At 66.9% G+C, this 54832-nt stretch carries 58 protein-coding genes and 1 tRNA gene (2 of these 59 running past the window's edge); 18 read left to right on the top strand and 41 right to left on the bottom strand.

Going from position 1 to position 54832, the window contains the following annotated elements; all coding sequences use genetic code 11:
- Together HRC28_RS06925 and HRC28_RS06920 are read right to left on the bottom strand one after the other, a co-directional pair.
- Positions 1-839: the 5' portion of a phosphotransferase family protein gene (locus HRC28_RS06925; RefSeq protein WP_182379402.1), read on the bottom strand. It extends 277 nt beyond the left edge of the window; 839 of the gene's 1116 nt are visible here — the first part of the coding sequence; the start codon lies at positions 837-839; its stop codon lies off the left edge, out of view.
- A gap of 24 nt (positions 840-863) precedes the next feature.
- Positions 864-1757, bottom strand: a complete 894-nt coding sequence (locus tag HRC28_RS06920) for a hypothetical protein (RefSeq protein WP_182379401.1) — start codon at positions 1755-1757, stop codon at positions 864-866.
- Positions 1758-1820: 63 nt separating this feature from the next.
- On the opposite strand from HRC28_RS06920, the gene HRC28_RS06915 reads away from it, so the two are divergent.
- A complete protein-coding gene (locus HRC28_RS06915; RefSeq protein ID WP_182379400.1) occupies positions 1821-2471 on the top strand; it encodes a TetR family transcriptional regulator in 651 nt (216 codons plus the stop codon).
- 34 nt (positions 2472-2505) lie between these two features.
- Here the strand turns inward: HRC28_RS06915 and HRC28_RS06910 are convergent, their stop codons facing one another.
- Positions 2506-3891: an MFS transporter gene (locus tag HRC28_RS06910; protein WP_182379399.1), complete on the bottom strand. Its 1386-nt coding sequence runs from the start codon at positions 3889-3891 to the stop codon at positions 2506-2508.
- A 52-nt stretch (positions 3892-3943) separates the two neighbouring features.
- Between HRC28_RS06910 and HRC28_RS06905 the strand changes: the two genes are divergently transcribed.
- A complete protein-coding gene (locus tag HRC28_RS06905) occupies positions 3944-4411 on the top strand; it encodes a helix-turn-helix domain-containing protein (protein WP_182379398.1) in 468 nt (155 codons plus the stop codon).
- 30 nt (positions 4412-4441) lie between these two features.
- Here HRC28_RS06905 and HRC28_RS06900 read toward each other — a convergent pair whose 3' ends face one another.
- From HRC28_RS06900 to HRC28_RS06890, 3 genes are all read right to left on the bottom strand, one after another.
- Positions 4442-5410, bottom strand: coding sequence for an alpha/beta hydrolase (locus tag HRC28_RS06900; protein ID WP_272902679.1), 969 nt, complete (start codon positions 5408-5410; stop codon positions 4442-4444).
- Between the two features lie 95 nt (positions 5411-5505).
- Positions 5506-6042: a 2,4'-dihydroxyacetophenone dioxygenase family protein gene (locus tag HRC28_RS06895; RefSeq protein ID WP_182379397.1), complete on the bottom strand. Its 537-nt coding sequence runs from the start codon at positions 6040-6042 to the stop codon at positions 5506-5508.
- A gap of 16 nt (positions 6043-6058) precedes the next feature.
- A complete protein-coding gene (locus HRC28_RS06890) occupies positions 6059-7141 on the bottom strand; it encodes a zinc-binding dehydrogenase (protein ID WP_202033249.1) in 1083 nt (360 codons plus the stop codon).
- 116 nt (positions 7142-7257) lie between these two features.
- Here HRC28_RS06890 and HRC28_RS06885 point away from each other — a divergent pair, with 116 nt between their 5' ends.
- On the top strand, positions 7258-8271 hold the full coding sequence (locus HRC28_RS06885; protein WP_182379396.1) for an AraC family transcriptional regulator: 1014 nt from the start codon (positions 7258-7260) through the stop codon (positions 8269-8271).
- Positions 8272-8293: 22 nt separating this feature from the next.
- Here HRC28_RS06885 and HRC28_RS06880 read toward each other — a convergent pair whose 3' ends face one another.
- Genes HRC28_RS06880 through HRC28_RS06865 form a run of 4 tightly spaced genes read right to left on the bottom strand, consistent with a single transcriptional unit; the run spans position 8294 to position 13317 of the window.
- Complete coding sequence (locus HRC28_RS06880) at positions 8294-9853, bottom strand: long-chain fatty acid--CoA ligase (RefSeq protein ID WP_182379395.1); 1560 nt, start codon at positions 9851-9853, stop codon at positions 8294-8296.
- Positions 9854-9879: 26 nt separating this feature from the next.
- Positions 9880-10800: an alpha/beta fold hydrolase gene (locus tag HRC28_RS06875; RefSeq protein ID WP_182379394.1), complete on the bottom strand. Its 921-nt coding sequence runs from the start codon at positions 10798-10800 to the stop codon at positions 9880-9882.
- Positions 10797-12335 carry an NAD(P)/FAD-dependent oxidoreductase gene (locus HRC28_RS06870; RefSeq protein ID WP_182379393.1) on the bottom strand — a complete coding sequence of 513 codons (1539 nt, stop codon included), beginning with the start codon at positions 12333-12335 and terminating at the stop codon, positions 10797-10799. The genes HRC28_RS06875 and HRC28_RS06870 overlap by 4 nt, the downstream gene beginning before the upstream one ends.
- Positions 12336-12369: 34 nt before the next feature.
- A complete protein-coding gene (locus HRC28_RS06865) occupies positions 12370-13317 on the bottom strand; it encodes a 3-hydroxyacyl-CoA dehydrogenase (RefSeq protein ID WP_182379392.1) in 948 nt (315 codons plus the stop codon).
- A gap of 147 nt (positions 13318-13464) precedes the next feature.
- Here HRC28_RS06865 and HRC28_RS06860 point away from each other — a divergent pair, with 147 nt between their 5' ends.
- Positions 13465-14712: a helix-turn-helix domain-containing protein gene (locus HRC28_RS06860; protein ID WP_182379391.1), complete on the top strand. Its 1248-nt coding sequence runs from the start codon at positions 13465-13467 to the stop codon at positions 14710-14712.
- 16 nt (positions 14713-14728) lie between these two features.
- Here the strand turns inward: HRC28_RS06860 and HRC28_RS06855 are convergent, their stop codons facing one another.
- Entirely contained in the window at positions 14729-15391 is a 663-nt protein-coding gene (locus tag HRC28_RS06855; protein WP_182379390.1) for a TetR/AcrR family transcriptional regulator, read from the bottom strand.
- Between the two features lie 161 nt (positions 15392-15552).
- On the opposite strand from HRC28_RS06855, the gene HRC28_RS06850 reads away from it, so the two are divergent.
- Genes HRC28_RS06850 through HRC28_RS06840 form a run of 3 tightly spaced genes read left to right on the top strand, consistent with a single transcriptional unit; the run spans position 15553 to position 18009 of the window.
- Positions 15553-16329 carry a hypothetical protein gene (locus tag HRC28_RS06850; protein WP_182379389.1) on the top strand — a complete coding sequence of 259 codons (777 nt, stop codon included), beginning with the start codon at positions 15553-15555 and terminating at the stop codon, positions 16327-16329.
- Positions 16322-17197, top strand: a complete 876-nt coding sequence (locus HRC28_RS06845; RefSeq protein ID WP_182379388.1) for an ABC transporter permease — start codon at positions 16322-16324, stop codon at positions 17195-17197. The genes HRC28_RS06850 and HRC28_RS06845 overlap by 8 nt, the downstream gene beginning before the upstream one ends.
- Positions 17194-18009 carry an ABC transporter permease gene (locus HRC28_RS06840; protein ID WP_202033248.1) on the top strand — a complete coding sequence of 272 codons (816 nt, stop codon included), beginning with the start codon at positions 17194-17196 and terminating at the stop codon, positions 18007-18009. Before HRC28_RS06845 ends, HRC28_RS06840 begins: the two co-directional genes overlap by 4 nt.
- A gap of 100 nt (positions 18010-18109) precedes the next feature.
- On the opposite strand, the gene HRC28_RS06835 is transcribed toward HRC28_RS06840, so the two are convergent.
- From HRC28_RS06835 to HRC28_RS25120, 4 genes are read right to left on the bottom strand one after another with little or no spacing between them, the layout of a single operon-like run.
- On the bottom strand, positions 18110-18790 hold the full coding sequence (locus HRC28_RS06835; RefSeq protein WP_182379387.1) for a DUF169 domain-containing protein: 681 nt from the start codon (positions 18788-18790) through the stop codon (positions 18110-18112).
- A gap of 20 nt (positions 18791-18810) precedes the next feature.
- Positions 18811-20340, bottom strand: a complete 1530-nt coding sequence (locus HRC28_RS06830) for a hypothetical protein (protein WP_182379386.1) — start codon at positions 20338-20340, stop codon at positions 18811-18813.
- 53 nt (positions 20341-20393) lie between these two features.
- Positions 20394-20969, bottom strand: a complete 576-nt coding sequence (locus HRC28_RS06825) for a hypothetical protein (RefSeq protein ID WP_182379385.1) — start codon at positions 20967-20969, stop codon at positions 20394-20396.
- Positions 20953-22908 carry an alpha/beta fold hydrolase gene (locus tag HRC28_RS25120; RefSeq protein ID WP_202033247.1) on the bottom strand — a complete coding sequence of 652 codons (1956 nt, stop codon included), beginning with the start codon at positions 22906-22908 and terminating at the stop codon, positions 20953-20955. The genes HRC28_RS06825 and HRC28_RS25120 overlap by 17 nt, the downstream gene beginning before the upstream one ends.
- Before the next feature lie 105 nt (positions 22909-23013).
- On the opposite strand from HRC28_RS25120, the gene HRC28_RS06815 reads away from it, so the two are divergent.
- Positions 23014-23682 (top strand): TetR/AcrR family transcriptional regulator, encoded by a 669-nt coding sequence (locus HRC28_RS06815; protein ID WP_182379384.1) that lies wholly within the window; start codon positions 23014-23016, stop codon positions 23680-23682.
- 178 nt (positions 23683-23860) lie between these two features.
- Here the strand turns inward: HRC28_RS06815 and HRC28_RS06810 are convergent, their stop codons facing one another.
- Positions 23861-24304, bottom strand: coding sequence for a helix-turn-helix domain-containing protein (locus tag HRC28_RS06810; RefSeq protein ID WP_182379383.1), 444 nt, complete (start codon positions 24302-24304; stop codon positions 23861-23863).
- A gap of 132 nt (positions 24305-24436) precedes the next feature.
- On the opposite strand from HRC28_RS06810, the gene HRC28_RS06805 reads away from it, so the two are divergent.
- From HRC28_RS06805 to lpdA, 4 genes are all read left to right on the top strand, one after another.
- The gene (locus HRC28_RS06805; protein WP_182379382.1) at positions 24437-25603 is read left to right on the top strand and encodes a thiolase family protein; all 1167 of its coding nucleotides are present in this window, start codon (positions 24437-24439) and stop codon (positions 25601-25603) included.
- Position 25604: 1 nt separating this feature from the next.
- Positions 25605-26297 (top strand): SDR family oxidoreductase, encoded by a 693-nt coding sequence (locus HRC28_RS06800; RefSeq protein ID WP_182379381.1) that lies wholly within the window; start codon positions 25605-25607, stop codon positions 26295-26297.
- A gap of 69 nt (positions 26298-26366) precedes the next feature.
- Entirely contained in the window at positions 26367-27455 is a 1089-nt protein-coding gene (locus HRC28_RS06795) for an alkene reductase (RefSeq protein WP_182379380.1), read from the top strand.
- 20 nt (positions 27456-27475) lie between these two features.
- Entirely contained in the window at positions 27476-28894 is a 1419-nt protein-coding gene (gene lpdA / locus HRC28_RS06790) for a dihydrolipoyl dehydrogenase (protein WP_182379379.1), read from the top strand.
- Positions 28895-28989: 95 nt separating this feature from the next.
- On the opposite strand, the gene HRC28_RS06785 is transcribed toward lpdA, so the two are convergent.
- From HRC28_RS06785 to HRC28_RS06750, 8 genes are all read right to left on the bottom strand, one after another.
- Entirely contained in the window at positions 28990-30555 is a 1566-nt protein-coding gene (locus tag HRC28_RS06785; protein WP_182379378.1) for a long-chain fatty acid--CoA ligase, read from the bottom strand.
- A 70-nt stretch (positions 30556-30625) separates the two neighbouring features.
- The gene (locus HRC28_RS06780) at positions 30626-31477 is read right to left on the bottom strand and encodes an alpha/beta hydrolase (RefSeq protein ID WP_182379377.1); all 852 of its coding nucleotides are present in this window, start codon (positions 31475-31477) and stop codon (positions 30626-30628) included.
- Positions 31474-31905 (bottom strand): DUF4345 domain-containing protein, encoded by a 432-nt coding sequence (locus HRC28_RS06775; protein WP_182379376.1) that lies wholly within the window; start codon positions 31903-31905, stop codon positions 31474-31476. The genes HRC28_RS06780 and HRC28_RS06775 overlap by 4 nt, the downstream gene beginning before the upstream one ends.
- Before the next feature lie 8 nt (positions 31906-31913).
- Positions 31914-32723 (bottom strand): SDR family NAD(P)-dependent oxidoreductase, encoded by an 810-nt coding sequence (locus HRC28_RS06770; RefSeq protein WP_202033246.1) that lies wholly within the window; start codon positions 32721-32723, stop codon positions 31914-31916.
- Positions 32724-32856: 133 nt separating this feature from the next.
- Positions 32857-33693 carry an alpha/beta hydrolase gene (locus HRC28_RS06765; RefSeq protein WP_182379374.1) on the bottom strand — a complete coding sequence of 279 codons (837 nt, stop codon included), beginning with the start codon at positions 33691-33693 and terminating at the stop codon, positions 32857-32859.
- On the bottom strand, positions 33690-34592 hold the full coding sequence (locus tag HRC28_RS06760) for an SDR family NAD(P)-dependent oxidoreductase (RefSeq protein WP_182379373.1): 903 nt from the start codon (positions 34590-34592) through the stop codon (positions 33690-33692). Before HRC28_RS06760 ends, HRC28_RS06765 begins: the two co-directional genes overlap by 4 nt.
- On the bottom strand, positions 34589-35836 hold the full coding sequence (locus HRC28_RS06755) for an NADH:flavin oxidoreductase/NADH oxidase family protein (protein WP_182379372.1): 1248 nt from the start codon (positions 35834-35836) through the stop codon (positions 34589-34591). The genes HRC28_RS06760 and HRC28_RS06755 overlap by 4 nt, the downstream gene beginning before the upstream one ends.
- Before the next feature lie 116 nt (positions 35837-35952).
- A complete protein-coding gene (locus HRC28_RS06750) occupies positions 35953-36525 on the bottom strand; it encodes a TetR/AcrR family transcriptional regulator (protein ID WP_182379371.1) in 573 nt (190 codons plus the stop codon).
- Positions 36526-36618: 93 nt separating this feature from the next.
- Between HRC28_RS06750 and HRC28_RS06745 the strand changes: the two genes are divergently transcribed.
- Entirely contained in the window at positions 36619-37323 is a 705-nt protein-coding gene (locus tag HRC28_RS06745; protein WP_182379370.1) for an SDR family oxidoreductase, read from the top strand.
- 28 nt (positions 37324-37351) lie between these two features.
- Here the strand turns inward: HRC28_RS06745 and HRC28_RS06740 are convergent, their stop codons facing one another.
- The 5 genes from HRC28_RS06740 to HRC28_RS06720 are packed head-to-tail and all read right to left on the bottom strand — an operon-like array spanning position 37352 to position 42572.
- Entirely contained in the window at positions 37352-38200 is an 849-nt protein-coding gene (locus tag HRC28_RS06740) for an alpha/beta hydrolase (protein ID WP_182379369.1), read from the bottom strand.
- Complete coding sequence (locus tag HRC28_RS06735; protein ID WP_182379368.1) at positions 38197-39201, bottom strand: NADP-dependent oxidoreductase; 1005 nt, start codon at positions 39199-39201, stop codon at positions 38197-38199. The genes HRC28_RS06740 and HRC28_RS06735 overlap by 4 nt, the downstream gene beginning before the upstream one ends.
- Before the next feature lies 1 nt (position 39202).
- Positions 39203-40657: an AMP-binding protein gene (locus HRC28_RS06730; RefSeq protein ID WP_237111729.1), complete on the bottom strand. Its 1455-nt coding sequence runs from the start codon at positions 40655-40657 to the stop codon at positions 39203-39205.
- Between the two features lie 41 nt (positions 40658-40698).
- The gene (locus tag HRC28_RS06725; protein WP_182379366.1) at positions 40699-41601 is read right to left on the bottom strand and encodes an alpha/beta fold hydrolase; all 903 of its coding nucleotides are present in this window, start codon (positions 41599-41601) and stop codon (positions 40699-40701) included.
- Positions 41598-42572, bottom strand: coding sequence for an enoyl-CoA hydratase/isomerase family protein (locus HRC28_RS06720; RefSeq protein WP_182379365.1), 975 nt, complete (start codon positions 42570-42572; stop codon positions 41598-41600). The genes HRC28_RS06725 and HRC28_RS06720 overlap by 4 nt, the downstream gene beginning before the upstream one ends.
- Before the next feature lie 93 nt (positions 42573-42665).
- Between HRC28_RS06720 and HRC28_RS06715 the strand changes: the two genes are divergently transcribed.
- Positions 42666-43337, top strand: coding sequence for a TetR/AcrR family transcriptional regulator (locus tag HRC28_RS06715; RefSeq protein WP_182379364.1), 672 nt, complete (start codon positions 42666-42668; stop codon positions 43335-43337).
- Here the strand turns inward: HRC28_RS06715 and HRC28_RS06710 are convergent.
- Positions 43322-44182: an SDR family oxidoreductase gene (locus HRC28_RS06710; protein ID WP_182379363.1), complete on the bottom strand. Its 861-nt coding sequence runs from the start codon at positions 44180-44182 to the stop codon at positions 43322-43324. The genes HRC28_RS06715 and HRC28_RS06710 overlap by 16 nt on opposite strands.
- 480 nt (positions 44183-44662) lie before the next feature.
- Between HRC28_RS06710 and HRC28_RS06705 the strand changes: the two genes are divergently transcribed.
- Positions 44663-44986, top strand: coding sequence for a helix-turn-helix domain-containing protein (locus tag HRC28_RS06705; protein WP_182379362.1), 324 nt, complete (start codon positions 44663-44665; stop codon positions 44984-44986).
- Complete coding sequence (locus HRC28_RS06700; RefSeq protein ID WP_182379361.1) at positions 44983-45327, top strand: hypothetical protein; 345 nt, start codon at positions 44983-44985, stop codon at positions 45325-45327. Before HRC28_RS06705 ends, HRC28_RS06700 begins: the two co-directional genes overlap by 4 nt.
- Positions 45328-45450: 123 nt before the next feature.
- Here the strand turns inward: HRC28_RS06700 and HRC28_RS25115 are convergent, their stop codons facing one another.
- From HRC28_RS25115 to HRC28_RS06690, 3 genes are read right to left on the bottom strand one after another with little or no spacing between them, the layout of a single operon-like run.
- Entirely contained in the window at positions 45451-45636 is a 186-nt protein-coding gene (locus HRC28_RS25115; protein ID WP_202033245.1) for a hypothetical protein, read from the bottom strand.
- Positions 45611-46243, bottom strand: coding sequence for a hypothetical protein (locus HRC28_RS06695; RefSeq protein ID WP_202033244.1), 633 nt, complete (start codon positions 46241-46243; stop codon positions 45611-45613). Before HRC28_RS06695 ends, HRC28_RS25115 begins: the two co-directional genes overlap by 26 nt.
- A gap of 10 nt (positions 46244-46253) precedes the next feature.
- Positions 46254-46940 (bottom strand): hypothetical protein, encoded by a 687-nt coding sequence (locus HRC28_RS06690; RefSeq protein WP_182379360.1) that lies wholly within the window; start codon positions 46938-46940, stop codon positions 46254-46256.
- 394 nt (positions 46941-47334) lie between these two features.
- Here HRC28_RS06690 and HRC28_RS06685 point away from each other — a divergent pair, with 394 nt between their 5' ends.
- Positions 47335-48570 (top strand): site-specific integrase, encoded by a 1236-nt coding sequence (locus HRC28_RS06685; RefSeq protein WP_182379359.1) that lies wholly within the window; start codon positions 47335-47337, stop codon positions 48568-48570.
- Positions 48571-48653: 83 nt separating this feature from the next.
- On the opposite strand, the gene HRC28_RS06680 is transcribed toward HRC28_RS06685, so the two are convergent.
- The 7 genes from HRC28_RS06680 to HRC28_RS06650 form a co-directional block, all read right to left on the bottom strand.
- Positions 48654-48729, bottom strand: a tRNA-Ala gene (locus HRC28_RS06680).
- A gap of 76 nt (positions 48730-48805) precedes the next feature.
- On the bottom strand, positions 48806-49675 hold the full coding sequence (locus HRC28_RS06675) for a hypothetical protein (RefSeq protein ID WP_182379358.1): 870 nt from the start codon (positions 49673-49675) through the stop codon (positions 48806-48808).
- A gap of 95 nt (positions 49676-49770) precedes the next feature.
- Complete coding sequence (locus HRC28_RS06670) at positions 49771-50388, bottom strand: GNAT family protein (RefSeq protein ID WP_182380492.1); 618 nt, start codon at positions 50386-50388, stop codon at positions 49771-49773.
- A gap of 41 nt (positions 50389-50429) precedes the next feature.
- A complete protein-coding gene (locus HRC28_RS06665; RefSeq protein ID WP_182379357.1) occupies positions 50430-50909 on the bottom strand; it encodes a MogA/MoaB family molybdenum cofactor biosynthesis protein in 480 nt (159 codons plus the stop codon).
- On the bottom strand, positions 50906-51391 hold the full coding sequence (gene moaC, locus HRC28_RS06660) for a cyclic pyranopterin monophosphate synthase MoaC (protein ID WP_182379356.1): 486 nt from the start codon (positions 51389-51391) through the stop codon (positions 50906-50908). Before moaC ends, HRC28_RS06665 begins: the two co-directional genes overlap by 4 nt.
- A complete protein-coding gene (gene glp / locus HRC28_RS06655) occupies positions 51381-52601 on the bottom strand; it encodes a gephyrin-like molybdotransferase Glp (RefSeq protein ID WP_182379355.1) in 1221 nt (406 codons plus the stop codon). The genes moaC and glp overlap by 11 nt, the downstream gene beginning before the upstream one ends.
- A 4-nt stretch (positions 52602-52605) precedes the next feature.
- Positions 52606-53997, bottom strand: coding sequence for a UTP--glucose-1-phosphate uridylyltransferase (locus HRC28_RS06650; RefSeq protein ID WP_182380491.1), 1392 nt, complete (start codon positions 53995-53997; stop codon positions 52606-52608).
- Positions 53998-54025: 28 nt separating this feature from the next.
- Here HRC28_RS06650 and HRC28_RS06645 point away from each other — a divergent pair, with 28 nt between their 5' ends.
- A complete protein-coding gene (locus HRC28_RS06645) occupies positions 54026-54619 on the top strand; it encodes a 5-formyltetrahydrofolate cyclo-ligase (RefSeq protein ID WP_202033243.1) in 594 nt (197 codons plus the stop codon).
- Here the strand turns inward: HRC28_RS06645 and HRC28_RS06640 are convergent.
- Positions 54616-54832 carry the final stretch of a penicillin acylase family protein gene (locus HRC28_RS06640; RefSeq protein WP_237111728.1) on the bottom strand. 2408 nt of this gene lie beyond the right edge of the window, so 217 of the gene's 2625 nt are visible here — the last part of the coding sequence; its start codon lies beyond the right edge, outside the window; it ends in the stop codon at positions 54616-54618. The genes HRC28_RS06645 and HRC28_RS06640 overlap by 4 nt on opposite strands.

The raw sequence follows: 54832 nt of genomic DNA, 5'->3' as shown, positions 1-54832 counted from the left end.
ACGCCAAGTCCCTGGCTCCAGGTACGTGTGGTGAAGAGCAGGAAGCCGAGGTCGAACTCGTGCGGCCCGACTTGCGCGAGCTCCCAGTCGAAGACTCCGGTTACTTCTTGCTCGGGTCCGAACATGAGGTTGCCCAGCCGAGCGTCTCCCCAACAGACCGCGGGCGCGCTCTCGACTGCGGGGCGATTCACCTCAAGCCATTCCCAGGCAGCGTCGATGGTCGGACTCGTGCGACCGTTGCCTGCCCAGGAATAGAAGTTCCGCCAATAGGCGAGAAGGCGGTCGGTGGGCGACTCTCCCAACGCGGGGTCGACCAGGAACTCCAGGCCCAATGCCTTGACGTCACCCTGGCCAATCTGCGCCAGAGCCGCCAGCGCATTGTCGTAGAGGGTGGCACGTTGTGCATCGTCCAGGTCCATGACCCACCCCGACACCGTGTACGGCGGGTCGTCGGACGGCACCTCGCCGTAAGCACGCTCCATGAGAAGGAACGGCGCGCCCAAGACGTCACCAGTCGTGTCGACGGCGACAACCTTCGGGGCCGAGGCAGCGGTGCCGGTGGCGATGGCATTCATGACCGTGGCCTCCCGCTCCAGGTCGTAGTCGGGGAAGAGGCCGCCGCTGGTTGGCGCAACGCGCGCGACGAGTCCCTGCTTGACGCGCGCTCCGTCAACCGTCCACTCGGCTTCCATGAGGACCGACTCACTGGACATGCCATTGCTCGACGGGATGTAGACGTCAGTGAAACTGATGTCGCTCACACCGGGCAAGGTGTTCATGAGCCACGCGCCGAGTTGATCGGCGACCTTGCCCGGGTCGAGGGAGTTGATCAGTGCCATCGGGTTTCTCCTGGTGGTTGTGGGTCAGACGATTTGGCGGAGGATGCCTTGCTCGGTCAGGCCGATGCCTGCGGTCCCCTCCGCAACGAGGTGGTCGAACTGGTCGTAGGCGCTGAGCGTCGGTCCGGCTTGGTCGTCGGGGCCCATGGGGCACCAGAACGTTGCGGGCCGGCGCGTTGACTGCACGTCGAGGGTGCGCCCGGACGCTGTCGTCACCTGGGCGCGAGAGAGATGCCCGGACCCGTCCCTGTGGATCGCGAGTCCGGTCACGCGTTCAGCGCCGCCAGGACCACTGACAAATCCAACCGTGACGGGGTCGCGACCGGGCACGAGCAATTTGAGAGCGGAGATCGAGAGGTCAGGAAAGACCCACATGAGCCCGACGTACTCACGCATGGTCGCGGACTCGTCGCGGTAGCCCCAACTGCGATCGCGGTATCCGGCGCCCTCGACTGCGAGGATGCGGCCCCTGAACGTCAGCTCGCCCGTGACCAAGGCACTGCGCTGGTGGTGCTGGACCGGTTGGGCGGGGTCCAGGCTGAGCGTGGCCACTTCGGCGTCGCCGGCAAACGTCGCCAACCCGTGCAACGGCACCCCCGCGAGAACTCCGGACAGGTCAGGATGATTGACCGTCAATCTGGTCTCGGCCTCGAACGAGATCGACTCGCTCTGCCAGGTGCCGTGCTCCAGCGGCTCCACGATCTCGACCAGCTCCCGGCCGACCTGGACGGTGACTCGTGCCCGTCGTCCGGAGTCGGCATTCGGAGAACCTGAAACATGCGCCACGCCGTACAACTCGTGCGCCGGGTCCCAGAAGCAGAAGAACGCATTGTCCCGCCAGGGCCGTGGATCCTCCGGCACCGCCGTCTGGAATGGGGTTGCCAGCGGCCCCCATGTGTCGAGGGTTTCGTTGCCCATGGCACTCCTTCATCAACCGGTCCGTACCTGTACGCTGTATAGGCGCACCCTACGACGGACCCCTTGAGTCTGCAAGAGTTTTTTTATACTTCATTCAAATTTTTGAAAGGTGGTCGCGTGGTCGCCCGGAACTCGGCAGGTCTCGACGTCGCAGTAGTCGTCGATGCAGCACTCGCGATCGCAGACACTGACGGGGTCGACAAGCTGTCCATGCGCGCACTGGCCGGTCGGCTCAAGGTGACCCCGATGGCGATCTACCACCACGTACGGAACAAGGAAGAACTGCTCGACCTGATCGCCGACGAGTCATTGCGCGCATTGATCGATCTGGACGTACCTGACGACCTGGAAACAGGCTTGGTCACGTTCTTCACTGCGTTCCACCGGCTGCATCTCGCACACCCCGCGCTCGCTCATGTCATGTCCCAGCGACCCATCGAAGGGCCGACCGCGACGCTGCTCGGAGAGGAGCTCTTTGGCGCCTTGATCGACGCCGGCATCGACGACGATCGCGCCGCCAACGCAATGGTCAGCCTCGTCAACTTCACCCTGGGCACCAGCCTGTACCGGATGTCACGGTCCGGCCGACACTTCGGCGCCCTCCCGCAAGCGCCCACAGCCAACCGACTACGCGACTCACTTGAGGCCGCCGCCGTTGACGAGGCCCAATTCATCGACGGCCTGCAGCGCTTGGTCCGCAGTTACCTCACCTGACGCGCCCCTCGGACCGCAACGCCGCCGCGTCGCCTCAGGCGGCCACCGCAATCGGTTCGGCGGACGGCACAGGAGTCACCCTCGAAAGGCGCAGCGCTGCGATGGCGGCGAGGAGCATGCAGCCGGCGACAGCGAGCCATGCGTATCTGAATGCCTCCTCGGGGTCCGCGCCACCAACGATCGTCACCAGCATGCTGACTCCGAGGACCAGGCCGACCTGACGGGCCATCGTCACGATCCCGCCGCCCGTGGAGGACTGTGCGGGCGGCAGGGTCGCGGCCGCCGCTGCCAGGAGGTTCGGCATGGCCAGACCGACACCGATGCCGCCGAGCACCCAGGCGGGCAAGAAGGTTGTCCAGTAGGCCGGCTCCGGGTTGAGCGCCAGCGCCTGCCACAGCGCCGACGCGGCGAAGACGAGGCTGCCGGCCGCGATCATGTGGCCGGGTCGCGCACGGGGGAACTGTCGGTGTGCGAGCACCGAGGTGATCGGCACGGCGAGTGGCCCGAGCGCAATCGCCAGGCCGGTCTGCAATGCGTCGTACTCCCAGGCGAGTTGCAGCCAGAGGATCGCGCCGAGCAGGGCGGCACCGAAGCCCGTGTTGAAGACCAGCGTGGCCAGGCTGGCCCACCGGAAGGCGGGCACGGCGAGCAGGGCCGGCGCGATGATCGGCGACGGATGCCGCGCGGTGCGCCGGGCAAAGACCGCCGTGGCGACGACGGACACCGCGAAGGCGCCCAGCACGCGCGCCGACGTCCATCCCCAGTCGCTCGCCTGGACGAGTCCGAGAACAAGCCCACCCACGGCCAGCACGAGCACCGCGGCGCCCGCCAGGTCGGGCAGCGGCGTGCCCTCGTTGTGTCGGACGTCCGGGACGAAGCGGAGCGCGCCGTACACCAGCACCAGCCCGATCGGCAGGTTGATCCAGAACGCCCACTGCCACGACAGTTGCACCAGTCCCCCACCGAGCGCCGGGCCGAGGGCCGCAGCAACCGCGCCAGTCATGGCCCACAGCCGTGCCGCCGATGCCCGCTTGTCCGGTGCCACCGCAGCGAGCAGCAGGCCGAGACTGGCCGGGGTCATCGCCGCGGCTCCGACTGCCTGCAGGACGCGGAAGCCCACCAGCCACCAGATCCCCGGCGCGAAGCCACAGGCCAGGCTGGCTGCGATGAACAGGATCATTCCGGCCACGAACCCGCGCTTCTGTCCCGCGCGATCCGCCAGTCTGCCCATCGGGACGAGCAGCGCGGCGTACACGACGGCGTAGGCGTTGAGGATCCAGCTCAGCTCGGAGAGGTTCGTGCCGGCGAAGTCGCTGCCGATCTCGTCGAAGGCGACGTTGACGATGAAGAGGTCGACGCCGGCAAGGAACGCCGCACCGATCAGTACTGCGGTCACGATCCGCTGACTCTGGATTGCCATAGCCAGAGACTCTAGGTGGCTGACTATGGTTTCGGCAAGTTAGGCTGTGGTCATGACTGTTCGTCTGACCGGCCGGCTCGCACAGCGCGGAGACGTCGCGCTGGGCGATCGCTGTCCCATCGACCGCACACTCCAAGTGATCGGCAACCGCACCACGCTCCTGCTGCTGCGCGAGATCTTCTACGGAGCCTCTCGTTTCGACTCACTCGTCAAGCGGGTCGGCGTGACTGAGGCAGTGGCCGCGCAGCGGTTGCGGCAACTTGTCGACATCGGAATCCTGGCCAAGGAGCCGTACCGCGAACCCGGCCAGCGGACCAGGCACGCGTACGCGCTGACCGACGCCGGCCACGACCTGCTTCCCGTCGTGTTGTCGCTGCTGCAGTGGGGCGCCACCCACACCCAAGGTGGCGGACCCACGGTCACCCATGCGGACTGCGGGGAGCCGGTGCAGGTCGAGGTCCGGTGCGGAGCCGGCCACGCCGTGGATGAGGACGACGTGGTCGTCGGCTCCCGCCGCTGAACCACCACTGGCCCGCAGGTCGCCGTGCGCTCAGAGACCTGCCAGGAATGCCAACAGTTCTCTGTTGACCACGTCGGGGCGCTCTTGCTGAATCCAGTGGCCGCAGTTCGGCACGATGACCGAACCGCGCAGGTCATGCACATGCTCCTTGGCCCTGGCGATCGCCTCCTGACTCCAGATCGTGGCCACGTCGCGGTCGCCGCCGATGAAGAGTGCCGGAACGGTGAGCGGCTTGCCGTCGAACTCGCCGAGAACCTCCCAGCTCAGGTCGGCGTTGGCGTACCAGTTCAGCGGAGCGGTCAGCCCGGAGCGCTCCAGTTCCTGCACCAGGTGGTCGAGGTCGTCCTGGCCAAGCCAGTCCGGGAGCACCTCCGGGTGCTCAAGGTTCCCCGAAAAGCCCTGCCCGCGCGGGACGCACATGGACCCGCGAACGAATCCGAGGAGGAACTCGGGCGGGAGGGTCGTCAGGTCGACCCCAACCAACTCTGGCGGTAGCGGCCTGTCGGCCGACAGACTGAACAGTGCACTGGTCAGCCAGGCGCGAAGGTCCTGCTCGAACTCGCGCTCGGCGACTCCGCCGGGAAGCGCGAAGTAGTCCTGGTAGAACATCGCGTCTGGTCCCGCGATCGCCTGATGAGCGACGCTCGGGCGGCGTTCACCGAACGGGTCGCCGGGCAGCGCGGCCAGCCCCCGGCCGCCAAAGGGCACACTCATGCCCACGACGGCGCGGAACACGTCAGGCCGGGTCCATGCGGCGGTCCAGGCCACCGGTGCACCGAAGTCGTGACCGACGATCACTGCCTGGGATTCCTCCAGGGCCTCAATGACTCCGACGCAATCTGCAACCAGCTCGGTGATTCGATAGGCGGCGGGTTCGGACGGCTTGGAAGAACGGCCGTAGCCGCGCATGTCCATGGCTACCGCGCGATATCCGGCCGCCGACAACGCGTCCAACTGGTGGCGCCAGGAGTACGACGACTCAGGGAAGCCGTGGCACATCAGCACGACAGGCCCCGAGGATCCTGCGATCTGCAGGTGGATGCGTTGGCCATTGGCTCGAACGGTTCGCTCTTCCCAGTGCAAGGGTCCCATGATCAGTCGACGCTGAACTTCGCGGAGCCGCCGGTCAGGTAGTTGACCGGCGCGATGCCCTGAGCCTGCGCGCATTGCTCGGTCAACTTCATGACCGTGACGGCATCCAGCACCGAGTGGAACTGGCCCTCTTCGGTGAAACTGACGTTGGCTCCGTAGATGATGAAGAGCACCACGGTCGGCTCGGTCGCGGTTCTCGGCACCGCGAAGGTGTGCACCGAGGAAGCCGGTTCATAGAGGTACGAGCCGGCGGTCTGCGGCTGGTCGGGGTATTCCTTGTAGATCCACTCCCCCTTCAGGGTGAAGCCGTGCACCGGTCCGGTGTGCAGGTGGATGGGCAGTTCGGAGCCCGGTGCGAATGTTCCGATGACCGACCACACCCCGATCTCGGGATCGAGGAACAGCGGCTGGAAGTCAATGCCGGGCCCCAGGGAGTCCTTGAGCACCGGGATGTCACTCACGTTGACGGTGAGGAGTTCTGTCTGCGGGAGAGAGAAGACGGGCACCTTGCTCGCGGTCTCGTTGGCTGTTGCGGTCATGAGGAAACTCCTTCTCTCAGGGGATGACGATGATCTTGGCGTCGCGCCCCGGGGCGGCCAGCCTGGTGAATGCTTCGGGCACCTCGTCGAGGCCAACGTGACTGGTGATCAGCGGAGCGATTTCCAGTTCCCCAGCGGCCAGATGACCCAGCGCCTGAGCGAACTCGTCGGGCGTGTAGGCCATGCAGAAGACCACGTCGATCTCCTTCAGGAGGGCATAGGTCGGCTGGAACGCGTCCTGTTCCATGCATACGCCGGCGACAACCACCTTCGAGCAAGGTGCGGCGCCCGCCAGGATCTGCTGGATCACTCCGGGAACGCCGACACACTCGAACACCACGGACGGACGGAAAGCGGCGCCTGGGAACATCGTTGTCTGTCGGCCGATCCGGGCCGGGTCATCGGTCGCCGCGATCGAATTCCATGCTTCATACGGCGAGGTCTCCGCCGGGTCGACGACAACGTCTGCGCCGAGCTTCTCGGCAAGCGCCCGACGCGTCGGCGAGAAGTCCGCGGCCACGATCGGGCCGATTCCCCGCATCTTGAGAATCGCAATGACCGCCAGCCCGATCGGGCCACAGCCAATGACGATCGGGACGTCGTCGGCGCCGACTGCGCCTCGGTTGACGGCGTGCAGCGCCACCGCGAGGGGTTCGGCCAGTGCAGCGATCTCGTTGGGAACTTCGTCCGGCACCGGGAGCAGGAGGTCCTCGGACAGCAGCATGTACTCGGCGTACGCGCCCGGCGTCTCGTACCCGGCATAGCCGAGCAGGAGAACCGGCGGGCGCAGAAGGAAGGGGACCGAGGTCACCCTGGTGCCAGGTCCGAGCGTCCCACGGGTGTCGGGTCCGTACTCGACCACTTCGGCGCAGAACTCATGCCCCATGACGACGGGCTCGTCGAGCTTGAAGAGTTCGATTCCACTGACAGCGTGCACGCCTGCGACCAGGTCGGCGCCATGCTTGAGGGCATGCAGGTCGCTCCCGCAGATACCGACGGCGAGCGTTTTGACCAGCACCTCCCCCGGGCCGGGCTTCGGGATCGGGACCTGGACCACCTCCAGTTCCCCGTTGACCATGCTGACGACATTCATTGACATCGCTGAACTCCTGCTGTGAGACCCACGCGGCACGGCTGTGACGGTGATCACGATGCTGGCACCGACTCGACCCTCAAACTTGCCTTTGAGCGACAATTATTTGACAATTGGCGACTATGGGCCCGCTCATCCGAGGAACCGCACTCCTCAACTTCCAGGCGTTGGTCTCGAGCCTCGGCGGCGATGGCAAGGCGCTGCTGCGCGCCCGCGGGATCGATCCGGCTGCCGCAGGTGACTACGACGCATTCCTCTCCAGCGCAGCGGCCGCAGCGGTGGTCGCCGACGCGGCTGAGGCGATGAATTGCTCCGACTTCGGCATGCGCCTGGCCCGGGAACAGGGCGTCCAGATTCTTGGCCCGGTCGCGGTCATCATCCGCAACGCGGAGACGGTCGGCTCCGCCATTGATGGCGTCTCCCGGTTCCTGCACAACATCGCACCCACGGACCACGTCGAACTGATCCGCGGGTCGGAGCAGGCGGTCTTCACCCTCACCACCTCCGTGCGTCAACTCGCACGGCACGACCAGTGGGTCGAGAAAGGTCTCGGCATTTCCCTGGATGCCTTCCGGCTGATGCTCGGCGTCGACTTCGTACCTGTGCGGGTCACCATGCAGCACCGACGAATCTCACCGAACTCCAGCTATTGGGAGATGTTCGGCTGTCCGGTCGAGTTCGAGGCGGAACTGAACTCCGTCCACCTTCCCCATCGCGTGGTCAATCAGACCATCCTGGGGCGTGACGCCGCGGCACTCGCACTCGCCGAGCGGTACCTCGCGGGAATCGGCCCCGACCAAGAGGCAGCTGATCATGTCCGGGACCTGACCCGCCGCCTCTTGGTCGTCAATCAAGCAAGCCTCGCCGCGGCGGCGCGGGCGATGGCATTGCATCCGCGGGTGCTCCAGCGCCGGCTCGCTGACTCAGGAACCACCTTCGAGGAGATCCTGGACGACGTCCGCAAGGAGTTGGCGTGGCAACTGTCCGCGACCGGAATGCAGGTCTCCCAGATCGCGAGCGCGCTCGGCTATTCCGAACAGAGCAGCTACACGCGGGCCTGTCGGCGCTGGTACGACGAGTCTCCCCGGCAGTTGCGCGCGCGTCGTCGCGGCCAGGGCACCAGCGACGAGCGCTGATGCCCCACGGCAACGGGACTTGTCAGGCCAGTTCGCGCTTCAGAATCTTTCCCGTCGCCGTCATGGGCAGGGCGTCGACGAACTCCACGATGCGTGGGTACTTGTACGCCGCCAGTTGGCTCCTGGCCCATGAAACAAGTTCCTCGGCAGTCGTGTCGTCGCCGGCCGTTCGGACAACGACGGCCTTGATCTCCTCGCCATTCGACTCGTGCGGGACTCCGATGACCGCCACCAACGAGACGGCCGGATGCTCCATGAGCAACTCCTCGATCTCGCGGGGATAGACGTTGAAGCCGCCACGGATGATCATGTCCTTCGACCGATCGACGATGTAGTAGAACCCGTCGTCGTCCTTGCGGGCGAGGTCGCCTGACCGGAACCACCCGTCCCGGATGGCCCAGTCGGTCGCGTCGGGCCGGTTGTAGTAGCCCTTCATGACGTTGTGACCCCTGATCGCGATCTCGCCGATCTCGCCCGCGACATCCTTGATGTCGGCCCAGTCCTCGTCGATGAGTTTCATCTCGACACCCTCGATCGGGGTGCCGATCGAGCCCACGCGCGGAACGTCGCCGTACGTCGAGAACGACGCGATCGGCGAGGTCTCGGACAGGCCATAGCCTTCCAGGATCGTGACGCCGAATCGGTCCTGGAACGCCTTGTGAATTTCACCGGGAAGGGCCGAACCACCGGCGACCGCCACTCGCAGAGAGCTCGTCACTGCGGTGATGTCGACCGTCTCGTCGAGCGCCCCCAGCAGTCCCCAGTACATCGTCGGCACGCCAGCGAAGAAGGTCACTCCGTTGGCAACCATCAGCTCAAGGGCGGAACGGGCCTCGAAGCGCGGCTGCAGGACGATCGTGCCACCGAACGCGAGCGCGCCGTTCTGGATGACGGTCTGTCCGAAGGAATGGAACAGAGGCAGGACGCACAGGTAGGTGTCCGGGCGCTCGACGTCCGATCGGAACAAGTTCACGCCAGCGAGGGCGTTGTCCCGCATGTTGCGGTGGCGCAACTCCGCGCCCTTCGGCTGGCCCGTCGTGCCAGACGTGTAGAGGATCACGGCCGTGTCCTCCTCGTCCCGCGGAACGATCTCGAAGGTTGTTGGCTGTTGTGCGACTGCCGTCGAGTAGCTCTCGGGACGTCCCCCTGGGCCCCAGTCGCCGGTCCCCGATTCGATCAGGAAGAACTCGGCACAGCCCTCGTTCTCCTGATAGCCGTGCCACGCGTGTTCCCCGATCGGCAGATCGGCAGTGCCCTCGAACGCAAAGTACGCCTTGGCGTCCGAATCGGCGAGGTGGTACGCGACCTCGCGACCCTTCAGCAGCACGTTCAGCGGCACCACCGTCGCGCCGGCCTTGAGGATGCCGAAGTACACGATCGTGAAGTAGGGCAGGTTGGGGCACGACAGGGCAACCTTGTCGCCCGGCCCGATACCGCGCGAAACCAGCAGGTTGGCCACCTGGTTGGAGGCGGCGTGCAACTCCGCATAGGTGATCCGGCTGTCGCCGAAGACGATGGCTGTGCGTTCCGGGTTTCGCGCGGTTGTCCGCGTCAGCAGTTCGGACAGGTTGTACGCAGGCATGGTGGTGTTCTCCTAGGGATGGGTTCTCAGGCGGTGGCGGCGGCCTTGCGTCGACGCGGTGCACCGCGAGTGGTGGACCGCGCTCGCGTCAGGGGGGTGGCACGTTCGACGTCCCGGAGGAACGCAAGAACGCGGTTGGCGAAGTCCTCGGGACACTCGATCTGGGGCATGTGACCGATGCCGGCGAAGAGTTCTGTGTCGGCGTGCGGGAAGGCCCGCCGTACGGCGTTGAGATGATGCGCTGGAAGGACGCGGTCCTGATCACCCCAGACTGCGAGGGTCGGCCGCGCGTGTTCGGCGGTCGCCGCGATGAGTCGTTCGCGCCAACCATGGCTGATGCGACGGAAGGTGGCGAGCGCCCGAACGGTCTCGAGGAGCACCGTGCTGGCGTCGGGCTGTTCCGCGATCGCAAGAGCATGGTCGATACGAGCCGGGGTCACGAGCGTGGAATCGGCGAAGTTGAGGAGCTCAGCCATCCGCGCACTGCCTCGGGTCGTTCGTCGCACCGCAAGTTCTCCCAGGAGCGGGACGGCCAACAGACGCAGCGGCAAAGCAACCTCCGCCCCGAAGCCCGCGCTGTTCACCAACACGAGGCTGGTCACCCGATCGGGAGCCAAAGCGACGACCTGCATGGCGACCGCGCCGCCCAGTGAGTTGCCCATCAGGTGTACCGGACGCAGCTCGCCGAGCACATCGAGGGTTTCCAGCACCCCACGGGCCAGCACCTCCAGCGTGGTCGGTTCGGGCGAGCGAGCAGAGAACCCGGATCCAGCGAGGTCCAACGCGATCACGCGATGGTGTGCGCGCATGCGTGCGTATTGCGGTCCCCAGTCCTCGAGGCTGCGGCCGATCCCGTGGAGCAGCACCACCGGGGAGTTGGCCGGGTCGCCCTCGATGCGGACGCGGGTAGGTCGGCCGGCGACGGTGACGAAGGTCGGGGTCGTCATCGGCGTGCGCTCGCCGGGCCGACTGCAGCCAGGGCCACCGCTGCCTCCTGGACATGGGTGCCGGCGAACTGAAGTGCCTGATCCTCGATGGGGTCCTTCCCAAGCATGGTGCGATCGAGCTTGTAGTCCTGGTCCAGCTTCCACGGTCCGTGGGACCCCTGCTGCGGGAACAGGTGCATCGCGCGATTGACGTATCCGGTGCCCATGTTGATCAGCGGCGCCCGGGTCAGGGTCGGGTCGTCGACCACAGGTGTGGCGGTCGTGAGGCCGTGCCGGTCCATGTGGCCCAGGAGGCGACAGAACCACTGGGCGACCAGGTCGGCCTTGAGTGTCCAGGCGTGGTTGACGTATCCAATGGTGAAGACGAAGTTGGGCACGTCGCTGACCATGAGGCCCTTGTACGACATCTGGTCATGCAGGTTCACCTGCTCACCGTTCACGTGGAGCGGGATCTTGCCGAAGGGCACCATGTTGAGGCCGGTGGCTGTGACGATCAGGTCGGCCTCGAGCTCGGCCCCGGACTTCAGCAGGACTCCGTTCTCGGTGAAGCATTCAATGTGGTCAGTGACGACGGAGGCTGACCCGTCGGCGATGGCGTTGAAGAGGTCAGAGTCAGGCACCACGCACATCCGCTGGTCCCACGGCGCGTAGTTCGGCTTGAAGTGCGTGTCCACGTCGTAGCCGTCGGGAAGGGCGTTCACATTGACCCTGCGCACGAGCGCCCGCATCTGCTTGGGAAAGCGTCGACTGGCGTTGTAGAGCATGTACTGCTTGTTGATGTTGATCGCCCGCGTGACGGCGTATGCGGCCTTCGCAGGAAGCAGTCGGCGCAAGCCGTTGGCGATGGGGTCCTGGCGAGGAGCGGGCATCACATAGGAGGGTGAGCGCTGGAGCATGGTGACATGGCCAGCCGTCTCCGCCATGACCGGAATCAGGGTCACCGCAGTCGCGCCGCTACCGATGACAACGACCTTCTTGCCTGTGTAGTCGAGATCCTCCGGCCAGTGCTGCGGGTGCACGAGCTCGCCACGGAACCGATCGCGTCCCTCGAAGTGAGGGGTGTACCCGTTGTCGACGTCGTAATAGCCAGCCGCTGAGAACAACATGCCGCACGAGACTTCGAACCTGTGGCCGTCGATGCTGCGCTCGATGGTGACGATCCACCGCGCCTCCTCCGACGAGAAGTTCGCAGAGATGACCTTGTGGCCGAGGTGCAGGTGCCGCGCCAGGTCGTTTTCGTCGATCGTTTCCTGCAGGTACTCGAGGATCTCGTCGGCGTTCGCGATCGCGTTGTCGCGAGTCCACGGCTTGAAGCCGAAGCCGAAGGTGTGCAGGTCGGCGTCCGACCGAATGCCCGGATACCGAAACAGGTCCCAGGTCCCACCGATCGCGTCACGCGCCTCGACGATCGCGAACGTCTTGTCAGGCTGCAAGGTCTTCAGGTGGTAGCCCGTGCCGATGCCGGTGAGGCCGGCTCCCACCACCAGGACGTCGACGTGCTCGAAGGTAGGAGGCGCTTGTGTGTTCTGGTTCATTGCGAATGTCACTTTCAGTACGAGAGAGGTGGGCTCAGAGCGGCAGCATCGAGGCAACGAAGTCCGGCAAGTCCGCGATGTCGGGAATGTCGAGGAAGCCGGGATGTGCGTAGGCGGGCTCGGGGTAGGTGTAGTAGCCCTCACCGGTGGGGACGCCCAGCAATCCCTTGTCGAGGAAGCGCTCCTTGATGTAGTCCGCGTTGGCGCTCATCTGAGCGTCGCCCAGTTCCTTGCCCCACAGGGCGAGGACGTCGTAGGAGGTCTTCATCCCGACCATGTCCATCATGCCCAGCGGGCCCACCGCCCGACCTCCGATCATGAAGGTGCGGTCCACGTCCTCGGGCCTGGCGATGCCGTTGGTCACGAGTGTCTGTGCCGCATTGAGCAGGGGCACGAACCAGCTGTTGACGATGTAGCCGTTGTGCTCCTTGAGCACCGGGATCGGCACCATCCCGATCTCGACGGCGAACTCGGTGACCTGCGTGAGCGTCTCCCGCGACGATCCGGGATGGGCCATCACCTCAGCGAAATTCATGGTCCAGATCCCGTTGCCGAAGTGGAGTGCACAGAACTTGTCGGCGCGGCCGGTGTCCTTTGCGAAGTCGCTCGGAAGAAGGGTGGAGGAGTTGGTCGCCAACAACGTGTGGGCGGGCAAGAGGCCGGCCATGTCTCGGTAGACGGCGGACTTGATCTCGCGTACCTCCGGCACCGCTTCGATCACCAGGTCGGCTTCGGCCACTGCTGCGGCCAGGTCGGTCGTGAAGGTCAGGCGCTGGCGCGTGGCGACGATGTCTGCCTCGCTCGCTCCCACTTCCGACAGGTAGATCGCGGCGTACTGGTCGTGGGTTGCGCGGCATCGGTCGATGGCATCCAGATCGATGTCGTACACGACGACCTTCTTTGCCTTGTATGCGCTGTGCCAGGCAATCTGCCCACCCAGCACTCCCGATCCCAGGACCGTCAAATTGTCGAGTGAGGACATGGATACTCGTTTCCTTTCGCCTGCGCCCGCTGTGTCGGACGTCACAACCATCCAGCCAGCGACCTCCTCCCGACAAGGACGATCCGCCTAGAAACGCGGCATGTGGATGGGCACTTTGCCCACGCACGGATTGGTAGCCTCAGCATCGTGACGGAGCGGACCCCGATGACCAGCGCGACCGCAGACGTCATCCGTCGGGTGTCCGAACTGCTGCTCGAGGAACCTGCCGACGTCCTGGCGAACCAGGACGACGCCGTGTTCGCCGCGATCCGCGACATGTTCCGGACCGAGCCTTCGTTGTCCGCGGAAGTCATGGCGAGCACCCGCAGCAACATCCTGCACTGGGCGGCGTCACTCCTGCGCGACCCGAGCGGTCCGGTGCCCGTCAACCTGAGCACCGAAGTGGTCGGCATCGCCCGGGACGCCTTCCGCCTGGGGGTGGCCCATGACCTCGCACCCGCCTATCACGCTGGCCACACGGCGTTGTGGCGGAACTGGACGCGACTGGCCTTCACCGCCTCGTCGGACCCGGCCACGCTGGAGCAGGCCCTCGACATTGCCGCCGGCTCATTGGCCCGCTACATCGACGCCACGCTCGTCGCACTGACCGAACTGCTCGAGTCCGAACGCGCCGGCCTGACCCGGGGAACCCACGCCCAGAAGCTCGAGACCGTGAGCCTCATCCTCGAAGGGGCACCCATCACCACCGACCGGGCCAGCGAACGCCTCGGGTACCGGTTCGACCGCCGCCACACGGCCGCGGTCCTGTGGATGGATCCGCGGGACTCAGACCGCCGCGCACTGCAACGCGCGGCGGAGGCCCTGGGCACGACCACCAACGCGCGACAGACACTGCACGTCATCGCCAGCTCCTCATCACTGTGGACCTGGCTCGCGAATGCGGGCTCCATCGACATCGCCGCCATCGCCGCCGCAACAGCACAGATCGACGGAGTGCGGATTGCGATCGGCCCTGAGGACACTGGCGTCGAGGGCTTCCGGCGCAGCCATCTCGATGCCATCGAAACGCAACGTCTGGCCCAGCGATTGCCGGACCTGCAAGTGGCCCGCTTCGCCGACATCCAGCTCGTCGCCCTCGCCACCCAGGACGATGCGAAGGCCCGCGAGTTCGTCTCCCGGACGTTGGGGCCGCTGGCGATGGCCGACCCCGAATTGCGGACCACCCTGCGCACCTACATTCGCGAACAGTTCAACGCGTCGCGTACCGCACGGGCACTTTTCGCCCACCGCAACACCATCCTCAATCGCATTCAGCGCGCAGAGGAGATGCTTCCCATGGCACTCGGCTCCAACAGCCTCGAAATCGGAGTTGCTCTGGAGATCGCGCACTGGATGGGCTCGCCTCCGAATACGACCAGCGCTTTCCGCGCCTGACCCGGTGACACAGCGGTCACGGCAGCACCATCCGATCTTGGTCGCCGTCTGGCCGGATCTCGACGCACCTGCGCGCAATCTCGGCGGCCTCGTCGACACCGAGCCCCAGCAGCCGCAGGGTCAGCTCGGCCTGGAGCGAAACCACGGACGCGTCGTGCTCGCCATCGAGGATTCGGCGGATCAGGGCAAGGGACCCAGCCACGACCGTGTGCACGACGACGTCGACATCGGGTATGAAGAATCGCCCGACCTCCATACCAGCCCGGACGACCTCGGACGCCTGGGGCCGTAGCGCACGGGCGTAGACCAGATCAGAGTGGTCCAGGCGTACGAGGAGACGAGCCAGTTCGGGGTCGGAGAAGGCGATCCCGACGATCCGGAGCACCGCGAGCGCCGCGGTCACCGCGGGATCCTGGTGCCGATTTCCGTCGTTGATGCCGGCGGTCGAAGCCATCTCGGCGAGGGACTCCTCGACAACGGCTTCGACCAGCTCGTCCTTGCTGGCGAAATGGTTGTAGAACGACCCCAGGGCGACGTCGGCCTGCTCGGTGATGTCCTGGATCCGCAGACCGGCCACGCCCTTGCTCGCGACCAGCTCGCGGCCGGCCGCGACCAGAAGACGTCGGGTGCGAGCGCGACGAAGGTCGGCTCGGTTGTTCCCCACACTGGCTCTGGCCATGGTCGCCAGCGTAGCCGGGACACGGGACGCGAAAGCTGTAGGTGGGTGCGGGAGGCGGTCGGCCGACCTCGGCAATCTGAACGTTCTTTCAGTATTGAAAAGATCTTCAAAGAATGCGAATGTGGTGCCCATCACGTCATCGCACCCACAGGAGCCGCCCCATGAGCCAGATCGTGCAGTCACCGGAATCGGCTGCTCCCGACCTGCGGAGGAGACAAGCCGAACGCGCGCGTCAGGTGCAGGTCGTGATGGCCTGGTGCGGACCGGTGTTCACGCTCTGTCTCTTCGGTGGGTGGGGTCTGATGGCCGGCTTCATTCCGCTCGTCCCCGCGACGGACTCCGCTGCACAGGTCGCTGAGCACTATGCGTCCAACCAGACGCTGCGTCTGATCGGGCTGACCCTGGCCATGGGCGGCGCCTTCCTCACGCTGCCGTTCTCGCTGGTGGTCAGCCTCCAGATGCGGCGGGCAGAACCGGGCGTTCCGATGATGTCCGCGCTCCAGTTCGGCTCCGGGATCGTCGTGACCGTGATCTCGATCGTGCCGATGGTCTTCTTCATGGTGGGTGCCTTTCGGCCCGAACGGCCTGCCGAGATCACCCTCCTCATGAACGACTTCTCCTACATCCTGCTCATCCTTCCGTGGCCGCCGGTCGTGGGTCAGTTGGTCGCGATCGCCGTGGTCACACTCGGCGACGGAACCGATGAGCCTGTCTTTCCCCGTTGGATCGCGTGGTTCAGTCTTTGGCTCTCGTTCCTGGTGCTCCCGGCATCACTCATCGTCTTCTTCCACGACGGCGTGTTCGCGTGGACCGGGATGATCGGGTTCTGGATTCCCGCCGCTGCCTTCGGCAGCTGGTTCCCCGTGATGACGTGGGCGCTGTTGCGAGCGATCCGCCAGGAAGCCCTCGCTGCCGGTTGGGAGCCCGGCCGTGCGTGAACGCAGTCAGCGCGTGCTTCCGGAAGGGCCGCCGATCGAGGCCGGGGGGCCATACGACGGCCGGCTGAACCGCGCCGTCGCCCTCATCCCGTCCGGGCCCCGGGACCTTGTCGCCGAGGTCGGCGGGATGGCGATGTTGCTGGGCAAGGTCTTGCGGAGCGCCGTACGGAACCCACGCGGCTACTGGGGCGATGTCGTGGAGCAGATGCACTTCACCATCACGAAGTCGTGGTTCGCGATCGCGGTCGGGATCTTCGGCTTCCTCACAGCGCTCGCGACCACAGGCATGCAGTTCGTCAACCTTGCCGGTGTGGGTGAGTACTTCGGACCACTCCTGGTCGTCCACTGCACGCGAACCTTCACGGTATGGGTCTCCACCCTGCTGGTCGCAGGCGTGATCGGAGCCTCGATCACAGCCGAACTCGGCTCGAGAAAGGTCCGCGAGGAACTCGACGCCATGGTGGTCATGGGGGTGGACCCGATCCGGGTCCTGGTGCTGCCGAAGGTCGTCGCGGTCATCCTCATCACAACCCTCCTCAGCATCCCTGCCCAGTGGATCGCGATCCTCTCCTGCCAATTCGCCGCCAGCTTCATCGGTGGGATCGAGTCTCCCGACTTCTACTCGTTCCTGTGGATCAATCAGAGTCAGACCGAACTGATCGCCATGGTGGTCAACTGCTTGCTGGCCGGGACGATCATCGCCACCGTCTCCAGTTACAAGGGCCTCCACGCCCAGGGGGGATCGACCGGCCTTGGCCGCGCGGTCAACCAGAGCGTGGTGGTCTGCTTCCTCGCACTGTTCGTCCTCCAGTTGGGCTACAACGCAGTCGTCCTGGGCCTTTTCCCCGAACTCGGAGGATTCCGATGAGCACCGACCGGACCAGCGCTCCCGGATCCGACGCGCCCGGCACATCACTTCTGCGGGGAGCGGGCTCGCTCGTTTCCTTCTCTGTCCAGGCGTTCAAGTCCGTCCCCACCGCGCTCCGGCTCTACCCGAGCGAAGTGATGCGGCAGGTCGGGCTGATGATCAAGTCGAATGCACCGGTCGTCTTCTTCATGCTCTTCATGCTCGGGGCGCTCATTGGCATCACCGGGACCTTCCTCTTCGAAGGGATCGGGCTGGAGAGCTACGTGGGCTCCATCACTGCGGTGCCCATGATGCGTGGGATCTCCCAGATCGTGTTCGGGTGGGTCCTGGCGGCAAAGGCCGGCTGCGGCACCGTTGCCGAGCTCGGTGCCATGCGGATCAGTGAGGAGATCGACGGCATGGAGGTGATGGGCGTCCAGTCCCTGCCGTTCCTGGTAGGAACCCGCCTGATGGCCGCGATCGTGGTGGTTCCGCCGATGTTCACCATCGCACTGGGCATTCACTTCGCCGCGTCGAAGTTCTTCTTCGTCGACGCGCTCGGCGCCGTGTCCCCGGGCGGGTACCACTACGTCCTGTTCCTGTTCCAGAGCCCACGCGACCTCACCATCGCAGTGCTCTGGGCGACCATCGTGGCCGTGATCGTGACACTTGTTTCCTGCTACTTCGGGTACACCGCGGAGGGCGGACCTGTGGGCGTCGGCCATGCCACGGCGCAGTCCATGCTCGTCAACCTGATGCTGATCAGTGCCTCGGCCACGATCATTGCCCAGCTGTTCTATGCAGGTCTGTTCAACGAGGCCATCGGCACGTGAGCCGCTCCTTCGGCGGTCAGCGGCTCGGCTCATGCCTCGCGCGAACCTCCACCTGCACGACGCCATGGTCGGCAGCTCGACCCGGGCGCGCGCCAAGGGTTCAACCGCTGAAGTTGGCTGCCATGTCGGCTGCCGCGAACTCGCTGACTGCTCGATCGGCCACACTCGAGGCGGTCAACCGATCGATGAACGAATGGAGATTCGCCGCCGGCACAGCGCACGTCATTTCATCGTCGGGCAACGAAGTCCGGGTCCGGCTCACCGCACAGCCCGGGCTGACGGCGACCTCGCCTGAGTAGGCGAGCGGGACGATGACACACTGCGGTTTGGGCACCAACTTCAGCTCCGGAATCGCTCCTGCAAGTGTCATCACAGCAGACGCCGTGAGCCGCAGCAGGACGACATCGGGACTGGTCGCCTCCGCCAGGGGTTCGTAGGTGATCGATGCCGGGGCGAACGGCAGCACCGGGGCGCCCACGAGATCGGCTTCGCCCACCCACCCACTGGCCAGCAGAGCAGCGGTGTCTGCTCCTGCTGCGGCCTCCGCCAACGGCAGGAGGCCGTGGGTGTAGCTGCCCACGCTGCAGTTCGCGTGGTCGGCAGGAATGGTGTCAAGACGTTGCTCCCGGGCGGGCGCCCAGAAGCAACACCCAGCCGGCGCTGGTGCGACTGGATCCACGTCTCCCGACGGGGCAGTTTCCCTGAAGGTGACCGCGACGGGCGCACTGGTGAGGGTCAGCAGAGCGCCAAGACGGTTGTTGAGGTCTGCGTAGGGCGACATGAGATTTCCTTCGTGCGAGTTCACAGGTAGGTGATGAGGACATGGTGGGAGTCGACGCTGAGGTCGATGCGGATGGACGTCGAACCCTCGGGCTTCCACGCTGAGTGAGGTCGACCGTCGAGATGCACGCTCAGACGATCGAGCACCGGGAGTTGGTTGACGACGAACGACGTGTTCGTGCCCCGCAGTCGCGGGGTCGCGGCATAGGTGTCAATCTCCAGGGCACCGCGCCCGGCGTCGTGATGGGTTCGCCGGATGCCGACCGTCGGATAGTCGACGCCGTGGACAGTCGGTTGGTGGTGCATGTCCAGGTTCGGCGAGTTGAACACCCGCGACCATGCTCCGGGCTCGGCACATTCGACCATCATCATGGTGGCATTGAGTTGTCCGCGGGGCCACTGGGTGGACTCCTGGAACCAGAAGGCGAAGCGGGAGTCATCCTCGCCGAACCACCGTGGTTCGAACTCGCGCTCCGCCACCTCGCGGAGCCGGTCCCAGGTGACCTGATCTCCGAGTTCGCGAGCCATCCACAGCCCGGTGGAGAGCAGTTGAGGGTCATCAGCCAGTTGCACGACCGGGATCTTCGGGTTACTCCAGCCGAGTCGACGCATCGAGGATTCGTACAGGTCGATGCCCAACTGCTGGTCCTGCGGAGTGAGGTAATGGAGCAGGATCAGGGAGCTGTACGCGTTGACGGCCCCGGGGAACGTCATGGTCGCGTCCTCGATGGGGTCGTAGTAGAAGGCAACCCAGTCGATCCGGCCGTGGCGGTCGCGCCCCATGTAGTGCTGTTCGGCGTATTTGATCCATCCCCGGAACGCGTCATTCACGGACGTTCCGAGCACGGCGTCGTACAACTGCAGTCCGAGGCCCGCCGCACTCATGCAGAACGGCCAGATCTTGGTGTTCTCACAGTGGGCGCCCTGCGGTCGAGCCACGAGTTGGTTCGACATGAACTGCGCCATCCGCTCGTGACTCCACGTGAACTTCCGGTTTTGATATCCCGTCACCTGGAACGAGTCCGCTTCGGTCGAGTCCCCGGAGATGTAGCGACGGATGCTCATCAGGAGCGTCAACCAGCCGCGGTAAAAGAGGTTGCCGTCGCAACCGATCGGGTCCGGCTGCAGTCCCCAGGGTTCGATCCCGTTGCCTGTCCATCCGGGTGGCGGATAGCTCCCCCGCAGGTGTTCGGGGATCACCATCAGCCATTCCGGCGGATACCGATCCACGTTGGGGTCAGGGCCGATGAGGGTGTTCCAGTCAATGGCGCCCCAGAAGGACTGGTAGCGGGCAATCAGCTCATCGAGGATTCGGATGTACCCTTCGCGCCACGCTGGCGTCGCCTCGATCATCATGGGCAGGACGTAGCCCATCTCGGCAACGTCGAATCTCGGGAACGCGCACATGGGGGGCTCGCTGTAGCGGTCCCACCACGCGTGAGGTGTGCCCTGATCGGACCAGTCGTCAGGCGTGGTGGCCTTGTCCCACATGAACCGCAGCCAACCCAGTGAGCGGTCGTTGAGCCCAGCCTGCCGAGTGCTCGTCCTCATGGAATGTTGTCCCTGGCTGACGTGTGTGGTCGTCCTTCGTGTGAACTCCATCGTCAAGGCTCCAGAACTGGTTCGTCGGTGGTGGATCGCACCTGCAGAAGGGTGGATCGTGCGCGCCACGCATCGGTCCACTCAGGGGCGAGCCGTGTCACGGCTGGCTCGATGACGACGGACTCGCCGCCCCATGTATTCGGATCGGGCTCGAGATAGCGGTGGGGAAGCTCGTAGTTCGGCCCTGCTGTGCGACCACGCTTGACGAACTTGCGGGTCAATCCGTGGAACCACAGCAGCACGAATGCGCTTCCCTGCAAGGTGACCGAGCCTCGGTGAATGCCCGTCACGACTCGATCCACGGTCGTGGTTGAGGTGAGCGCCCGCAGGGCAAGTCCGCTGCTCTGGAAGTGGACTGCACCATCGGGCTGACGACTCGGACCTGAGCCGGAGCGAATTCGGCGGTGGGTTGCGTCGAACTCCCAGTATTGGCAGACGTTGTCCCCCGCTGACACCTCGAACGTCATGGACCTGGTGATCTGGGAGCGCAGGGATGGCATGAATCGTGATCCGGTGCTCATCAGGAAGCCGAGTCCTCGCAGAAGCAGGAACAGGAGACCGTCATGGAGTCTGCTCATCGCTGCCCCTCGACGCGCTGATCGTCGGAGCGCCCCGTACATCGGGCCTCAGGTGCGCTTCGAGGAACTCCGCCTGCTCCGTGACCAATTGGTCGAATGCGGCACCGACGTAGAAGGCGAAGTGCCCCGCCTCATAGGTGCGTACGTCGGCGTACGGCGATCGCCGGAGTTGCCGTTCGGCCGTTTTCGGTGGCGCCACCGTGTCGGTTGTGCTGATGCAGATCAGGGACGGGACGGCGATGCGGTGCGCGGAGCGGCCCGGCCGGTAGCCAAGGACGCTCAGGACACTGCGCGCCGCCGCTTCGTTGCGCCACTGATGCCCGACGGGAACCAGCGCGTGCATCCCCTTCAGGGCGTCGACCGTGCTCATCAAGCCTGCCCCGCCGGGAACCGCTGCGATCGGGACCATGACAGCCGGCCGACGACGCGCCACAGCAACGAGATCACGCACGATCGGCGAGGCGAGTGCCATCGACTTGCCCGGTCCGAGCGCGAGGGCGGAGGCGACGCCGTCGGTGAAGGGGCACTGGGCGACCATCGCCGCCAACTCTGGATGACGTGCCGCCGTGGCGATCGCATGTCCACCACCCAGCGAACTCCCCCAGATCGCCATCCGCTCGCTGTCCAACTGAGGGAGCGAGACTGCGTGCGCGATCGCTGCGTCCCAGTCCTGGAGCTGTCGCTTCATCGAGAGGATCTGCCGCGGATGCCCACCACTGTCACCCAGACCTCGGTAGGTGAAGACCAAGGCGGCCATGCCCCGATCGGCGAACTCTTCCGCGTAAGGAGCCAGTCCCAGATCGCGAGTTGCACCCAAACCGTGGCCCATCACGACCACCGGCACTGGGGAATCAGCCCCAGCGTGGTGAGGAACATAGAGCCAGGCTCGACACCACGACGAACCAGACCTGAACTGCACCGTCTGGACACCATAGGTCGCACTATCGGGCAGCTTCGGCGCCGGGCTGGGATCGAGCTCTGGCTCTCCCCCGTTGGCTCGGCCGCGGGCCAACGCGCTTCCGTAGCCTCCTGATCGGTAGACGGGCAGCTCGCCGTCGCGTTCGGTGTCGCTCAGGTAGTCGAGCATGATCTGTTGGGCTTCCCGTTGCGGAAGCGAGGACAAGAACTCGCTGCGCTCCCACCGCAAGCCTGAGCGGAGCCCGCGAGTGATGCCAGCATTCACGGAGCGCTTGATCGCACCGATCGCCGACTGGGGTCGAGCTGCGAGGATCTCTGCCTGACGCACTCCCACCTGCACTACTTCCGACGTGGGTACGACCTCATCCACCACACCGAGCCGCAGGGCCTCGGCGGGTGACAAGGGCGACCCTTCCAGCATGAGTCGCCGCGCGCGGTGCGGACCCACGAGCGTTGTCAGACGTTGGGTTCCCCCGGCGCCGGGCGCGAAGCCCAACAGAACCTCCAAATGGCCGATCACGTAGTCACCGTCAGCCATCACCCGCACATCGCAGGCCCACGCGATCTCTGCGCCCAGCCCCAGGGCGGACCCGTTCAGCGCCGCCACGAAAATGGTTGAGCTGGTCGACATGAGGTTGAGCGTTTTGTGCATGTCGTCGAGTTGGAGAGCGCCCTGAACCGGAGTGCGCCGGGCGACCCACCTCGTGATCGGGTTGGAGTTCAGCATCAGCGCGAGCCACACCACGGCGGACATCACCCGGCGACCCAGGGGCGGGACAACCGATCCGTCCTCCTGCAACCACGCCAGGTCAGCGTGACCCACGAAGCGCTCCGGGTGGGAGCCCGTCAGCACCACGGCACGAACGCTGGGGTCTCGATCCGCCTTCTTCACGAACAACGCAAGGTCGCGGGCGGCATCCCGGCCCAGAAGTCCATGGAGATCAGTGCACAACCGAGCCACCAGGACGTGCTGCCCGTGGCGCCGCACCTCGATCGAGGGGAAGGTGAATTCGATGTCCATCATGCTCCTTGTGGAACTTCGTTACAGAGTGATGGAATACTAGTGCCGCCAGTCCGATCCGGCAACCGTCTCGCCAACTCGGCACGAATGACACGATGTGGAGCCATGACCCAGAGCGCACGCCGGCTGAGCAAGACCCAGGCCACTGACCTGCTAGTGACTGCCGCTACCGACTTGCTCGCACGGCACGGGCCGTCCGAGCTCCAGGCCCGCACCGTGGCAACCGCTGCCGGGCTGTCGTCAAGCGCGGTCTACCACCACCTCGGCGGCCTGCCTGAACTGATGCATGCCGTTGTTGAACGCGGCTTCGAGGACCTTTCAGCTGAATTCGTCGGACTGGTCGAGTCCCCCGATCCCGTTGCCGACCTGTTCAGCCATGCCTTGGCGATGAGGCAGTTCGCCCAGGACAATCCCCATCGTTACGATCTGATGTTCGGTCTCTCAACCCGTGGGACTTACCGGTCCTGGGAAGCCGAGTCAGCCGACCGCCGATCAGGAGCCTTTCGAACGACGTACAGCCATCTTGTTCGGGCCTGTGAGCGTGCGGTCCAGGCGGGCAGGCTGTCACGCGCCACGGACCCGGATGAGGTGGCCGATCAGTTGTGGTGCTGCGTCCATGGATTCCTCACCCTGGAACTCGGCCAGCATCTGGCTCACCGAGCCAGCCCCGTTCAGGACGTCCTCCGACCCCTGACCACGAACGTGCTGACCATGCACGGCGATTCGCACGAATCCGCAGCAGCCTCGCACGCTGTCGCTCTCGCCGCACCCTAGGCCGCACGCCACTCGGGACTGCAGCACGGGACAGAACGGCGACCGGGGCCAATCACTCCAGCCGTCATGCCGCCCACATCGATCAGGGCCACGATGACGCCGGCGCCGGGAGCGGGCGCAACTGCTCCGGGTAGGTGATGTTCAGCGGTCCTTCAGACGGCCGGGTCGCATGCATTGTTCACGAGGAGGCCGCGGCAGTCTCAATACGGCGGATCTCACCACGACGGACGACCTGGCCGCAGGCCTTGCACGCCACGACGGCGTGGTACTCCTCGCCACAGGCATGCTCGAACCTCATCGGCGGGCCCGACTCGTCTGCCAGGTTGCGATCGCCGAACTCGCGCATCATGGCGACGATCGGCCCGAGCGAGTGACCGAGATCGGTGAGGTGGTATTCGAAACGCGGCGGACGCGCTTGATACTGCACCCGAGCGACGAACCCTTCAGCCTCCAGACTGCGCAGCCTGGAGGTCAGGATGTCGCGGGGCGCGCCGGTGTAACCCACGATCGCGTCGAATCGGTGGTTGCCGAGCAGTAGTTCGCGGACGACGAGCAATGTCCACTTCGCTCCCACCATCTCGAGCGTGCGTGCGACCGAACATGGCCGAACCTGGGATGACATGCCCCCACCCTAGATGAGTTGGACTTCACAACCAAGTAGGTTGGAAATTCCAACTAACTGCGCATAGGGTTCAGCATTGACCCTCTCCTCGGCAACGACTCGGATGCCGCCCACATGAAGGAGCCATCGCTCATGAATCCTGCCGTCATCGTCGACGCAGTCCGCACTCCCGTTGCCAAAGGCAAGCCCGGTGGCGCCTACGCCGAGATCCATCCTGTCGACCTCCACGCGGCCCCCCTGCGCGCATTGGTCGAGCGCACGGGCATCGACCCCGCAACCATCGACGACGTCATCAGCGGCGCCGTCGCCCAGGTCGGCGAACAGTCCGGCAACACCGCACGCTGGGGACTCCTCGCTGCGGGTTACCCGGAGTCGGTGCCAGGCGTGACCGTGGACCGTCAGTGTGGCTCGAGCCAGCAGGCACTCCACTTCGCGGCACAGGGCGTGATTGCCGGCGCGTACGACGTCGCGGTGGCCTCGGGAGTCGAGTCGATGTCGCGCATCCCGATGGGCACCCAGTTTGCCGGCAAGGACTTCGCCGGGCCGTCCGTCGCCCAGCGCTACGCCCCCGGTCTCATCCCGCAAGGGATCTCCGCGGAACTCATTGCTGCCAAGTGGGGCCTTTCCCGCGCCCAGCTCGACGAGTACGCCGCCATGTCGCACCAGCGTGCCGCCACGGCGTGGAAGGACGGCCTGTTCGACGGCGAGATCGTGAAGGTCAACGACCTCGCCACCGACGAGGCGATCCGTCCCGACACCACGTCCGACTCGCTTGCCGGACTGCGCCTCGCGTTCCAGGACGACCACTGGAGCCAGCGCTTCCCCGAGATCGACTGGAAGGTGACCGCCGGCAACAGTTCTCCCGTCAACGACGGTGCCGCCGCGCTGCTGGTGATGTCACAGGCAGCAGCAGAGGCGCACGGACTCCGGGCCCGCGCACGCGTGCACTCCTTCGCCGTCGCCGGTGACGACCCCCTCTTCATGCTCACCGGGATCATCCCGGCAACCCAGAAGGTCCTCGCTCGCGCGGGTCTCACGATTGCCGACATCGACGCCTTTGAAGTCAACGAGGCATTCGCGTCCGTCGTACTCGCCTGGCAGGCCGAGACCGGCGCCTCTCTGGACAAGGTCAACATCAACGGCGGCGCGATCTCCATCGGTCATCCCCTGGGCGGCTCTGGTGCCCGCCTGGCCACGACTCTCCTCAACGTTCTCGAACAGCGCGAGGGCCGCTACGGCCTCCAGGTCATGTGCGAAGCCGGCGGCCTGGCCAACGCAACCATCATCGAAAGGATCTGAAATGGCAGTCTTCGACGTCGTTCTCGTCACCGGAGCAAACGGAGGGCTCGGCACACATTTCGTGGAGCAGGCCCTCGAACGCGGCGCACGCACCGTGTACGCGACCGCACGCACGCCACGCGAGTGGAACGACCCGCGCGTCGTGACCCTCGCCCTGGACGTCACGGATCCCGCGTCCGTGGCCGCCGCCGCAGCCGCCGCAACCGACGTGACGCTGGTCGTCAACAACGCCGGCAGCTCGAACGGCTCGACCGTGTTGAACGACAACCCTGACCTGCGCGACCTGTTCGAGGTGAACTTCTTCGGACCCCTCGCCGTCGCCGGAGCCTTCACGCCGGCTCTCGCCGCCAACGGCGGAGGGGCCCTGCTCAACGTGCTGTCCGTGTTGTCGTGGATCGGCATCGGCGACGGCTACAGCGCCACCAAGGCCGCGCTCTGGTCCGCCACCAACACCCAACGAGTCGCCCTCGCCGACCAAGGCACCCTGGTGACCTCACTCCACCTCGGCTACACCGACACCCCCATGACGGCAGGCCTTGACGTCGCCAAGAACGATCCGGCCGACATCGTCCGAAAGGCCTACGACGGCATCGCCGCAGGGGCCTTCGAAGTGCTCGCAGACGACCTGTCGGTGCAGGTCAAGGCTGGCTTGGCGGCTCCCATCGAAGCGCTCTACCCGCAGCTGGCGCGCTGACCGCTACCGCTCACCTCAACTTCACCGGCACCCATGCTGTCGGTGGCCCAACAACCAAGGATGCACCTGATGACGACCAGCCCGACCCTGTGGGAGCCGCTCACTCTCGGGAAGCTCACGCTGTCCCACCGTCTTGCCCTTGCTCCGATGACTCGCAGCCGGGCACAGGCCGACGGGACCCCGAGCGAGATCATGGCCCAGTACTACGCCCAGCGAGCCTCCCTCGGCCTGCTCATCACCGAGGGAACGCAGCCCTCGGATGATGGCCAGGGGTACCTGAACACGCCCGGTGTCTACCGGCCCGAGCACGTCGAGGGCTGGCGACGCGTCACAGACGCGGTGCACGACAAGGGCGGCCATCTGTTCGTCCAGCTCATGCACGTGGGTCGGATGTCGCACCCCGACAACACGCCCCACCACCGCGTGCCGGTGGCGCCATCGGCGATCTCGGCCGATCAGGATTTCTTCACTCCAACGGGAATGCAGAAGACACCGATCCCCCGGGAGTTGACCACCACCGAGATCGCCGGGGTGGTCGCCGAGTTCGCCCAGGCGGCCAAGTCTGCTGTCGATGCAGGAGCCGACGGGGTCGAGATCCACGGCGCGAACGGATACCTGCTGCACCAGTTCTTGGCTCCGAACGCGAACCAGCGCACCGACGAGTACGGCGGCTCGATCCAGAACCGCTCCCGGTTCGTCGTAGAGGTCGCGCGTGCCGTTGCCGAGGCGATCGGACCGGAGCGCACCGGCATCCGTATCTCGCCTGGCATTCCCCTCGGCGGGCTCGCTGAAGGCGACTCCGAGGAGATCCGTGCTCAGTACCGGCATCTTGTCGCCGAACTCGCGCCGTTGAACCTGGCGTACCTGCACGTGCATCACCTGGGCGACGAAGAACTGCTTCGGTCGTTCCGTGAGGTGTGGCCCACCGCGCTGCTGGTGTTGCGCTACGGGCGAACCCGCGACGAGATCGCCGAGTACGTCGAGGCCGGCCTGGCCGACGTCGCCCCTCTCGGGCAGTTCGCACTGGCCAACCCCGACGTGGTCGAGCGGCTCCGTGACGATGCGCCGTTCAACGATCTGGATCCCGCCACTCTCTACGCCGGCGGCCCGAAGGGCTACCTCGACTACCCCACGCTGGCCGAATCCTCACCGTCGTGACAGTGCCAGACGGTGCCAGCATGAACACTCACTACGACGTCGTTGTCCTCGGCGCCGGCCCGGGCGGATATGTCGCCGCTATTCGAGCGGCACAACTCGGCAAGTCGGTCGCGGTCGTCGAGTCCAAGTACTGGGGAGGGGTGTGCCTGAACGTCGGGTGCATCCCGTCCAAGGCGCTGCTGCGCAACGCCGAGTTGGCTCACACGGTCCAACGCCGCGCCGAGGTGTTCGGGATCTCCGGTCAAGTGAACTTCGACTACGGGGCGGCTTTCGACCGCAGCCGCGCCGTAGCCGACGGACGCGTCAAAGGCGTCCACTTCCTGATGAAGAAGAACAAGATCGTCGAAATCGACGGCCACGGATCCTTCCTCGACGCCCGCACCCTCGCGGTCACCACGACGACCGGCGACACCCGGGTCCTCACGTTCGACGACGCCATCATCGCAACCGGATCAGAAGTCCGGCTGCTGCCGGGCGTCGCACTGAGCACCAACGTCGTCACCTACGAATCCCAGATCCTCGAGCGCGAACTGCCCGACTCAATCGTGATCGTCGGAGCTGGTGCCATCGGCATGGAATTCGCCTACGTCATGGTCAACTACGGCGTCACGGTGACCCTGATCGAGTACGCCGATCGGGTACTACCCAACGAGGACCCAGAAGTCTCCAAAGAGATCGCCCGCCAGTACCGGAAACTCGGCATCACCATCTTGACCTCCACCAAGGTGAGGTCCATCGAGGATCACGACAACGACGACACCACCAAGGAGGGCGTCTCAGTGACCTACGTCGACGCGTCGGGATCCACCCACACCATCGACACTCGTCGCGTGCTGATGTCAGTCGGCTTCACACCTCGCACACGCGGTTACGGCCTGGAGAACACCGGCATCGAACTGACCGACCACGGCGCCATCCGCATCGATGAACAGCTGCGCACCACCATCCCGCACCTGTACGCCATCGGCGATGTGACCGCCAAACTCCAACTCGCCCACGTCGCCGAGGCCCAAGGCGTCGTCGCCGCCGAAACCATCGCCGGCGCAGAGACGATGCCCATCACGGACTACCGCATGATGCCAAGAGCCACCTTCTCCCAACCCCAAGTCGCCTCGTTCGGGCTGACCGAGCAGCAGGCCATCGACGACGGACACGACATAACCGTCGCGAAGTTCCCTTTCACAGCGAACGGCAAAGCCCAAGGCCTCGGCGACCCCAGCGGATTCATCAAGCTGATCGCGAGCACCGAACACGGAGAACTCCTGGGCGCCCACCTCGTCGGTGCCGACGTGGCCGAACTTCTGCCCGAACTCACGCTCGCACAGAAGTGGGACCTCACCGCTGCTGAACTGGCACGCAACGTCCACACCCATCCCACCCTCGGAGAGGCCCTCCAAGAGGGGTTCCACGGCCTCATCGGCCACATGATCAACCTGTGATGGGAAGGGGGTAGGTGCTGTCGTGAGCCGTTGGTTCAGTCGGCGGGCGGAGGCTTGCCGCATCCGCCCTACCCGCCCGTGAGGCGACAGTTTCGCTAGCTCAGCGCACGCTTGAGCACCTTCCCTGTTGCGGTCATGGGTAGCGCATCGGCGAATTCGACGATGCGTGGGTACTTGTACGCGGCCAACTGGTCCTTGGACCAGGACCGCAGTTCGGCTTCGGTCGTCTGGTCCCCAGAAGTCCGGACGACGACGGCCTTGATCTCCTCGCCATGCGACTCGTGCGGCACGCCGATGACCGCAACCATCGAGACCGCCGGGTGCTCCATGAGCAGTTCCTCGATCTCGCGCGGATAGACGTTGAACCCGCCGCGGATGATCATGTCCTTCGACCGATCGACGATGTAATAGAACCCGTCATCGTCCTTGCGGGCAAGATCGCCCGTGCGGAACCACCCGTCCTTGATGGCCCATTCGGTTGCCTCGGGCCGGTTGTAGTAGCCCCGCATGACGTTGTGGCCCTTGATCGCGATCTCGCCGATCTCTCCCGCGACCTCCTTGACGTCTGCCCATTCCTCGTTGATGAGTTTCATCTGAACCCCCTTGATCGGAACACCGATGGAACCGACCCGCGGTTCTTCGCCGTACGTCGAGAAGGACGCGACGGGCGAGGTCTCGGAGAGCCCGTAGCCCTCCAGGATCGTCACCCCGAACCGCTCCCGGAAAGCCTTGTGGATCTCGCCGGGGAGTGCCGAACCTCCGGCCACCGCCACCCGGAGGTTCCTGGTCAGGCTGGCGACGTCGACCGTGTCGTCGAGCGCTCCCAACAGGCCCCAGTACATCGTCGGGACTCCGCCGAAGAAGGTCACACCGTGGTTCACCATCAGTTCGAGCGCTGCGCGGGCCTCGAAGCGCGGCTGCAGCACGACGGTGCCGCCGAACGCGATGGCCCCGTTCTGGATGACCGTCTGTCCGAACGAGTGGAACAGCGGCAGCACGCACAAATAGGTGTCCGGACGCTCGACATCCGACCGGAACAGATCGAATCCGGCAAGCGCGTTGTCACGCATGTTGCGGTGCCGCAACTCCGCTCCCTTGGGCTGACCGGTGGTGCCGGAGGTGTAGAGGATCACCGCGGTGTCGTCCTCATCGCGCGCCACGACCTCGAAGGTCGCAGCCTGGCCGGACACCGCGGCGGCGTGGCGCTCCGGCTGTTCCCCGTCGCCCCAGGCGCCGGCACCCGCACCCGACTCGATCAGGAAGAACTCGGTGCAGCCATCACTCTCCTGGAATCCACGCCACGCCTCCTCGCCGATCGGCAAGTCGGCCGTGCCCTCAAACGCGAAGTACGCCCTGGCCTCAGAGTCGGCCAGGTGGTAGGCAACCTCGCGTCCCTTCAGAAGAACATTGAGCGGCACCACGGTCGCCCCAACCTTCAGAATTCCGAAGTACACGATCGTGAAGTACGGCAGGTTGGGACACGACAGGGCGACCTTGTCCCCCGGCTCGATGTTCCGCGACACGAGCAGGTTCGCCACCTTGTTGGAGGCGGCATCCAGTTCCGCATAGCTGATCTGGGTCTCCCCGAACACCAGAGCGATGCGATCTGGATTCCGGGCAGCCGACTCGGTGAGCAGCTGAGAAAGATTGTACGACGACATGGTTGATCTCCCAGGAATGGATCGTCAGGACAGATGCAGCGAAGCCACGCCGATGCGAGCTTCTGGGCCGTCAGTCCGCGAGGAAGGCTGCTGCGAGCGGGGCGAACTGCTCGTGGTACTGGAAGACACCGCCGTGACCGGAGTCCGGGTAGATGATCAACTCGCTGCCCTTGATCCGGCGATGCAGGTCCTCGGAGAGAACCGTCGGTACCATCCGGTCGTGGTCGCCGTTGGCGATCAGCGTCGGCTGGGTGAACGTCGACAGGTCCGAAGGGGCAGACCGGCCGAACTCCTGAATCGCCTTCAACTGGGTCCGCAAAGCCTTGAGGCTGATCTCCTCGTCACGGTCGACCGTGCGCTCCTGGAGCCGCTTCACGAACGCCTTCCCGGCCGCCTTGCCGGCCGCGTCGCGGTTGAAGAACAGGAACTCCTTGGGGTCCGACCGGGTCAGGGTCGCGCGGAGGATGTCGTAGTAGGTGACACCGACGACCTTGTCCATGTCCTTGCCGCCACGCGGCCCGGTTCCGGTGAGGACGAGCTTGCGGACCAGATCGGGGTGCTTCACGATCAGATCCTGAGCGATCATGCCGCCCATCGAGAACGAGAAGACGTCGATCTTCTCGAACCCGAGGGCCGCGATGAACTCGTAGGCGTGATCGGCCGTTTCTTCGAGCGTGTCCGCAACCTTCCCGGTCGACGCGCCGACGCCGCGCTGGTCGAAGGTGATGACGTGCCGGTTCTGGGCAATGGGGTCGACGATGCGGGGATCCCAGTTGTCCAGGGTCGCGGCGAGGTGCACGAAGAAGACGACGGGGATGCCGCCCTTCGGACCCAGCTCGCGGTACGCGTAAGTCACGCCTCCGACCGTGACGGTGCGCGCCGGGGCCTGGGCGTACGAGGTGATGACCGGGTCATTGCTCATGACAGCTCTCCCTGGGTGAGTGCAATTGAGCGGGCGCGGATGCGCCGCTGCCACAGGACCAACGCCGGCGGTGCGGCCAGTTCGAGAAGGATCGCACTCATCGCAACCGGGTGGGGCCGCCCACGTTGCTGCCACGACCTGACGCGTGCGAGTCCGCCCACGAACAAGCTGGACAGCGCATAGTTCACGGTTGCCGACTGCTCGAGCCGTCCGAGCTGGGACCAGATGACCGGTGCGACGGCGGCCTTGTACACGTTGGCGTAGCGCAGCGAACTGTCCACGGTCGGGGCGACCTCAGGGGATCCACCGGGCACGCCCTGTGCGCCGAGCGTGATCTCTCGACTGGCGCTGACCAGCGGGAACGCCGCAAGAACCGCGAGAGTGATCTGCAGGCGTCGTCGGCTGCGGAGTTCGGTGGACGTAGGCATGCGAGAACTCATTTCGAGGTGGTGGCGGCAGCAAACACGGCATCGCTGACGGAGGTCGGGGTGACGGCGAGGAACGCCAGTTGTGCACGACTGACGTTGTCGCATCGATAGCGACGCTTCGGGCGCCTGGAAGTGAGAGCACGATCAACAGCCGACACGACCTTTGCCGGATCACCGGCAAGCTTCTGCATGCGGCCGAGGAGCTTGCGGGTGCCGACCAGGTGCGATGCGTACAGCTCACGGTGAGCCGGGCTCAAGCCACTGGTCATGCGGTCGTAGTCGTCGAGAGCATCGCCCCACATGTCGGTGCGGGTGGGGCCGGGCTCGATCAGCGACACCGGTATCCCCCACGGGCGCAGTTCCATCCGGAGGGCGTCGGCCAGTGACTCGAGGGCGTACTTAGAAGCGCTGTAGGCGCCGGTGCTCGGCATGGTGATCAGCCCGCTGACCGAGGACATGAACACGACCCGCCCTCGGGCCGCCCTGAGCTGAGGAAGCACCGCCTGGACAACCGCTATCTGCGCTGTGACGTTGACCTCGAGCAGCCGCGACAGGTCATCGAGCGCAACGCTCTCCACAGGCCCCTGGACGATGATCCCGGCGTTGTTGACCACGGCGTCGAGCCTGGGCGGCAGATGCAGATAGAGGTCAGCGACGGCGGCCCGATCGGTGATGTCCAGTTGGATGGAGTACACATTCGGCAACTCGTCGAGGACGTGAAGGTCAGCGGCTGATCGAGCGGTGGCATAGACGTGCCAGCCCCGAGCGCTCATGTGTTTGGTGATGGCCAGACCGATCCCTCGACTGGCACCGGTCACTAGTACGGATGGCATGTGATTTCTCGATTCTCAGAGTCCGGCGTGATTGGCTGCAGGGAGGTGCGGGAACGGCGGCTTGTCGATGCCGATTGCCCACGCGATGGGTCTTCGACGGTGACGAAGTCCGGCTTGGTCACTGGTCGGCCAGGAAGGCGAGGACCTCGGGCACGAACTCCCGGTGGTGCTGGAAGACACCGCCGTGGCCCGAGTTGGGATAGACGACCAATCGGGCCTCGGGGAATCGCCGTGCCATGTCGGCGGAGTGCTCGCTGGCGACCATCAGGTCGTGGTCGCCGTTGGCAACCAGGACGGGCGCCTTGATGGTCGAGAGGTCATCGGGGGCGTGCAGCCCGCCGGTGGTGATCGCCCGCAACTGCGCAACGGCTGCCTGTCGGGAGACCGGCTTGCTGCGATCACCCGTGCGTTCGTCCAGACGGGCGAAGTACTCCTTCGCCGCCGTCTTGCCCTCGGCGTTGCGGGGGAAGAACAGGAAATGACGGGGGTCCTTGCGCGTGGCGAAGGCCTTGGCGTAGGCGCCGCCCACGATGAACGGCATCTTCCAGATACCGCCACCGCCACGGGGGCCGGTGCCAGCGAGCACCATCCGGCGAACCAGGCCGGGCTCCTCCAGCGCAACCATCTGCGCCACTGCGCCGCCGAGCGAGAAGCCGAAGAGGTCGACCTGGTCGTACTCGAGCGCCCGGATGAACGCGATGGCGTCGGCGCCCATCTGCTCGAGGTCGTTGGGGACGCGGGAGCCGGTCGAGCCGACACCGCGGTTGTCGAAGGCGATGACGTGGTGCTGCGATGCGACGCCGTCGATGATCCGGGGGTCCCAGTCGTCGAGGACGGCCGTGAAGTGGTGCAGGAACACCACCGGTACGCCGCCCGGCGTGCCCAGCTCCCGGTAGGCGAACGAGGTGCCGTCGATCGTGATGGTCTTGGTCGGGGTGTCGCGCCAGGTGGTCATGACTTCTTCCTTCGTGAGGATGCTGCGGGAACGGGTGCGGGAACTGCAGCGCCACGTGCGTCGAGGCGAGCGAGGACGTCGAGGATGCGGCGGTCGCCGGCGAATCGCGCATCGAGACTCGGGCCGAGGAGGCCTCGCAACGCCGAGACCGGTCGCCACACGCTCGGGTGGATGACCCGGACCGAGCGTCGCTCGAGCCCGTCGGCGAGCACCGTCGCGGCGGACGCAGGAGTGACCCGCTTGAGCATCGGCTTCGGCAGGGTCGAAAGAAGTTCGAGGACCACGTCGTCCTCGTCGACGCCGTGCTTGATCATCTCGGTGTCGACGAGCGAGAAGTAGGCCGTCAGCACGGAGACGTCGTGGTCGGCGAGTTCGAGTCGGAGCCCTCGGCCGAGCTGTTCGACGGCTGCCTTGCTCATCGCGTAGGGGATGGTCCCCATGCCGTTGATGAACGCGAAGACCGAGCTGATCAGGACGATCTGCCCCTGGTTCTCGATCACCTGCTCGATCCCGGCCGCGACCGTGTTGACGACACCGGTCACGTTGACCGCCAGCGTCGCCTCGACGTCACTGGTCGGCGTGTTGCGCAGGGTTGCCGCCTTGGCCAGCAGCCCGGCGTTGGCCATCACGATGTCGACGCGGCCGAAGCGGTCCACCGCCTGGGCCACGACGTCGTCGAGGGAGGACCGGCTCCGGACGTCGGCGACGCAGCCGAGCACCCGGTCCGCACCCAGCGCCGCCGCCTTCTCAGGCGTCGTGGCGTCGATGTCAGCGACCACGAGCCGCGCGCCACGGCGGAGCAGTTCGCGCCCGGTCGCCGCACCGATGCCGCCGTTGCCGCCGGTGATGAGCACGACCCTGTCGGTGAGGTCGTACGACGTACGGGACTCGCGGGTCACGCGACGCCGCGCTTCGGGCGGAACGACACCCGGCCGTTGCGTCGTACCATCGCCACGGCCGTGGCCAGTGCGCCGCGGTCCAGATCGGGCTCGAGGCCGCGCGCGAGTCGGTGCAACTGGTCGACGTTCCAGCTGATGTTCAGGAACCCGTCGAGCGCCTGCACATCGGTGACGCGGCCGAGAAGCTTCCGCATGCCGGCCTGGATCTCGTGGGTCTCCAGCACCGATGTACTTCCGTCCAGGATCCCGTGAGCCGCGTCGGTGGTGGTCACGGTGGGTCGCGCCATGCCCACGAGATCGCAGTCGCCTGCGTTGACCGCCTCCTCCATGGCGGACCGGGTCCGGAACCCGCCCGTCACGGCGATCGGCACGGCACCGGCTTCGCCGCGAACCGACCGCGCGTACTCCAGGAAGTAGGCCTCGCGTGCCCTGGTCGAGGAGGCGGCGGAGCCACCCATCGCCGGCGACTCGTAGTTGCCGCCGGAAACCTCGATCAGGTCCACGGACTCGCTGGCGAGTGCGGCCACGACGGCCCGCGAGTCCGCCTCGGTGAAGCCACCTCGCTGGAAGTCCGCCGAGTTCAGCTTCACGGAGACGGCGAACCCGGGGCTCACTCGCTGCCGGACGCGTCGGACGACCTCGATCAGGAAGCGCATCCGCCGCTCCGGCGTGCCGCCCCATTCGTCGGTGCGCAGGTTGGTCAGCGGCGAGAGGAATTGGGTGATCAGGTAGCCGTGGGCGGCGTGGAGCTGGACGCCGTCGAATCCGGCCTCTTCGCAGACCGCGGCGGACGTCGCGAACCGGTCGATGATGTCCTCGATCTCGGCGGCGGTGAGCTCGCGCGGTGTCGCGGCACCGGGCATGGCGAGCGCCACCGGACTGGGAGCGACCGGCGTATGGCCGACAGCGAGCAGGTTGGACTGCCGACCGGGGTGGTTGAGCTGGGCGAAGATCGCCGCGCCGCCATCGTGAGCCGCCTTGGTCCATTCGGTGAGCTGGGCGAGCGCACGATCGTCCTCGATCACCACATTGCCCGGCTCTCCGAGATGGTTGCGATCCACCATGATGTTGCCGGTGATCAGCAGCCCGTAGCCGCCCTGGGCCCACCGGCGGTACAACGTGACGAGCCGCTCGTCGGGCGAGTTCCCGGCATCGCCCAGCGCCTCGCTCAGCGCCGCCTTTGCAATGCGATTCGGCAGCCGTACGCCGCACGGGAGATCAAGGGGTTCGCTGAGCGGGGACATCGGTGCTCCTCATGCGTCGATTGGCTTACGGTCGTTATATTACGATCGTACGACAATTGGCGCAAGGGGGTGTGACCGACTCGATCCACCCGACGTCCGGGCCGGACGAACCAGAGTCAGCGCAGGAAGGCGCGGGCGTTCTCGATCCCGGACGCCAGGACCTCGAGCGAGAGCTCCTGGTCCGCCACGGCGCGCGACAACTGGAGGGTGCCGACCAACAGCGTGAACAGGCCGATGGACCGGGCGCGCGCTCCCGCCGGATTCCGTGGCGACAACCGGGTCGCGATCTCGTCGATGATGGCGCCGGCGCCGTCGGTGTAGCCCTGCCGGGTGGCATCGGTGAACCGGGCGATCTCGTCGAGCAGGGCAGCCGAGGGGCAGCCGCTCGCCGGGTTGTCGCGGTGCTCCACCGACAGGTAGTCACGGATGAATTCCTCGACACCGGCCCGGCCGGCAGGAAGGGCGGCGATCCGCTCCACCTGGGCGCGCACCTGCTCGGCGACGACGGTCGCAACGAGGTCGTCCTTGGATTCGAAGTGCGCATAGAACGCGCCATTCGTCAGCCCGACCTCGGCCATGAGGGTGGCGATGCCCGAGGCGTCGACGCCGCTCTGCTTGAAGCGATTGCCCGCCGATTCGACGATGCGTTGCCGCGTCGCTTCCTTGTGTTCCCTGCCGTAGCGCGCCATCACGCCTCCCCTCACTGTTGATCAGAGCGTAGTCGATTACCTGCCGTGTGTAATATTATGACCGTCATTCAACCACTCAGGAAGCCGACTCACATGCCCTCACTCAAGGAAGCCGTCGTCCTCGTCACCGGAGCCAACGGCGGCATCGGAACCGAGTTCGTCCACGACGCCCTGGCCCGCGGCGCCACCAAGGTCTACGCAACGGCCCGCACGCCCCGCACCTGGGACGACGAACGCATCGTGCCGCTGACCCTCGACGTCAACGATGCCGCCTCGGTGGCCGCGGTCGTCGCGGCGGCCAGCGACGTCACGGTGCTCGTGAACAACGCCGGCTCCCTCCCCGCCAGCGCCAGCATCCTCGAACTCACCGAGGCCGAGTTGCGCGACGGCATGGAGACCAACTTCTTCGGGCCGGTCCTCATGGCCAAGGCGTTCGCTCCGGTGCTCACCGCGCACGCGACGTCGGTGATCGTCGACGTGCACTCGGTCGCGAGCTGGTACGCCTTCGGCGGCGTCTACAGCGCGTCCAAGGCAGCCCTCTGGTCGGCCACCAACTCGATCCGCCTCGAGCTGGCGCCCCAGGGCGTCCACGTGGTCGGAGTCCACATGGGCTACGTCGACACGGCGATGGCCGAGCACGCGGACGGCCCGAAGATGGAGCCGGCCGACCTCGTCCATGCCGTGTACGCGGCCATCGAGGCCGGCGAGTACGAGGTCATCGCCGACGAGGTGACCGCCGGAGTCAAGGCCGCACTGAGCCAGCCCGTCGAGGCGCTCTACCCCGAGCTGCGCGGCTGATCTGTCGGGCGTTCCTGCGCTGGCAATGTCAGCGCAGGAACGCCAGCACGTCCGCGACGAACCGGTCGTGGTGCTGGAACACACCGCCGTGACCGGCGTCGGGGTAGATCCGCAGCGTTGCATTCGGCAGGTCGTGCGCCAGGTCGAACGAGCTGCGCGTCGGCACCATCCGGTCGTCCTCACCGTTCGCGACAAGCACGGGATGCTCCACCACCGTCAGGTCCATGGGTTCGCGGGCGCCCCAGCGGTGGATTGCTGTGATCTGCGCGGCGACGTTGCGGATCGTCGTACGACGGACGCGGTCGTCGGTGCGTTCACTGATCCGAGCCATGTAGGCATCTGCGGCCGCCTTGCCGTTCGGCGTGCGGGTGAAGAAGAGCAGCGGCTTGGGGTCTCTCAACGTGAGCGCTCCACGCAGGGTGTCGCTGGCCATCCGCCTGTTGAACTCACCGACGCCCGCTCCGCCTGCCGGGCCGGTACCGGTCAGGACCAGGCGACGGACCAGCGCGGGCTCACGCTCGATGATGGCCTGTGCGACGAAGCCGCCGAGCGAGAAGCCCATCAGGTCGACAGGGCCGAGATCGAGGGCGCGCAGGAACGCGATTGCGTCGTCAGCCATGGCCTCGACGGTGGCCGGCGTCCGTCCGCCCGAGCCACCAATGCCCCGGTTGTCGAAGGTGATCACGCGTCGGTCGGCTGCGATGCCGTCGATGACGCGCGGGTCCCAGTCATCGATCACCGCGGTGAAGTGGTGTAGGAACACGACCGGGATGCCCGAGGTGGGGCCGTGGTCGCGGTAGGCGAAGTGGGTGCCGGCTGCCTGGATCCGCCGGGTGGGCGCGGCGAGGGCCGTGCGACCCGACTGTGTCTCGATCATGCGGTTTCCTCGAGCGTGACGACGATCTTGCCGTTGGCCTTGCCCTGCTCGACGTAGGCCATCGCATCGAGGGTGCGGTCGAACGGGAAGGTGCGGTCGAGCACGGGCTTGAGCACCCCGGCGTCGTACAGCGTGGCCAGGGCTGCGAGTTGGGCGCCGTCGGCCCGCATGAAGAAGAACGAATACCGGACACCGAGCTTCCGGGCCTGCGCGCGGACCTTGCGACCCAGCACCGCCATGACCGGCTTCAGCAACGGCTGGCCGAGTTGTGACGCGAAGGCCGGGTCGGGAGGACCGACCACGCTGATCGCCAGGCCCCCAGGCTTGAGCACCGTGAGGGACTTCGTCAGGTTCTCGCCGCCGAGCGAGTCAAGGACGACGTCGTATCCGGAGAGGACGTCAGCGAAGTCGGTCGTCGTGTAGTCGATGACCTCGTCGGCACCGAGGGCTCGGAGCCGGTCGGCCTCGTCCCCACGAGCAGTGGTGGCGACGTGCGCGCCGAGGTGCCGCGCGACCTGGATGACCGTCGAGCCCAGGCCACCCGCGCCGGCATGGACGAGAACCTTCTGTCCGGGCTGCACGTCGGCCACGTCGACCAGCGCCTGCCACGCGGCGAGCGCCACGAGCGGTACGGCGGCTGCCTCCTCCATGGTGAGGCTGGCCGGCTTGAGGGCGACGTCGTCCTGGTCGACCGCGATGGACTCGGCGAAGGCGCCAATGCGCAGGTCGCGTGGGCGTGCGTAGACCTCGTCGCCGACCGCGAACGACCGGACGTCAGCGCCGACCCGGGCCACCACGCCCGCCAGGTCGTGGCCGAGCGCGAACGGCGTCTTGTACTTGAGCAACTGTTTGAACTCGCCGTTGCGGACCATCTTGTCCAGCGGGTTGATGCTCGCGGCGCGAACCCGGATCAGGACGTCACGCGGACCCACTTGGGGTTCGGGTACGTCGACCGCGCGGAGGCCGTCCTTGCCGTACTTCTCGACGACGAATGCCTTCATGTCAGCCAACCTTCTGTGCAGGGTTCTCGATGGTCTCGTTGCGCTGGGCAGAAGTGCGCAGCACGGGTTTGGCGATCTTGCCGACAGCATTGCGCGGCAGGGCGTCGAGCACGTGGAATGCGACCGGTCGCTTGTAGCCGGACAGTTCCGACGCGCAGTGCCGCTTCAGGTCATCGACGTCGATCACGCGGTCGGGCGACGCTTCGACGTACGCGACGACGACCTCGCCCCAGACCGGGTCAGGCACACCGATGACGGCTGCCTCGAGCACGGACGGGTGCGCGGCGAGGACGTCCTCGATCTCCTTGGGATAGATGTTCTCGCCGCCGCGGATGATCATGTCCTTCGAGCGTCCGACGAGGGTGAGGTAGCCCTCGGCGTCGAGGAGTCCGACGTCGCCGGTGTGCAGCCAGCCGTCGACGATGACCTTCGCCGTCTCGTCGGGTCGCCCGAGGTAGCCGCGCATGACGTTCGCGCCGCGGACGACGACCTCGCCGGCGGTTCCCTGCGCCGCCTCGGCACCGTCGGCGTCAAGGATCCGCAGTTCCTGGCCGGGGAAGGGCAGTCCGACGGTGCCGGCTCGACGTGGTCCGTCGACCGGATTGATCGTCGAACCGCAGGTCGCCTCGGAGAGGCCGTAGCCCTCGATCAAGGGGAACCCGTAGCGGTCCTCGAAGCGCTGCAACAGTTCGGCGGACGCCGGGGCGGCTCCGCAGACCGCGAAGCGCACCGAGGACGTGTCGGGAGTGACGTCGGCCGGGCGCGCCGCCAGCATCGCGTAGATCGTGGGCACCGCACTGAAGTACGTCGGCCGCTCGGCCTCGATCAGGTCGAAGAACGTGTGCGGCTTGAACCGGCTCACGATGACCACGCTCGCGCCCGTGGCGAGCGGCAGCAGGACGCTGACCACGATGCCGTTGACATGGAACAGCGGAAGGATCAGCAGACACCGGTCGTCAGCACCGACACCGAGTCCCTGCCGGCCCATCTCGACCATCGCCTGCAGGTTGGCGTGGTCGAGCATCACGCCCTTCGGCACCCCGGTGGTCCCGCTCGTGTAGATCAGCAGAGCCAACGCCGCGTCATCGATCTTCGGCTCGTGGATGGGGTCGTGGGCCGTGCGGCGCAGATTGTCGACGGCCAGGCCCGCACACTCCATGAACAGATCCTCCTCGCTCTCGGCGACAAGGAGGCGGGCCTTCGCGTCATCGAGTTGCCGGGCGACCTCGGTCTCGGTGAGACCGGGATTCACCGGGGTGACAGTCGCGCCCAGTCGCCATGCGGCGAACAGGAGTACGACGAACTCGACCCTGTTGCTGAGCTTGAGCGCCACGACGTCGGCCGGCCCGACACCGAGGTCGCGCAGGTGCTCCGCTGCCGCGGCCACCTGCTGGAGCAGGTCCGCGTTGGTGAGCGACCGGGCCGCATCGGAAACAGCCCGACCGTTCGGGTCCATTTGTGCGCGGTGATCAGGGACGGAAGCAAGGTGCACCGGGATCAGGCCTTCCGGAGGTGACGGGTCAGGAACTCGACCTGGTCGGCGACGACGTCCTCGAAGGCGTCGCCCAGGTAGATGTCGAAGTGGCCGGCGTCGTACTCCTTGATCTCGCCGCGCGGAGCGGTCTTCGCGTACGCGAGAGTCTGGGCAGCCGGCGTGACCGTGTCGTGATTGGTGATGCAGAACAGGATCGGCGGCTTCACGCGGCGCGCGGCCTTACCAGGGCGGTACGTCGTGATCGTCGGGGCGACCCGCGCGGCGACCTCGTTGACGAAGGTGCCGCCGTCCGGCACCAGAGCCAGGTAGCCGTCCAGCGCATCGGGTGCGTTCATCAGGGCGAGTTCGCCGGGGGCGGCGGCCAGCGGGATCGTGACGGGAGCGCGGCCGCGGGCGGCTGCGAAGACGTCACGCGCCACGGAGGGCAGCACCTTCGCCGTTCCTCGCGGGCCGAGTGCGCGCGCCGAGGCCAGGCCGTCAGTGAAGGGACACTGCGCGACCGCTGCCCGGAGTTCGGGGTGCCGGGAGGCCACGGTGATGGCGTGGCCCCCACCGAAGGAACTGCCCCACACGGCGACCCGCGTCGGATCAACATCCGTCCGGGTCTGCACGTGAGCCAGCGCGGCGTCCCAGTCGGCGAGCTGGCGCTTGATGGACAGCAGTTGGCGGGGGCTACCCCCGCTGTCGCCGAAGTGCCGGTAGGTGAAGGAGAGTGCGGCGATCCCGGCCTGCGCGAAGCGCTCGCCGTACGCGTCCAGGCGCATGTCGCGGGTGGCGCCCAGCCCGTGGCCCATCACCACGACGGGCGGCGACGAGACACCGGCGGGCAGGTGCAACCAGGCCGCGCAGTCCGCGTCGCCGGACGGGAAACGGACGTCGAGGCGGGTGACCTTCTTGGTGCTCATCGCGCCGACACCTCGCTCTGGGTGCGGGGAACCGAGCCCTCAGCGATGGCGCGTTCGAACGTGTCGCCGCTGTAGAGCGGCAACTCGCCGCTCGCCTCAGTGTCCGCCATGTACCCCGTCATCAGACGCTGACCTTCCTTCGACAGGGCCTGCCTCAGGAACTCGGTGCGCTCCACGTGCAGGCCGTCCTCCAGCGACATCGAGCCGCCGAGGTAGACGGCGCGCTTGATCGCGGCCACCGATTCCTTGGTGCGGGCCCCGAAGTGCGCGGCCAGTTCCAGCGCCCGATCCAGCACTTCCTCCTGCGGTACGACGTCGTCGAGCGCGCCGAACGCAAGGGCTTCGGCCGGCGTGAACGGCTTGCCCTCCAGGATCGCAACCAGCGACCGGTGGGTGCCGATCAGTCGAGTGAGGCGCTGGGTGCCGCCGCCGCCCGGCATGATGCCGAGCAGGATCTCGGGCTGCCCGATGAAGTAGTCGCCGTCGGCCATCACGCGCAGGTCGTTGGCCCACGCGAACTCCGCACCCAGGCCCAGGGCTGAGCCGTTGAGTGCCGCTATGAAGATGACGCCGCTGCGATTCATCTTGAGGAACGTCTGGTGCAGGCTCTCGAGCTCGACGGCCGGCCACAGCGGGGTGTTGCGGAGGGCGGGGGCCAGCGCGGCACTGGCCTTGTTGACGCCGTACGCCGTGCGCGCGAGCGCCGATGCCCCTCGTCGACCGACAGCCGGGACAGCCGCGCCGCCCTCCTGGAGCCAACGGACCTCGGCGTGGCTGACGAACCGGTCCGGGTGGGTGCCCGTGAAGACCACCGCGCGAATGTCGGGGTCGCGGTCCACCCGGTCGACCAGCGTCTCCAGTTCGGCGGCGATGTCGGGGCCGAACACCTGCCGCGGTCCGCCATCGATGCGTACGACGACCACTGCTCCGCGTTCCTCGATCTCGAGGTGACCCGTTTCCTTCTCCGCCATGACGCCTGCTTTCCTCGTTGCGTTCCGCTAGAATAACGAAGTTATGAACGGACGACAAGGGTGATCCAGCCCACGAGTGAAAGCATCAGGACCATGGCAGTGGACGAGATCTCCGGCAGCGTGCCCGAGCGACTGGTGGCGGCCGCCGTCACGCTGCTCGCCGAGGAAGGCCCGTCGGCCATCAAGGTGCGCTCGGTGGCCGCGGCCTGTGGCCTGTCGACGATGGTTGTCTACAGCCACTTCGGCGGCGTGCCCGAACTCGTCAGCGCCGTGGCCGATCACGGTTTCGAGGAACTTGGCCGGGCGTTCGCAGAGGTTCCGGTGACCGACGACCCGGTGACCGACCTCTTCGCGATGGCCACCCGTTGCCGCCAGATCGCCCGGGCCAACCCGCACCTCTACGACCTGATGTTCGGACTCTCCACTCGAGCGACCTACCGGCCCGCGGCCGGCGGAGGGTCCCGGCTGAGCGGACACTCCCCCAGCTTCAAGGCTTCCTACGCGCTCGTGACCGACGCCTGCGCCCGCCTCGTGACATCCGGCCGGATCCCCGCCGTCGACCCCGAGGTCGTGGCAGCCTCCACCTGGAGCTTCATCCACGGCTACATCAGCCTCGAACTGGCCGACCACTTCGTCGAGTTCGAGGACCCATTGACCCAGGTTCTGGTCCCGATGGGCGTGACCTTCTGCGTCGGCCTCGGCGACACCCCGGAGCGCGCCCTGGCCTCCCACGAAGCAGCCCTGGCGCGCTACGGGACCAGCTGATCGTTGCGCCCGAGAGTGTCGACCTCGCGCTCCAGGGTCGGCACCGTCCGCGCTGCGAAGCGGCGCATCCACGGCCACGCCGCCGGGGAATTCAGCAGGCCCTGCGCCCAGTTCGCGACACCGACGGCACGCGGGACGTAGACCCGCGACCGCCGACCTACCAGCGAATCGACGATGGCTGCAGCAGCGTCATCCACGCTGGTCGTGACGTTTCCCGGATAGGGCAGCCGCCGGCGCATCGCCGCGAACGACGGCAGGTCGGCTTCGGCACCGCGCACCAGATCGGTGTCGATCCACGACGGATGCACCAAGCCCACCGTCACTCCGAGATGCGCAACCTCCTGACGATAGGCCAGCGCCAGCATCTCCACCCCGGCCTTGCTGGCGCCGTACGACGCCATTGCAGCCAACGGCATGAACGACAGTGCGGACGCGACGACTACCGCGTGCCCGTGACTCTGCGCCAGATGGGGCGTCGCGTACTTCAAGGTCCGGAAGACGCCGTTCACGTTGATGTCAATCACCCGCTCGAACGATGCCTCGTCGATGTTGCGCACGGTGCCGTAGGCAGCGACGCCAGCGTTGGCGACCAGGAAGTCGACGGAGCCGAGGTCCGCTGCACAGCCGTCTATGCCGGCGCGAAGCGCGTCACCATCACGCACGTCGGCCTCACGCCAGACCGCGCTCTCACCAAGATCGGTGGCGAGCTCCCGCAGCCGCTCGGCCTCGAGTCCCACCAGGCCGACCCGGGCACCACGAGCGACTGCCGTTCGAGCGACCTGCTCCCCAATGCCGCGCGCGGCCCCGGTGACGATGACGGATCGGCCCTGCAGGTCTCGGCTCATGCAATAACTATAACTTCGTTATTAAGTCCCGTCCATCAATGCACCGAAGTCATCCATGGAGCGGCCGACAAGGAAGGGGCGTGGTCGATGTCGCGTTCGAAGCAGAAGCGCCTCGGCGCGCCACCAGGAGACCTTTCGCATCCGAGGACGACGAGCCCAAACCTCCGCATCTCATCGAAGCCTCATCGCACATAGGCATCACGCGACGCTCACGCTCGGTGTCCCCCACCCGCAGTGCAAACGATCGAGTGCCACACACCTCTTGCATTGTCGGATGGGAATCGTCCGGCGTATTCCCCGCACAGGTTGTGAAAGCTGCTTTCCATCGGGGCGCACTTCCGCCGACCACCGGCTGAGTCGCCTGCAGATTGACTCTGTCGACGAGATCTCGGTCGGCGAATGATCGCTGCGTTGCGACCCGTGCCCTTTGGAGACCAGCAGAGGTGCAACGGGCACCCACGGGATCGGGACGAGGCTGCAATGAAGAACGACAAGCACGGACAGAACCAACCAAGTCTCTGGGACGAGCCGCCACCGCAATCCCCGCCAAAGCCGTCGCCGCGGCGACGAGTTGCGCCGTCCTCGCCACAACCGGTCACTCCTGCGCATGCCGCGAACGACAGCACGGGCGAACGTCTCTGGACCGCCGCGGATCTGGCCGAATACCTCGGCGTACCGGTCAAGACCATCTACGCCTGGCGCGCCAAGGGACTGGGGCCTAAGGGGTTCCGGTTGGGCAAACACCTGCGCTGGCATCGCCGGGCCGTCGTGGACTGGACACTCACGCTGGAGCGCGACCAGTGATCACGACCTGCCCTCGCTGCGGGAAGCCATTCCACGTCTCCGACCGCCCGAGTGCAGGCCGTCCGCGACGGTGGTGCAGCAGCGCCTGCCGCCGGCTCGCGTCCGAGGAGCGCCGAGCCGCCGAAGCCGGCCACAGCGCCGTCACGTTCATCAAGGAAGCCACGAGCCTCGACGAGCATGTCCGTGCCGTCCTGGACTCCCCCGGCGCCTGCCGCCGCATCCTGCGCGAGCTCGCTGATCGCGACGCCCGGGATGCATTGCGAGAGGCCAAGTGGAGCAGTGTCGCCGACGAACTGGAGCGTCTGCGCCGGCCCCGCCCAGGCACGCGCTGGCGCCGCTGACGATTACGCCGGACGCAACTCGACCGAGAATGCACCAGGTGTGTGGCACTTCCTCATCGCTGTCCGGCGTTCCATGCTCGTGGCCGCTGGTCAGCCATGACCGCGGCTGGGCTGCCGTCCGAGTCAGATCTCGTCGGTGAGTATCTCCAGGGCTGTCTCGGCGTCGATGCGGGGCTGGCCGGTCAGCACGGTCCAGGAGATGTTGTCCGGTGTGAGCCGGGTACGCAGGGCCTGGAGCCGGGATCGGTCGGATCCGGTGAAGCCCTCGCGCTCGGCGAATGGGTCATCGATGCAGGCGAGCAGGGCCACGGCGTCGCGCAGATGGCGGTCGGGGTCGCGAGAGACCCGTCTTGTAGGCGGCTGCCTTCAAGACGAGTGCACCGAACGCGCCGGGTACCGAGATTGTGGTGATGGTTTCTGGCTCGATCTCCAGGCGCGCGTTGATGGTGCGTCGTAGTGCCTGCGTGCCGCCCTCGATGCGGACCATGTCGCGTCCGGCGAGCCGCTCGGTGACCTTCGGAGCGTGGTGGTCGGTGATCAAGACGTCGACGACCTCCTCCGCCGCCTCGTCGGGACCGTTGGCGACCAGGTCGACATTGCTGGTGCCACGGTAGAAACGGTGCGCGGTGTTGTCACGCGGATCGACGGCCGAACGCAGTTCGTAGCCCAGCGAGCGCAGCGCGGTCGCAGTCTCGGCGGCGACGCCGCGGGACGTCTCGACGTGCAGCACGATGTCGACATCGTTGGTCGGGCGCACGATCCCCAGCCCGTGGTGGATGGAGTGCAACTGGGTCATCAGGCCGCCGACCAGAGTCCACTTGTCGGTCGGCAGCACCGCGGCAATCTCGGCGACGTTCGGCCACGGGTCGGGCCAGCCTCCCGCGGGGGCGGCGACGTCGATGATGGGGCGCTTCATACCCGGTTGCTTACCCCCTACCGTTCTCGCGGAACAACTCCAACCGGCCAAGCAGGACCTGCACTCCCACGCCTCGTTCGCGCGGGTCGAGGGAGGTGGCGGCGTCGACAGCGGCGAGCGTCCTGTTCAAGGCCGCCAGGGACTTGATGAAGTCGATGTCCATGGACGTGGAGCGCAGGGTGATCAACCCGGTGGTGTCCTCGACCAGCCGGCAGCGGCGCACAACGTCAGCGATCCGGTCGGCATGGATGTAGCCATCGACGATGGTGGCGTCCTCGACGAGCCCGAGCCACTGGCGGCCGGGGACGACGAGTTCCGCGCGGACGCGGTCGATGACGGAGCGGTGGCCTGACCAGGTAGTGACGCTCGCGCGGTCGCGCAGACGGAGGGCCAGGTCGGTCGGGTCGGTGATGTCGCGCAGGGCGGCGCGGAGCCGGGACGTCTGGACATCACCCAGGCCCAGCGGGGCCGCGCCCGAGAGTAGGGCGACGGCTCCCCAGGCAGTGTGCTCTGCCCAGGTCCGGGTCCGGCCCGAACCGCGCTCGGCGCGGTAGCGCTCCACCGAGGTGCGGTCGAAGATTCCGCGCGCGACGCGGGTGATGGCCCCCGCCTCGGCGAGGCCGCGGACCTGGCGCGCCTCGACGCCCAAGAGACCGGACACCTCCTGGGTCGTCAGGAAGTCCCCTCCGATCGCCATAACAGAATACTGCCTCTTCCGGTGGTTATCTGTAAAGCGATTCACGGGCTGCCCACTCCGATGTATCCCCTGCAGCCCGGTGAATTGCAGAGATTCCACAGGCTCCGTTGATCGCTCGAGGGCGCTTTCGGTCCCTAGGTGAACATCAAGGTGTCGTGGGCGGCGGATCGCCGACCCGGAAGTTGGAGGTGGCCCGATGGAAACGGTGGAGGAGATTCTCACCAGCGGCGAATTGTCGCGGTGGATCCGGGTGTCCGAGTCGACCCTGTGCCGGTGGCGGCAATGCGGGATGGGTCCACGGGTGACGTAGATGACCCCAACGTGCCCGCGCTACCGGCGCCGCGATGTCGAGCTCTGGCTCTCACGGGCGTCCTGATCGGGCGCATCGACGCACATGATTGAGAAGACTTCCAGCGGTCGCTTCCGGGCGCGGCTGAAGAGCGGACGGCAGTTCATCGCCAGCCGGACCTTCGACACGAAGCGCGAGGCGAGCGAGTGGCTGTCGCGGGAGAAGGCCGCGCTCGCCGGCGGGATCGACCCCCGCGCGGGACGCCGCCAGGTGAGGACGCTGCTCGAGGAGTGGTTGGTCGTTCGTGAGTTCACCGTCGCCGCGAAGACGTACCGCAGCGACCAAGCTCTTCAGCGGTTGGTGCCGACGAGCATGCAGCTCATGCACGTGGCGGCCGTGTCGGAGCGGGAGATTGCGCGCTCGTTCGAGCATCTGATCCAGCGCGGGCTCAGCGAGCGCTCGGTGACCAGGTACCGCGCGAGCCTGTCGACCTTCTTCGCCTGGTGCGTTCGGGAGAAGGCCGTCGTTCGCAATCCGGTGACCACGACGAAGGTTCCGCGGTCCTCGGAAGAACCGACCGAGATGCGGCCGTGGACCGAGGCCGAGCTCGAGGCCACTTACGAGCTGTGGAAGGAACGCGACCCGCAGCTGGCCGACGTCCTTCTCGTGCTGGGCTGGACCGGGATGCGGTGGGGCGAGGCGCGCGCCGCACTGGTGGAGGACGTGGTCGACGTACCCACACCCGGACTACTGGTGCGCCGCTCGCAGTCCGAAGGCGGCGCGGTCAAGGCCACCAAGGGACGCCGCGGGCGGCGTGTGCCGGTGGCCGATCGTGTCCTGCCGATCATCCAGCGCATGGCGGCCGGCAAGGAGCCCACCGATCTCCTGGTCACCACGGCGGGCGGCTCTCAACTGCATCGCAATGCGGTGTTGCGCACAGTCAAGTGGGAACAGACCGCGGGAGGCCGTCGCATCCACGACCTGCGCCACACCGCCGCGTGCCTGTGGCTGGCCCGCGGCGTGGACCCCGGAACCGTGCAGGCCTGGATGGGTCACGAGTCGATCGCGACCACGAACCGCTATCTGCACTTTCTCGGCACCTCGGCGGACCAGGCGGGCCTGGACCGGCTGAACGATCCCGGCCGCGGACCTGCCCCGAGACAGGGTCCGTCGCAAGGCGCCGCAGCAGCGGGGACGCGGCGGGGGACGCACTGGGGGACGCGGGGACGGCGTCGCCGCGGAGGCATCCGACAGTCTCGGCCGGAGCACGCGGCAGGCAGTCCGCGGGTCCCCACCGGGGCGGGGGTACGCGGGGGTACGCGAGGTGGGATTTCGCGGTGAATCCCGCCCGTGGAAGTCCCGCTCCCCACCCCCGAAACGCGAGAACCGGCAGGTCAGAGATGACTTGCCGGTTCTCGTTGCTTTGGTGGAGCTGAGGGGATTCGAACCCCTGACCTTCTCATTGCGAACGAGACGCGCTACCAACTGCGCCACAGCCCCAAGCAAGCGGAAACGTTAGCACCCGAGTCACGGGTGTCCGAATCCGGATCCCCTCCTGCGAAAGGTGCGCGGCCCGTCAGGAACCGGAGGCGCGACGCTGCTTGATCTCGGCGTCCGGCTCGGCCTTGGCGCGCTGGGCGTCGGCCTCGCGAGCCAGCTGCGAGTCGGCCTCGTTGCGGCCCGAACTCCACACACCGGTGGAGTCGAGGTCGATGGTGCGGACGGTGCGTCCCGCGGGCGCCTTGTCGACGTACGTCGGCAGGGGGACGGGGACGGGGGTCCAGGCATCGGGGTCCACGGCGACGGGCTCATCGAGCAGTTCCGCGGTGACGACCGGGATGTCCTGGGTGTTGTCGCTCTCGTCGTCGTCCTCGTCGGCGTCCTCGTCCTCGATGACCTCGTCAGCGAGGGTGCGACGGCGCTTGCGGACCGGAGCAGCAGCGCGAGCGGCACGCTCGCGCTTGACCATGAGCCGGCATGCGACGAGCCAGGCGCCCATCAGGACGACCGGGATCAGGATCCAGGTGGCACCAATGACGCTGCCGATCGCCAGGGCAGAGGTGACGATGATGGCGGCCAGCAGGACGTTGAAGACCCGGCGGCGACGCTCGGCGGCACGACGGGCAGCCGCCTGGCGGAGCCGGCGCTGGACCTTGCCGAGCTCGTCGGGGCGGGTACGCGGCGCCGGCGCGGGCTTCGCGGGGCCGTCTTCGGACACGACGTCCTCAGTCGGCTCGTAGGTGTCGTAGGACTTGCGTCCGGCAGGCACGAGTTCGGCTTCGGTGGCCGACACCGCGTCACGACGGGCGAGCACTCGCAGGCGGTCGGAGAAGCCCTCGACAGATCGACTGTCGGCGTCCTCTTCGTGCTGCTTGAGCGCCTTCGGAACGAGGTAGACGGCCCACGCCACCGCCAGTGCGACGAAGATCAGTGCGCTCAGGTCCACAACGAGAGGTTAGGAGCGCTACCTCAAAGTGGGGCGCATGTCGACCGGTGTGTCACAGATTGATTCGTGTGACGTGTGTGATTTGACCGAGTCGATCAAGCTTCGGGTTCCTCCGCGAGCCTGATCAGCACACCCTGCGGCGCCTCCTCGCGGACCACCGCGAAGATCCGGTGGTCACGCCACTCGCCGTCGATGTGCAGGAACAGCGGGGCGTACCCGATCTCGCGGATGCCGAGTTTCTCCACCACCCGCAGGGAGTTCGTGTTCTCCGGGCGGATGCAGATCTCGATCCGGTGCAGCCCGGCCACGAAGAAGCAGTGGTCGATCACCATCGCGACCGCGCGCGGGATCACGCCCTTGCCGGCGAAGTCCTGGTCGATCCAGTAACCCACGGACGCGAACTGCGCCGAGCCGCGCACGATGTTGTTGACGCTGACCTGGCCGGCGAACTTGCCGTCCACCTCCACAACGAAGGGGTACGTCGTCCCCTTCCGCGCCGCGCGGGACAGTCGCTTGGTCAGCCCTCGGAACGTCAGGGGGCGGGCATCGGCGCCAGGAGGCGCGGTGGCGTCCCAGGGCCCCAGCCACAGGGCATTGCGGCGGCGGGCGGCGCGCCACGGCCGGGCGTCACTGCGGCGAATCGGACGCAGCCGGACCACCGGGTCGGAGCCCGAGGTCAGTTCGTTCGGCCAGGCCCGTCCGGGCACGGCCACGATCGTCCGCTCACGGGGCGAACGCTCGCGGCGTACGCCACTCAATGGTCGCTCCCGACAATCTGCTCGACTGCGTGCACCAGCACGGGTTCGAGGACGGCGAGCGCGTCCTTCACGCCACCGCGCGAGCCCGGCAGGTTGACCACGAGCGTCTGTCCGGCGATGCCGGCAACGCCACGGGACAACGCGGCCGTCGGCACGCCCTTTGCGACACCGGCGGCGCGGATCGCCTCGGCCACGCCCGGGACCTCGCGGTCCAGCAGTGGCCGGGTGGCCTCGGGAGTGCGATCGGTCGGGGTGAGTCCGGTGCCACCGGTCGTGAGGACGACGCGCGCGCCGGCAGCGACCGCCGCGGCGATGGCTTCCCCGACCGGTTCCCCGTCCGGGCAGACCACGGGCGCGGCGACGACAAAGCCCAGTCCCTGCAAGGCATCGACGATCAGCGGGCCGGTCGTGTCGTCGTACACACCAGCGGCGGCGCGGTTCGACGCAACGATCACCGTCGCAGGCAGGCCAGTCATCGGGTGTAGTCCCCGGACTTGCCGCCGGACTTGGTCTCGACCTGGATGTCGGTGATGACCGCGGCCTTGTCGACGGCCTTGACCATGTCGACGACGGTGAGCGCGGCGACGGAGACGGCGGTGAGCGCCTCCATCTCGACGCCCGTCCGATCGGTGGTCTTCACGGTGGCCAGGATCTCGACGGCGTCGTCGGCGACGGACAGGTCGACGGTGACACCGGAGATGGCGAGCGGGTGGCAGAGCGGGATGAGCGCGGGCGTCTGCTTGGCGCCCATGATCCCGGCGATCCGCGCGACGGCCAGGGCGTCGCCCTTCGGCACGCCTTCGCCGCGCAGCAGTCCGATGACCTCGGCCGAGACCAGGACGCGGCCGGACGCGCTCGCGACCCTGTGCGTGACGTCCTTCGCGGACACGTCGACCATCCGCGCAGCGCCACTGGCGTCGACATGGGTCAACCGTGGCTGGGTGGCGTCATCGGCCATCTCGGTCCTCCTCGGGGTGGAGCGGCAGGACCTCGACGGTGGTGCCCTCGGGCACCACCTTTCCGGTCGCGGGTACGACGAGCAATGCATCGGCCACGGCGAGCAACCGTTGCGAGTGGCCGGCGTGCCCCGGCAGCGGGGCGATCCGGCCCTCGTGGTCGAACAGGCCAGGCAGCAGGACGGTGCGATCGGCACCCTCGACCGGCGCAGCGAGTGCGGCCGTCTGGCGCGCGACCTCGCGTCCAGCGAGGACGTGGAGCGCCGGGACGACGTACAACAGGAAGGAGGCGTAGGCGGCCACGGGCGTGCCCGGCAGGGTGACCACCGGAACCTGCCGCCCGTCCGACGTCGGCACGACGCCGAAGCCCTGCGGACGGCCGGGCTTCATGGCAACGGGGCCGAACCAGAAGCCGTCGGCGTCGCGCAGCGCGGCCTTCACCACGTCGTGGTCGCCGGCGGAGACGCCGCCCGTCGTCACGACCAGGTCGGACACCTCGGCGGCCTTCTGCAACTGCTCGCGGAAGATCGCCGGGTCGTCGGCCACCGGTCCGAAGGCTGTGACGTCGGCGCCGGTCGCGCGACCGGCCGAGGCCAGGGTCGCGGTGTTGCTGTCGGGGATCTGGCCGTCGACCAGTTCGGCGCCGGTGGAGATGACGGCGAGAAGGGGCCGCGGATGCACCGGCACCTCCCGCACCCCAACGGACGTGAGCAGGCCGATCTGCGGGGGACCGAGGCGGGTGTCGGCGCGCAGCGCGATCTCGCCGGCGGCGACGTCCTCGCCCTCCTTGCGGATGTGGCGACCCGTCGCGGCGGTCCGCAGGATCCGCACCGGATCGGCGCCCGTCGTCCACTCGAAGGGGATGACCACGTCCGTGCCCGGGGGCACCGGAGCTCCGGTCATGATCCGGATGGCCGCACCCTCGGGAAGCGGCAGGACCTGATCGCCTGCTGCGATCACGCCGGCGACGGGCAGGTCGACGGGCGTCGCCTCGGAGGCGGCAACGACGTCGGCGGCTCGGACCGCGAAACCGTCCATCGCCGCATGGTCGAACGGCGGTACCGACAGCAGGGCTGTCACATCGGCTGCCAGTACTCGACCGATCGCGTCGGCCAGCGCCACCATGTCGAAGCGCGTCAACGGGGCGACCGTGCCAAGGATCCGGGCGCGGTGCTCTTCGACCGACACGGTCGACCCGGGCGATCCAGCCAACGGGTCAGCCTTCCGAACCAGCGAGTACCTCGCCGGCAGCAACCCGCTGCGCACCCTTGCCCGAGAGCTCGACCGAGCCGACGACCTGGACGCCGTGGCCGAAGGTCCAGTCGCCGTCGACGCTGAGGGACGACGCCTTCGCCAGCGACGGCGCACCCTCGGGGAAGCGCTGGTCGAAGTCGTCGACCAGCTTGTAGTGGTCGGCGTCGAGCTCGACGAACGGCACCTCGCTGGCGACCTGGGTCAGGCCGAAGTCGGCGCCGATCTCGTAGACGTCGGAACGCAGCACCAGCAGGTCGTTGGTGGTCTTCACCGGGATGAACCGGTCACGCCCGACCTCGATCAGGCGAGCACCGTCGAACACCTCGATCGCCGCACCCATCGCGGTCTCGATCTGCACGACCGCCGGGCTGTCGGGGTCGGCCGGGTCGACGGTCTTGTTGTTGCGAATCAGCGGCAGGCCGAGGATGCCCTCACGTTCGTCGAGCTTGGCCTTCATCGCGTGCAGGTCGAACCACAGGTTGTTCGTCGAACAGAACTGGTGGCGGGTCAGGTCGGCGAGGGCCTCGAGGTCCTCCTTCGCCGTCTGCGCGGTCTCGCGCAGGACGATCCGGCCGTCGGTCTTGCGGCGGGCGAAGTGGCCACCCTTGCGGTCCGAGGCCGTACGACGAACCGCCTCGATCGCGAACGGTGCACCCGACGCGGCGAACCAGCCGGCCACCTTCGGGTCCGGCACCGCACCGAGATTGTCGGAGTTCGAGACGAACACGTAGCGGAACCCGTGCTCGATGAGCTGGTCGAGCAGGCCGGTGCCGCGCAGCGCGGTGTAGACGTCACCGTGGCCCGGCGGACACCACTCGAGATCCGGCTCCTTCGGCCACGACACCGGCGTCAGGTCGGACGCGAGGAGCTTGGGCTCCTTGTTCTGCAGGAACTCGATGGGCAGTCCGTCGACCGCCAGGTCCTCGTAGCGCCCGAGTGCGTGCAGCGTGTCCGCGGAGGTGCGGAAGGAGTTCATCAGGATCAAGGGCAACCGGGCGTCGTACTCCTTGCGGAGGTGGAGCGCCTGGCGGGCCATGATGTCGAGGAAGGACAGGCCGCGGCGTACGCACAACAGCGACTTCGCGCGGTCCATGCCCATCGACGTACCGAGGCCGCCGTTGAGCTTGATGGCGACGGTCTTGCCGATCGCGTCGGCCGCGACATCGGCGGGGACGTCCGCGTCAGCAAGGCTCTCGATGTCGACGGGGTCGATCGACGACTCAGGGATCATCCCGGTCTCGCCGTGCTCGAGCAGTCGGTAGTAGTGAGCGAAGGTGTCGATCGCCACCGGGTCCACGCCCGCCGCCAGCATCTTTGCCCGCGCCTTCTCGAGTCCACCGCTACGTCCAGTCATACCCATGAGTCGATCGTAGGCTTGTCCGGTGACCGGTCCACAACCGCGCCAAGAGGCGACACGCAAGATCGCTGTCCGGGACCAGGTCCTGACCGGCCGGCGGCGTCGACCGCTGACCGAGGTCGGCGAAGCCGCGCGGGCCATTGCCGACGTCCTGCTGGCCACCGATGAGGTACGACGGGCCGCGACCGTCGCGTGCTACGTCTCCCTCGGCACCGAGCCCGGCACGACCGATCTGCTCGACCGACTGGCCGACGCAGGCAAGCGGGTGATCCTCCCCGTCCTGCTGCCGGACAACGACCTCGACTGGGCGGTCTACCGGGGACTGATGTCCCTGGCGCCCGCTCGCCGCGGACTTCTCGAACCCGTGGGTCCGTCCCTCGGCGTCGACGCCGTGGCGACCGCCGATGTCGTTCTGGTGCCCGGTGTTGCCGTGTCGGAGGGCGGGATTCGCCTGGGCCGCGGCGGCGGCTCCTACGACCGCGCGCTCGGCCGCGTGCCGGCGGGCACCTTCACCTGTGTCCTTTTGTACGACGACGAGGTGCTCCCCGACGTACCGGCCGAGCCGCACGACCGACCGGTCACGGCCGCCGCGACGCCAGGCGGGCTGCTCCGCTTCTAACCGCCGGCGGGCAGCAGGGTCAGCACGTCTTCGCCGGCATCCTCGACGGCGCCGTCGGAGAACACCCACGGCAGGGTCTCGCCGCGGGCCCAGCGGTCGGTCTGGTCGGTGTAGTTCGGGTGGTACGCGTGCCCGGAGACGCCGGTCAGGTTGATCCAGCGCGCGGCGTCCAGGTCGTCCATCGGCACGACCATCCGCATCGACGGGGCGGTC

The organism is Nocardioides sp. WS12, from assembly GCF_014108865.1.
Taxonomy (GTDB): Bacteria; Actinomycetota; Actinomycetes; order Propionibacteriales; family Nocardioidaceae; genus Nocardioides.
Note: the sequence above shows the minus strand (reverse complement) of the source record. Positions and strands in the feature narration are given on the sequence as shown.

What these genes read in the sequence shown, in the direction of transcription:
- HRC28_RS06920 (WP_182379401.1), bottom strand. Translation starts at nt 1,757, where the DNA reads ATGGGCAACGAAACCCTCGACACATGGGGGCCGCTGGCAACCCCATTC.
- HRC28_RS06910 (WP_182379399.1), bottom strand. Translation starts at nt 3,891, where the DNA reads ATGGCAATCCAGAGTCAGCGGATCGTGACCGCAGTACTGATCGGTGCG.
- HRC28_RS06905 (WP_182379398.1), top strand. Translation starts at nt 3,944, where the DNA reads ATGACTGTTCGTCTGACCGGCCGGCTCGCACAGCGCGGAGACGTCGCG.
- HRC28_RS06900 (WP_272902679.1), bottom strand. Translation starts at nt 5,410, where the DNA reads ATGTGCCACGGCTTCCCTGAGTCGTCGTACTCCTGGCGCCACCAGTTG.
- HRC28_RS06895 (WP_182379397.1), bottom strand. Translation starts at nt 6,042, where the DNA reads ATGACCGCAACAGCCAACGAGACCGCGAGCAAGGTGCCCGTCTTCTCT.
- HRC28_RS06890 (WP_202033249.1), bottom strand. Translation starts at nt 7,141, where the DNA reads ATGTCAATGAATGTCGTCAGCATGGTCAACGGGGAACTGGAGGTGGTC.
- HRC28_RS06885 (WP_182379396.1), top strand. Translation starts at nt 7,258, where the DNA reads ATGGGCCCGCTCATCCGAGGAACCGCACTCCTCAACTTCCAGGCGTTG.
- HRC28_RS06880 (WP_182379395.1), bottom strand. Translation starts at nt 9,853, where the DNA reads ATGCCTGCGTACAACCTGTCCGAACTGCTGACGCGGACAACCGCGCGA.
- HRC28_RS06875 (WP_182379394.1), bottom strand. Translation starts at nt 10,800, where the DNA reads ATGACGACCCCGACCTTCGTCACCGTCGCCGGCCGACCTACCCGCGTC.
- HRC28_RS06870 (WP_182379393.1), bottom strand. Translation starts at nt 12,335, where the DNA reads ATGAACCAGAACACACAAGCGCCTCCTACCTTCGAGCACGTCGACGTC.
- HRC28_RS06865 (WP_182379392.1), bottom strand. Translation starts at nt 13,317, where the DNA reads ATGTCCTCACTCGACAATTTGACGGTCCTGGGATCGGGAGTGCTGGGT.
- HRC28_RS06855 (WP_182379390.1), bottom strand. Translation starts at nt 15,391, where the DNA reads ATGGCCAGAGCCAGTGTGGGGAACAACCGAGCCGACCTTCGTCGCGCT.
- HRC28_RS06850 (WP_182379389.1), top strand. Translation starts at nt 15,553, where the DNA reads ATGAGCCAGATCGTGCAGTCACCGGAATCGGCTGCTCCCGACCTGCGG.
- HRC28_RS06840 (WP_202033248.1), top strand. Translation starts at nt 17,194, where the DNA reads ATGAGCACCGACCGGACCAGCGCTCCCGGATCCGACGCGCCCGGCACA.
- HRC28_RS06835 (WP_182379387.1), bottom strand. Translation starts at nt 18,790, where the DNA reads ATGTCGCCCTACGCAGACCTCAACAACCGTCTTGGCGCTCTGCTGACC.
- HRC28_RS06830 (WP_182379386.1), bottom strand. Translation starts at nt 20,340, where the DNA reads ATGAGGACGAGCACTCGGCAGGCTGGGCTCAACGACCGCTCACTGGGT.
- HRC28_RS06825 (WP_182379385.1), bottom strand. Translation starts at nt 20,969, where the DNA reads ATGAGCAGACTCCATGACGGTCTCCTGTTCCTGCTTCTGCGAGGACTC.
- HRC28_RS25120 (WP_202033247.1), bottom strand. Translation starts at nt 22,908, where the DNA reads ATGGACATCGAATTCACCTTCCCCTCGATCGAGGTGCGGCGCCACGGG.
- HRC28_RS06815 (WP_182379384.1), top strand. Translation starts at nt 23,014, where the DNA reads ATGACCCAGAGCGCACGCCGGCTGAGCAAGACCCAGGCCACTGACCTG.
- HRC28_RS06810 (WP_182379383.1), bottom strand. Translation starts at nt 24,304, where the DNA reads ATGTCATCCCAGGTTCGGCCATGTTCGGTCGCACGCACGCTCGAGATG.
- HRC28_RS06805 (WP_182379382.1), top strand. Translation starts at nt 24,437, where the DNA reads ATGAATCCTGCCGTCATCGTCGACGCAGTCCGCACTCCCGTTGCCAAA.
- HRC28_RS06800 (WP_182379381.1), top strand. Translation starts at nt 25,605, where the DNA reads ATGGCAGTCTTCGACGTCGTTCTCGTCACCGGAGCAAACGGAGGGCTC.
- HRC28_RS06795 (WP_182379380.1), top strand. Translation starts at nt 26,367, where the DNA reads ATGACGACCAGCCCGACCCTGTGGGAGCCGCTCACTCTCGGGAAGCTC.
- lpdA (WP_182379379.1), top strand. Translation starts at nt 27,476, where the DNA reads ATGAACACTCACTACGACGTCGTTGTCCTCGGCGCCGGCCCGGGCGGA.
- HRC28_RS06785 (WP_182379378.1), bottom strand. Translation starts at nt 30,555, where the DNA reads ATGTCGTCGTACAATCTTTCTCAGCTGCTCACCGAGTCGGCTGCCCGG.
- HRC28_RS06780 (WP_182379377.1), bottom strand. Translation starts at nt 31,477, where the DNA reads ATGAGCAATGACCCGGTCATCACCTCGTACGCCCAGGCCCCGGCGCGC.
- HRC28_RS06775 (WP_182379376.1), bottom strand. Translation starts at nt 31,905, where the DNA reads ATGCCTACGTCCACCGAACTCCGCAGCCGACGACGCCTGCAGATCACT.
- HRC28_RS06765 (WP_182379374.1), bottom strand. Translation starts at nt 33,693, where the DNA reads ATGACCACCTGGCGCGACACCCCGACCAAGACCATCACGATCGACGGC.
- HRC28_RS06755 (WP_182379372.1), bottom strand. Translation starts at nt 35,836, where the DNA reads ATGTCCCCGCTCAGCGAACCCCTTGATCTCCCGTGCGGCGTACGGCTG.
- HRC28_RS06750 (WP_182379371.1), bottom strand. Translation starts at nt 36,525, where the DNA reads ATGGCGCGCTACGGCAGGGAACACAAGGAAGCGACGCGGCAACGCATC.
- HRC28_RS06745 (WP_182379370.1), top strand. Translation starts at nt 36,619, where the DNA reads ATGCCCTCACTCAAGGAAGCCGTCGTCCTCGTCACCGGAGCCAACGGC.
- HRC28_RS06740 (WP_182379369.1), bottom strand. Translation starts at nt 38,200, where the DNA reads ATGATCGAGACACAGTCGGGTCGCACGGCCCTCGCCGCGCCCACCCGG.
- HRC28_RS06735 (WP_182379368.1), bottom strand. Translation starts at nt 39,201, where the DNA reads ATGAAGGCATTCGTCGTCGAGAAGTACGGCAAGGACGGCCTCCGCGCG.
- HRC28_RS06730 (WP_237111729.1), bottom strand. Translation starts at nt 40,657, where the DNA reads ATGGACCCGAACGGTCGGGCTGTTTCCGATGCGGCCCGGTCGCTCACC.
- HRC28_RS06725 (WP_182379366.1), bottom strand. Translation starts at nt 41,601, where the DNA reads ATGAGCACCAAGAAGGTCACCCGCCTCGACGTCCGTTTCCCGTCCGGC.
- HRC28_RS06720 (WP_182379365.1), bottom strand. Translation starts at nt 42,572, where the DNA reads ATGGCGGAGAAGGAAACGGGTCACCTCGAGATCGAGGAACGCGGAGCA.
- HRC28_RS06715 (WP_182379364.1), top strand. Translation starts at nt 42,666, where the DNA reads ATGGCAGTGGACGAGATCTCCGGCAGCGTGCCCGAGCGACTGGTGGCG.
- HRC28_RS06710 (WP_182379363.1), bottom strand. Translation starts at nt 44,182, where the DNA reads ATGAGCCGAGACCTGCAGGGCCGATCCGTCATCGTCACCGGGGCCGCG.
- HRC28_RS06705 (WP_182379362.1), top strand. Translation starts at nt 44,663, where the DNA reads ATGAAGAACGACAAGCACGGACAGAACCAACCAAGTCTCTGGGACGAG.
- HRC28_RS06695 (WP_202033244.1), bottom strand. Translation starts at nt 46,243, where the DNA reads ATGAAGCGCCCCATCATCGACGTCGCCGCCCCCGCGGGAGGCTGGCCC.
- HRC28_RS06690 (WP_182379360.1), bottom strand. Translation starts at nt 46,940, where the DNA reads ATGGCGATCGGAGGGGACTTCCTGACGACCCAGGAGGTGTCCGGTCTC.
- HRC28_RS06685 (WP_182379359.1), top strand. Translation starts at nt 47,335, where the DNA reads ATGATTGAGAAGACTTCCAGCGGTCGCTTCCGGGCGCGGCTGAAGAGC.
- HRC28_RS06665 (WP_182379357.1), bottom strand. Translation starts at nt 50,909, where the DNA reads ATGACTGGCCTGCCTGCGACGGTGATCGTTGCGTCGAACCGCGCCGCC.
- moaC (WP_182379356.1), bottom strand. Translation starts at nt 51,391, where the DNA reads ATGGCCGATGACGCCACCCAGCCACGGTTGACCCATGTCGACGCCAGT.
- HRC28_RS06650 (WP_182380491.1), bottom strand. Translation starts at nt 53,997, where the DNA reads ATGACTGGACGTAGCGGTGGACTCGAGAAGGCGCGGGCAAAGATGCTG.